This is a genomic window from Amycolatopsis sp. cmx-4-54 (assembly GCF_046548895.1).
In the GTDB taxonomy this organism is placed as follows: Bacteria; Actinomycetota; Actinomycetes; order Mycobacteriales; family Pseudonocardiaceae; genus Amycolatopsis.
Map to the genome: position 1 here is coordinate 220,544 of NZ_JAEBEJ010000012.1, position 57,671 is coordinate 278,214.

Here is a 57,671-nt window from a genome sequence, read left to right on the forward strand (position 1 = left end):
TACAGGCTGACCATCCTGTCGCGGTCGAGCGCTGTGGTGTAGAGGCGGACATCGTCGACCTTCCCGGTCCAGTGCTGGCCAGGCTTGTCCGCTACCAGGCCTCGCCCAATCTGGGTCGCACCGGGTGCTTGCCAACGTGTGATCAGCGTGCCGTCACCGACCCTGTTCCCGTTGACGTACAGCCATGTCTTCTTGGTTTGCCGGTCATAGGTACCGGCCAGGTGAACCCAGGAATTGATCTCCGCGGGGAACGTCGGCACCGCGGCTTTGGTGACCGGAGCCGCGTCCGTGTCGGATTCCGCCATCTCGAACACCCACTTGCCGCAAGCGTTGGGGTTCTCGAATTCGCCACCGAAGCAGGTCGCGTTCATCTCATCCGCGACGTGCCCGAGCCGGAACTTGCTGGTCCGCTCACCATCGATGCTCACCGCGGTCAGCTTGGAGACAATGTCGGATTTGCGATCCATGTACACCCACGCCGACACACTGAAACTCTCGTCCGTGCGCAGATCGGCACCGGCAGTGCCGATGGCTCCGGTCTTGCCGTCGAACTGCACGGCGTTCCCCACCCGGCCTTGCGCGAACTGCGCCCCCGGCTCGAGGGTTCCGGTACGGGCGCCGGTGGAGTCGGCGACCCTGGTACCGCTCGATTCGTCGAGCTGCCAGTTGTGCACCAGGGTGAGGTCCTGGCCGGACATGGTGCGGATTTCGTCGGTGAACAGGGTCCGGCTGTAGACCTTGACGTCGTCGACCGCGCCACCGAACGCGTCCAGCCACGTGCCGTTCCACTTTCCGCGGCCGATGTCGAACTCGGTGGTCGCGTTCCACCTGGCGGTGAAGGTCGCGGTCCCGGACAGGGTGCCGTTCACATACAGTTGCATCTCGCCGGTGTTGCTGTCGTAGTTCGCGGCGAGGTGGGTCCAGACACCGGTCTGCACTGGCTGTGCGGAACGCGCTCGGACAACCTGGGCGGGGGCGGTGCTGTCGGGGCCGTGCATCGCGAAGGCCCACCGGTCATCGCCGAACCCGGTGTAGCCGAGGTTGAACGCGGACACGTTCTGGCCGCTCTGGCTCATCACAGCACCCCAGCCTGGGGTTTTCTTGGTCATCTTGACCCAGGCGGCGACGGAGAAGCTCATGCTGCTGTCGATCGGCGCGGGTGCGCTGACGTGGTCGTCGACGCCGTCCAAGTTGACCGCGAGATCGGTGTGATCCGGGCTGCTGGTCTGCCCGGCGACCCACTGGGCACCGTTCTTCGCGGCGCCGTGTTTCGCCATGCCCGACGTGTCCTGCGCGTCACCGTCGAGCTTCCAGGTGGCGGCCGTGACGTTGTTCTGGGCGACGATGCCCTGGATCTCCGAGAGGTCGAGCGTGCGGCTGTAGGCACGCACCTCATCGATACCGCCGGACCAGAACCCGAGCGGGGTCCCGTACTGGCCCCGCCCGATGGCGAACGCGCCGGCGGCATGCCACGGCGTCGCGGGAGCAGGCACGCTCGCGACCTGCTTTCCGTTGACGATGAGGGTGAGAGTCTTGGCGGTCGCGTTGTAGACGCCGGCCAGATGGGTCCACGGCACGGTCTGCACCGTGCTCGCTCCCGATCTCGCCTCGACTGCCGTACCACCGGTGGCGTCACCGGGGTTCATCCCGAAAACCCAGGAACCGTTGTTCTGCTTGAGGTAGAAGCCACTGACTGTCGTGCCGTCCTGGGAGACGGCGGTCATGTCCCCGAGCTTGTCCGGCTTCACCCATGCGGTGATCGCGTAACTCTGATCAGTACGCACCACTGGCCCGGACGTGGCCGCATAACCCCTGACTCCGTCAAAGGTAGCCGCACCGTTGACCGCGCCCGCAGGAGTGAACCTGGCGCCAGGCTGCAGGACCGCCATCTCGCCACCCGCGGCGGCATTGCGCGCGGTCGTCCCGTCCGCGTCGTCGAGATTCCAGTAGCCGGCGGTGACGTTGTCCCGTGTGACCGCGGACTTGACCTCGGCATCGGTCAGCACCCGGTCATAGGTACGGATCTCGTCGACCGCACCGGCCAGGTAGTCCGCCCCGGCGCTGTTGACGATCGCGCGCCCGACCGCGAACTCATGCGTCGCCGGCCACGGATCCTTCCACACTGCGCTGCCCTGGAGATCACCGTTGACATACAACCTGACCTGCTGCGCCCCGGAGTCGTAGACACCGGCGAGGTGGGTCCAGGTATTCGTCTGTGCCGCAGCGACCGATGACACCGTCGTCGGCGCCGTGGCCGGATCGTTTCCAGGCCGGAACTCGAACGCCCAGCGATCGGTCGTGGTACCGGTGTGCCCGAGCTTCACCATCGCGGTCGTCGACGCGTTCTGGCTCAGCAGCGTCGACCATCCGGGCTTCTTCGCCGCGAGGTTGACCCAGCCCGAGAAAGAAAAACTGGGGTAGGTGCTCGCCGAAGTCGGCGCCGTCACGTAGTCGTCGACACCATCCAGCGTGATACCGGATCCGGTACTGCCCGGCACATAGACCGGCCCGCCGTGCAGCGTCGCGTCACGGAACCCGAGCGTCGCGGTGTCCTTCGTATTGCCCTCCAACGACCACTGCGCCAACGGGCCGTTGCCCGCCCGCACATAGAAGTGGTGCGCCTGCGTCGGACTGCGATGCCCCGCACGGTCGACACTCTGCACGAACAGATCCCGCGGGCCGTCACCGGGCGGGGTCAGCTTCACAGAAGCCTTACCACCGAGAGCTACAGCATCGACCTTCGTCGTGGGCGGATCCGTCCAGCCATAGAGATAGTGATCGACATCCGCGACCCCGCTCGCGCCGAACTCGAACACATCCGGCACGCCGACACCACCGTGCCACAGGTTGTCCGCCTTGTAGAGCGGCGCCGTCACAGTCGGCTTGATACCGATACCCGTCCGATCGACGATGAACGGCCCCGGCCCGTTCCGCCAAGGCCCACCGTCCGCGGTGTCGTGCCCCCACACCGTCCACGTGACACGTTGCCCATCACGCTTCGTCAAATCGACATCAGTGCTGTGATACGCCCCCGAAGCCTGGAAGACACCGGGCGCACGCTCGTCCGGAGCTCCGCCGTAAATGTTCCAGACCGGCCGGAGCTGATCATTGGCGTCCGGGTCGGACAACCTGCTCAACAGCCGGATCGACGGATCTCCGACATACGGCACACCACCACACCAACGACACGGCGCGGGCAACGGCGGATCGGTCTTCATGTCATACGGCGCGTTCGGCTTCGTGTTGTAGCGGATCTCCAGGTTCGTACTCGGCACGTCATACCTGCGCCAGGCGGCAGGATCCGACTCGGACGCTGCCTGCAGAAAATAGGTGGAAGGACCACTAGGGCTATAAAAGCGGCCGACACCGAACGAGATCGCCTTATAGCCTTGACAGGGTGTCCCGTCGTTCGCCGGCACCGAGGTCGTCCCGATATCCTGCCCGGTCGGCTGGTTGTTCCAGGAAGTATTCCACGCGATATTGCTGTGCGCCGCGAAGAGCTTGTGATCTCCGAAACCACAATCCGGGCGGTGCACCATGACTGTGTTGAAACGTACCGAACTCACCTCCTTCCCGACGAGGAAAGACGTGTCGAACTGGAAGTATGTGCGAGCAAGGTCAATGGTGTTGCATTCCGAGAACGTGCACTTGCCGACCTTCGCCCAAGCGTCGCCGTCGCCCGTGCCGTTGACATACGACCGGTCGGGGTGTCCTCGGAAGACCTTCGCCCACATGCTCTGACCCGGCGTACGCATGTCCGGGTCGACCACTACCGGGTACCGCGTAGCCGGATCCGCCAGCATCGCGGCATTCGGCGTCAACGTCATCGAAGAACGATCGACCTTGACCCCGACCGGCGTGCTCGTGCTCTCCCGCCCCCGCGCGTCCCACATCGTCGCCGCCGGTGCGACGAAGACCTTCTGCCCGTTTCCGTCGACAGCCTCAACACGGCCGTTTTCATCCGAAGTGAGCTGCACGCCGTCCGTCTCAAGCGCGAGCTTGATCGACGCCAACGCCGGATTGCGTCCCGCCTCAGGCGTCTTCACCACGAAACGCTGGTTGTATCCCTCTGCTTCGGCCTGCATCTCCAGGTCGACACCAGGCAGCACTTCCCGGTACCTCGCCGTGCTGCCGTCAAGCTCAGGCTTCGGCAACGCGCCAGGCCACCGCAACGTGAGACGCTTGCCCTCAAGCGAGAACTGGACCAGCGGCTCCTCGCCACCTGCGGAGAACGCCACGTCGGCCGCGGCCGCTTTCGCCCTGATCGCGCCGTCCGGAACCGACGTCAACGCCGTGTCGATGGGCACCCAGCTGTCGCCCTTGCGGACCCGCACGGGCTGCGGCGACAACTGCGCCGTCAACGTCCCGTCAGGGTTCGCCTGGACCTTCTTCGCCTCAGCGGTCTGGTTCGCCACCCCGACCGGCGTGCCCTGCAACCGGGCCGCCGCGAACGCGCTAGCGGCATCCGGCGCCTCCGCGACAGGAACCACCGGAGTCGGCTGCGAACTCTTCGGCGAACTCGCCGTCACCACGACGACACCGGCGAGCATCAGGAACACCATGGGTAACGCGCGCAGCCTTAAGCCACGCGCCACTGACGGGCGCGACATTGGAAAAGATCCCCCTCGAGACGGCCAACGCGCGTCCCCGACGCCACGCGACCCACAAAGTCACCATGACTCTTCACGAACACTAACGAGTGAAGGAAGACTCCAACAGAGTGAACGATCATGGGCGAACCAGCTATCCCGTGCCGGCCCTCCAAGGCACGCTAGCTGTCCAGATTCAACAGCCGGTTGGCATTTTTCTGACTTGATGCTGACCTTGTTGTCCGATTATTGCTGCCGTCAGCACGCTTCGAGGCGATCGCATCTCCACGTTCGCTTGCCCTGCATCGCGACAAATGCACATCAACGGTCTGAACACCAAGATGGATCGCCGAGGCAGTGCGCGCACGGGCTCCCACGGAGACCGACTAGCGCGTCGACTCGGTCGCCGCTGCCGGTCCGTCTTGCGGCGTTCCCCGTCGCGGGGTTTCACGACGGCACACCGGCGGCCGGTTCGCCCGCTCTACCTGCGCTACCGCGATGCGGATGTTCCGGAATCCGCGTCGGACGCGCGCCGGGGTGACCCTTGGTTGGCGGGGTCGTGCTTTCTCAGGGTGACGCAGATCGGCGGCCAATGGTCGTGCGAGGCGGAGCTGCGAGTATGCGACGAGGATGAGCCAGGTCCAGCGGTCGGCGGCCTCCGGGCCGCGCAGCAGCGTCCGTTCCATCGCGTATTGACCGACGCCACACCGCCTGCGCGTGCTGGCTCGCGGCACGATCGCACGCGGCGTCGCCCGTCGCCTCCAGGACCGTGCCTGGCTGCCGGGAAAGTCCGAAAAGCAGCGTCCGATCCGGTATGGTCTCCCGCAATTCGCCCTCGAGCGAAGACACCTGACTGGGGAGTCATAGTGAAGAAGATCGGAGCGGCCGCGATCGTGGCCGGAACCGTACTGGGCACCGCGATCACCGGGGCGGGCGTCGCCGGTGCCGCCGGCGGCGCGGGGCCGAAAGACTGTTACACGACAACGAGCTGCTCGCTCGCCTCGGGGTTCTTCCCCGGCGGGACCATCCACGTCGACATCGACGCGACCGGAGCGCCCGGCTCGCCCGACCACTGGTTCAAGTGGACGATCGGCAACTGCTCGGGCGGCGGCTACATCCACGCGCCGGCCAAGACGGAGTCCTGCGTTCTGCCCGCAAGCTTCTACACCCTGACGACCGGCCCGTTGCAGTACCCGGTGAACTGGCGGATCGGCATCCGCTGGGACCACTGACCTGCCGAGCACGTCCGGCCGGTGCCCGCTGACGACCTCATGGTCGAAGACGGGCACCGGCCCTCGCTCGGCAGCGGTACTTCATCTGCCACGCCAAGCCGACCTGGCCGGGGGCGGCACCCCTCATGGGCGGTCCGCGCCGCGCCGTCAACCTCGCACAGACGTGGCGATTAGCGTGGACGCCCTGGAGGGTCCTGTTGGGGCCACGCGTTCGAGTTTGGTCCAGCCGCGCGCGCTCAGCGACTTGTTCAGGCGGCGAGCCGACGTCCAGCGCCACTAGCCGCGGATCGTCCTCGGCCCAGTCGAGCGCCTTCCCGAGCGTGAGAGAGAAATCGACGAACACGGGACGGCGATCTGTTCCTCTTTGCGCGCGATCCACTCAGGAACCCTGCCGGGGGAACATGCGGCCAGCAGGATCCAGCCCTCCCGCGCCCACGGGCCGCACATCGTTGGTCTTAGCCTTATCGTCGCGGAAATCGGTGACGACGGCGTGCCTGAAGCCACGCGTTCGCTCGCCGCAACGGCTACGTCAAGTCGGTGCACCTCGACGGCTCGCCGGTTCCACGCGGGCTTTCGCGTTTTTCGGGCTCGGGGATACTGAGGCCACGATGCCCGGTTCGCGGCACTCCGCTCGGCGAGGATGAAAGGTCAGTGGTGACGAGGGAATCCAGCTCGGCGGAACCGGAGCCGTTGCGCTACACCGTTCTGTCGCCGAAAGCCATTTGGTCGGCGGCCGCGGTCATCGTGGTGCTGGGCATCGCCATGGCGATCTGGTTGTTGGCGGCGTACGGCGAGGGAGACGCCCGCCAGCGCAACCAGCTGGAGGCGATCAAGACCGCCGGGACCGTCGTCGTCGGCACGGGTGGTGCGGCGGCCCTGCTGCTCGCGGCCCGGCGGCAACGCAGTGCGGAGATCGCGTTGAAGCAGAAGGAGTTCGACCAGGACGCTGTCGCCAAGGCGCACGCGCTTCAGGAGCGGGTGGCGGGGGAATCGCAGCACGACGCGGCCGAACGCCGCGTCGCGGAGCTGTACAGCAAGGCGGTCGAGCAGCTCGGTTCGGAGAAGCCACCCGTACAGCTGGGTGGGCTGTACGCGCTGGAACGCCTGGGGCAGAGCAACGCCGACCAGCGGCAGACCATCGTCAACGTGCTCTGCGCGTACCTGCGGATGTTCACCGACGCCACTCGCGATCTGGCCGCGGACCGGATCAAGACGCAGGAGCACCGGGTCCGCCAGACCGCGCAGACGATCTTGGCGGCCCACCTCCGGCCACACGGGCCCGATGAGGCGTTCTGGCAGGACGTCGACATCGACCTGTCCGGTGCCGTCCTACTGGAGTTCGACCTGCAAGACTGCGAGCTCCGTTCAGCGACGTTCACCTCGGCCACCTTCATCGGCGGCGCGGCGTTCAGCGGTACGGCCTTCGCCGGCGATACGCTTTTCAGGTCCGCGACCTTCACCGGTCAAGCGGACTTCTCCAGCGTCACGTTCGCCAGGGCCGCGGTGTTCGAGTCGGTGATGTTCACCGGGGACGCGGTCTTCACCGCTGCGACGTTCGCCGAGAGCGTGCAGTTCGAATCCGCCATGTTCGCGACTCAGTCGCGCTTCGACTCCGCGACGTTCGGCGCGGTTCCGTTCACCGACCTGCCGCCCGACGTGATCGAACACCTCCGATCACTGCCGCTGACGGTGCGGTATGAGGATGTCGTCGAGTCCGACACCGGCCACGCCGATCGTCGCGCGCCTGTGGCCATCAGTGCGACCACGTTCGAACCGGTGTACCTGGACTTCGCCGCCGAATCGCACTTCATGGCCTTCATGGGGCCACAGTCAGGCAAGACGAACTTCCTGCGAACCGTCGTGCGCGGAATCGAGGAGCGTTACACGCCACAGGAGGCCACCATTCTCCTGGTCGACTATCGGCGCACCATGCTCGAGTTCGTCAAGGCCGAGCACCTGATCGCCTACATCGTGTCGGCCAATCAGCTGGACGGCGCGATGTCGGACGTGGCAGGTTCCCTGCGGAAACGGCTGCCGGGCCCCGACGTGACCCAGGAACAGCTCAAGAAACGCAGCTGGTGGACCGGCCCCGAACTGTTCGTCGTGGTCGACGACTACGACCTCGTGCACGGCGCCGACTCGCTGGAACCGCTACGGGAATTCCTCCCCCTGGCCAAGGACGTCGGACTCCACCTGATCATCGCCGGGAGAACCACGAGCAGCGACAAGCAAGCCAGTGACCCGATAGCTGACCAACTGCGCGCCATCGGCACGCCGGGCCTTGTCGGGAACGGCGACCCCGCCCACGGCCCGCAGATAGGCCCCGTCGCACCCGCCCTGCTGCCCCCGGGCCGAGCGACCATGGTGTCACGCAAGCACGGCCGATACCCGGCCCAGATCGCATGGCTCGACGAGACAGACGCTTGACAGCACCGACCCACCGTAAGACTTCGGTCAGCTCACCTGATTTCCTCGGACTCCGGCGTGAGCGCGGGCGATCACCGCTCGACGTCGACGAGTTCGGCGAGTCCGCTGACGGTGAGCACCGGCACCAGCAGCGCGTTGGTGCGAATACGGATCCGGTCGGCATAGGCGAACAGGGCGTTGATGCCGCCACTGTCGAGGTACTCCACCCCGCGCAGGTCGACGATGGCCGTGCCCTTCCGCGTCGCGTCAGCGAGGGCTTCGCCGAAGGCGTCGACGTTGCTCATGTCGATCTCACCCGAGGCGATCAGCAGGACAACGCCGTCCTCACGGCTGTCCGTGGTGAGAGTGAGTTGAGTGCTCATCAGGAAAACCTCGCCTTCAGCTGGACGGTGGTTCCGGCGTTTCCTCGTTCGACGGTGACCTCGTCCATGAAGGCACGCATCAGGATCAAGCCGCGTCCGCGATCGGAATCCGCGTCCGGGCTGGGAGTCTTCCACGAGCCGGTGTCCCTGACGATCAGGGTCACGCTGCCGGCCGAGGCGGACGCTTGGAGCCGGACGAGGCCATCGGGATCGTCACGATGACCGTGCTCGACGGCGTTGGCGATGGCCTCGCCTGCCGCGACGAGGATGTTCTGGATCAGGTCGACCTCGAGCCCGCAGCGCTGGAGCCAGTCGCGCAACGCTCGGCGCACGGACGCCAGTTCTCCCGCGTCGGCGGGAAAACTCACATCGAGCGGGCCTGGCCTCCGGTAGGTCAGCAGCGCCACATCGTCCTCATATCCATCGGGCGGAGCCAGCTCGGACATGAGCAGTCCGGCCAGTCCTTCGAGAGTGGAATCACGGTTCGCTGCGACCACCGCGGCCGCGCGGTCGATACCGTCGCCGAGCGAGCAGCGACGCCGTTCGACGAGACCGTCGGTGTACAACAGCAGCGTGGCCCGTGCAGGGATGACGACGTGGGCCTCGGGACGCGGTCTGCCGGGCAGGACACCCAGCGGGATCGAGCGGCCGCCTTCGAGCAGCCGGGATGTCCCGTCCGCGTCGACCAGCACCGGCGGAGGGTGCCCGGCCGCGGCATAGCTCAGCTCGCCGGTGTCCGGCGAAAGCACCGCGCAGAACGCGGTGGTGCAGACGGCACCGGGCAGACGGGCGGCGAAGCGGTCCAACCCGCTGAGCGCCGCCGCCGGACTGGGGTTCTCCATCAGCAAGGCACGGCACGCGCTGCGCAGCTGGCCCATCACGGTGGCCGCGGCGAGACCGTGGCCCACGCAGTCACCGACGGCCAACGCGATACGTCCGTCTTCGAGCTCGACGACGTCGTACCAGTCACCACCGACCTGCAGCGGGCTGTTGGCGGGCTGATACCGGGCCGAAAACCCGTCGGGTAGCCGGTGCGGACCGAGGATCGCGTGCTGGAGCGCCAGCGCGATCTCCCGCTGCTGATCGATCTGACGCGCTCGGGCCAGGCCTTGTCCCAGCCGTCCGGCCAGCAGCGTCAACAAGGTCTCGTCTTCAGCGGTGATCGGCCGGGATTCGGCCAGTTCGAGCCACAGGACCAAGGCACCGTCGGGGTGCTGTAGCGAAATTCCCACCGTGCCGGGCTCACCTGTCACGAGACTCAGCGGATCGGAGTCACGCAAGGCGGCCACAGCGTGCCTGGAGCGCGTCGTCAGGTCCGCCCAAAGGACCGGTTCGCCGACGATCACCGGATCGGCGTTGCCGGAATGGGCGGGAAAAGAGACAGCCAGCACCCGTCGTGCCTTCCAGACCCGGCGGAACTCGTCCATCGCGGCGATCAGCGCCTCCTGGATCGAGTCCGCCTGCGCGAGTTGCTGATTCAAACCGGACAGGGCGCTCTGCCGCTGAATCGCGTAGTGTTCCGCGGTCACGTCACGGAACGTGCCGACCGTGACGCGTCTGCCGCTGTCGGGATCTTCGACCTGGTTGAAGCTGGCGGTGGCCCACAGCCGGTGCCCGTCACGGTGAGCGACGGGAATCGTGTAACTGCCCCGGCGATTCCGCAGGAACATGTCGAAGGCGTCGGCGACGAGCCGGTAGGCGTCGGGATCGGTGTCCGCGTCCGGCCACCACGGGTGAACCGGTTGGTACGGCAGGCCTTCCGGGCCGTAACCGAGGATCTCGGTGAACGCGCTGTTGATCTCGATGACGGCGCCCTGTTCGTCACAGACGAAGAAGGCTTCCTGCAGCGAGTCGATCAGCGCGGCACGCCACCGGGCGGACCGCGCGCGCAACCGGGCGAGTTCGACGATCGCCCGGACGCGGGCCAAAAGCTCGGCCGAGGCGAACGGCTTGACGAGGTAATCGTCGGCGCCGGCTCGCAACCCCTCGATGGAGGCTTCTTGACCGGCCCGTGCCGAGAGCAGCAAAACGGGTACGGCGGCGGTACGCGGTTCGCCGCGCAGCTTCCCGACCAGGCCGAGGCCGTCGAGCCCCGGCATCATCACATCGCTGATGACGAGGTCCGGCGGCTTGGTGCGAACGGCGTCGATCGCCTCACCACCGTCCGCGACGGCCTGGACCACGTACCCGGCCCCGGTGAGAAGCCGGGTCAGGTATTCGCGCATGTCCGCGTTGTCGTCGGCGATCACGACCCGCGCGGGAGTGGCCGGGTGCCGCGCCGGGGGGTCGGCGGTCCCGGCGATTTCCGGAGTATCGGAGGACCAGCGCCCGGCCTCCAGCACGAACGGTTCCGCGGTGGCGGCCGGGCCGGAACGGTCACTGGACGCGGCCAGTGAATCGGCGGGGAGGTGACCGGAACCGAAACGGAGCCGGACGGTGAACGTCGTGCCCACGCCTTCGGTGCTGTCAGCGACGATGGCGCCTCCATGCAGTTCCACGAGTTCGCGCACCAGCGCGAGACCTATCCCGCTGCCTTCATGGGAGCGAGCGCGGGTGTTCTCGATCCGATGAAACCGCTCGAACAGGTGAGGCACCTCCCGGGACGGCACGCCGACACCGGTGTCGGCCACGACGACGGTCGCCGCCGTCGCGTCCTGGGCCACGGTGACCGTGATGGCTCCTTCGAACGTGAACTTCACCGCGTTGCTCAGGAGATTGAAGACGACCTTCTCCCACAGGTCGAGGTCCAGGTACACCGGTTCGGTCAAAGGACGGCAGTCCACGGTGAAGCGCAGACCGGCCCGCTCGACGGCCGACTGGAACACACTGGCCAGTTCGGCGGTTACGGACGCGAGGTCCACCGGCGCGAAGCGGGCCCGCATGCGCCCCGCCTCGATCCGCGAGAAGTCCAGCAGCGTGTTGACCAGCTTGCTCAGCCGGGATCCGTTGCGGTGGACGACCTCCAGATCCGCACGAGCGGCGTCGTCCAGGCCCGGCGAGCCGGAGAGCAGCCCCTGCACCGGTCCCATGATCAAGGTGAGCGGAGTGCGGAACTCGTGGCTGATGTTCGAGAAGAAGACGGTTTTCGCCCTGTCCAGTTCCGCGAGTTCCTCCGCGCGCCGTTGCTGCGCCTGGAAGCTGCGGGCGCTGGTGACCCCGGCGGCGATATGCGTCGCCACCAGTTCGATGAAGCCGCGGTAGCCGTCGTCGAGATCGCGATACCGGTTCAGCCCGGCCACCAAGAACCCGTGGGGCACCCCTCCCTGCTGTCTCAGCGGAATGGCCAAGGCCTGGGTGGGAGGTGCGGGCCACTCCCCCGCGGGCAGCTCGGCCATCCTGTCTTCGTCGAGATCGAACAGCGCCGTCCCGCCCTCGGCCATCTGCTCGACCGGCAACCCCGGCAACGGCACGGTGACGTCCTCCGCGAGCCCGGTCGAAGCGGCGAGCCGCGCCGAGCCGTCGTCATCGAACAGGTAGATCAGGGTGAACGGAAGGTCACGGGTGTTCCGGTTGAGCTGACCGACGGCGAAGGCGAGCACCTGGGCTTCGGTGGTGATCACGCTGGGGTCCGAGCCGAGGTCGCGCAGCGTCGCCATCCGGCGCTCGCCGATGATCCGATCGGTCTCCTCGCTCACGACGCACAACATGCCGACCACCTGGCCTGTGTCGTCGGACAGCGGGCTGTAGGAGAACGTGTGGTAGCTCTCCTCCAGGTAACCGGAGCGCTCGAGGAACAGCAGCAGCCCTTCGTCCCACGTCGCCTTGCCGGTGGAGAGCACGGTTTCGATGCGCGGGCCGATGTCGCCCCAGATCTCCGCCCACACCTCGCTCGCCGGGCGGCCGAGAGCCCACGGGTACTTCCGTCCCAGCGTGTTGTGCCGGTACGCGGAGTTGCAGAAGAAGGTGAGCTCCGGACCCCACGCCATCCACATGGAGAACCGCGAAGAAAGCAGGATGCCGACCGCCGTCCGCAAACTCAGCGGCCACCCGTCGGGCGGCCCGAGCGGAGTGGCCGCCCAGTCCACCGCGGCCAGGTCGCGACCCACCTCGCCATCCGCGGCGAACACATCAAGCCTGCCGCTCACAGCATCCTCAGAAGGCACTCGAAGCTCTTTCCTGTCCCACTCGCCACCGCGGCCGCGCTCACATCGCGATCGCGGTATACCCGCTCGAAGCCCCGATGACGCGTTTCGAGGTCCCCAGTTTGACAGGCCGGCCGGATGAACATCGATTCCCACGGGTTCATGGCACCCTCATGAGGAGACCCACAGAGTCACCGGCGCACAATCCACAAAGGAGACTACTCGGCGCCGCCTTACTCGATCGAGCACCGCGGATCGGGTGAGGAACCGCAGGCGAGCACCCGGTGCCCTCACCCGGGCCGCCGGACTTGCCCACCCGACCCCCCGCACGCACCGCTTCGCCGGCGATGACGCGGACTGTCGTGGTTCGACGGAGTCCGCGGTGGCGGCCTCCCACGCCTCCCGGCTCGTCCAGCGGGCCACGTTGACGAACTGGAACCGGGTCTCCGAGTGCTGGGCCCGGTGCAGCCGTGCATTGGCAGAACGCAAGACAGAGATGGACGGCGGACACATCATCCCGCTGGACAAACAGGGAAAACCGCTTCGCCTGCTGACTCAGTCCCTCGCCCCGAAGCCGCGTGATCACTGAGTGTCCACAGTGGACCCGTCCGGCTCGTGCCCTTTCGGGCAAGAAGAGGTGTCCGTCCGCCCAAAGCTCGTACGCCGGCCTCGAGCGGATGGCATCGTGTCCGCGTTGAGCCTGACGATCATCGAGCGGGAGCGACGTCTCCACGCGAAGGGAAGGCAGATGAGTTTCCAGGTCGTACCGGCCGAAATCGGCAAGCACGCGGCCAACGTCGACGGGATCGCCGAGCGGCTGGGCACCGTGCTGGCGGCGGCGAACACCGCGGCCATGTCGGACGAGGCCTACGGTTTGATCTGCGCCTTCGTGCCGCCCTTCATCAACCCGGTGGAGGAGAAGACGATCGACTCGATCAAGGCCGCGATCGACGGCGTGAAGGCGACCGCCGCCAACCTGCGCACGGCCGAACAGTCCTACACCGAGCAGGACGCGGCCGGTGTCGACATGTTCAAGCAGTACGAGGCCGCGATTCCGGCGAAGGAGAAGGTCCAGCGATGACCAACCCTCTCGTCGCCACACCGAAGGACTCCACCACCGCGGTGTCCGGCGTTCCCCTGCTCGAGTCCGCGACCGAACTCAAGGCGTCCATCGAAAGCGGTGACTGGGCGTCCGTCGCCCTCGGCTCGGTCGGCCTCGCCATGGACGCGGTGTCCGCGGCCCTCGATCCGTTCGGCACCATCCTCGCCGCCGGGGTCGGCTGGCTGATGGAGCATGTCGGACCGCTGAAGGAGGCGCTCGACGCCCTCGCCGGAGCACCGGACGAGATCGCCGCGCACGCCGAAACGTGGCAGAACGTGGCCGGTGAACTCGGCTCGATCAGTGTCGATCTGGACGCGATGGTCGTCGCCGAAACCGCGAACTGGGCCGGTACCGCCGGTGACGCCTACCGGACGCGGGGAGCGGACGTCGCGGCGCTGATCGGCGCCTGCCAGCAGGCCGCCGGCGGCGCGTCGTCCGGCACCCGGATCGGCGGAGAGGTCGTCACCGCGGTCCGCACCCTGGTCCGCGACACCATCGCCGAACTGATCGCCAGGCTGATCAGCTGGGCCCTGCAGGTACTGGCGACGGCCGGCATCGGCATGACCTGGGTGCTGCCCCAGGTCACCGCCGCCATCGCGAAGACCGCCGCCAAGATCGCCACCGTCGTCACCAAACTGATCAAGGCGATGAGGGCGCTCGCGCCGTTGATGAAGAAGGCGAAGAACATCTTCGCCGAGGCGGAGAAGGCGCTCCGCAAGATCGACACGGGCAAGACCGGTCCGGCGGGGAAACCCGGTGGCCCGAAACCGGGCGGCGGCGAGTACAGCGGCACGCGCGGCGGAGGCGGCGGCAAAGGGAAGAAGCCTCAGCCGAAACCCGAGCAGCCGTCCGACCTCTCGCCGAACCTCGGCAAGTTCGACGAGCTGACCCAGGCGCAGAAGGACGCGGCGATCAAGATGAAACAGTGGATCCGCGACCACAAGGACAGCGGCCAGTTCGGCGCCTGGCACGACAACGTGGACAACAACAAGCTCAACTCGCTGGGCTTGGGGAACAACCCCACCCCCGGCCCGGGCTCGACCTGGGGCGGCCGGATCTACGGGAACCACGGCCAGGCGGGCGGCAAGGTCGGGAACGAGGGCAGGCTGCCGCACAACGGCAAGACGAGCGACGGCCACAATTCCGCCGCTCAACCGTTCGGCCCGGACGGTAAGCCGGTTAAACCGTACAACGGCAAGTACTACGAGTTCGATGTCCACCCGACACCCAAGTACGACAACAAACCCATCCGGGACGCCGACCAGTACACGGACGTGCACGGCAAGCCGTTGCCGGAGGACAAGCGGCCGAAGCCGGATCGCCTCGTCATGGACGAAAACGGCAAGTTCTATTACGCGCCGGGCCACTACGACAAGTTCTACGAGGTCCCTTGATCGTCAACCGGCGGGTACTCGGGACCACGCTGTCCCCTCTCATCGCGAAGTCAGCGCTGAGAGCCTGCGCGACAGGGGCTCGATCACGCCATTTTGGCCCTACCTCGCCATAGGTTCCCCAAGCGGGCGACCTCCGAAGGCCCTGCACAGGCCGAGCCCTTGAGTCGTGCCGCCGCCGAGGTGGCCCGCGGCGTCGGTTTCGGCCAGGACGCGGTGGTGTCCGACCTGAGCCTTCTGGGACCAGGGATCACGTCCTGCCGTCGGCTCGCTCGATGCGGCCGAGAATGACGCCGGTCAAAGCCGTGATGGCGTCGGCGGCGGTCGTGGCGCCCCGGTTCAGTTCGACGGCGATCGCCTCGGCGGCGCCGAGCGCGCCGACGCAGTGCAGTCTCAGTGCCGCCTGGTCCAGGGGGGAGTACGGCGTCAAAGCGTCGGCCATCAGATCGGTGTAGCCGTCGTGCAGCTCGTGCTGGATCGCCTCCATTTCCGGATTGCCTTTCAGCGCCGAGGAAACGGCGTTGAACTCCGGAAGGTCGGTGGCGCAGGCGAAGTAGGCGACGCTGATGGTCCCCGCGATGTCCGCCGCGGTCGGCGAGGCTTGTTTCAGCGCCTGCGCGATGGCGGTCCGGTGCTGTTCGTCGAGTCGCTGATAGAGCGCCAGCAACAGTCCCGGGCGGGTACCGAAGTGGTCGTACACGATCGGCCTGCTCACCCCGGCCGCCTCGGCGAGGGTGGGCAGCGTCAACCCGTCGGCGCCACTCGCCCGCACGATCGCCAGGGCCACGTCGAGCAACTGCTCGCGCCGGGCTTGTTTGGACAGACGGGTCGGTGCGGTGGTCATCGCCCTCCTCTCGTGATCCACACCATCCTAGCTACATCGTGTAAGTTACAAAATGTAGGTTTTGGGGAATCGAAGGAGGAACACGTGGAGCAGCGGGGATCGGTTCTGTTACTGGGCGGGGCTGGGCAGGCGGGCTCGGATACCGCCGCCCTCTTACGGCGGTGGTACCCGGAGTTGCCGTTGACCATCGCGGGCCGGAATCTGGCACGCGCGCGGCGGGTGGCCGACGAAGTGGGCGGCGCCACCGCGGTGACCGTCGATCTCGCCCGCGGTGATCTCGGGCTGCCCGCCGGCGGGCAGTACACGGCGGTGGTCGCGACGCTGTGGGACAGCAGGCTGAACGGGCTGCGTTTCGCCCAGGACCACGGTGTGCCCTACGCCAGCCTGTCCAGCGGCATGATCGACATCGCGCCGGAGGTCACCGCAGTCGCGCAGCGCCCGGCGGCCGCGCCGGTGCTGATGGCCAGCCACTGGGCCGCGGGCGTCATCACCCTCACCGTGCTGGCGTGGGCCGAGCGGTTCGATCGGGTCGACACGATCCGGATCGGCGCGATCCTCGATGAGAACGACGCGGGCGGGCCCGCGGGACTCGCGGATCTGGCGCGCTGGGCGGAGGTCACCTCGGCCGGGTACGCGCGGCGCGACGGCGTGTTCGCCTGGTCCGGCGCGGCCGAGTCCCGGGTGGAGCTGCGCAGCCTCGACGGCACCACGGTCACCGGCCAGACCGTTCCGATCCTCGACGTGACCAGCCTGTCGCTCGCGACGGGCGCGCCGAACGTCGAATTCGTGTTCGCGGTCGGTGGATCCGCGGGATCGCGCCGGGGCGACGGTCCGTCCGTCGAGATTCGCGTCGATCTCGACGGGGCGGGCCCGACGGGTGACCCCTTGAGCGTCAGCCGGTACATGATCCATCCGCACGGCCAGCGTCCGCTGACCTCGCTCGGCCTCGCCTTGGGGCTCGAACGCTTGCTCGGCCTGCGCGGAGAAGCGGTGCCGCCCGGCCTCTACACCCCGGAGGCCTTGCTCGAACCGGCCCACGTGGTCGAACGACTCGCTGACGCCGGCACGCTCTTCGTCGACGCGTGAGGCCGCCTCCGGGCGCAGCCGCCATATTGTCCATAATGGACGGTTGCGTCCGGAGGCCTTGGCCTGTCCCTACTCCGGTTTGTGTCGTTTCCTCGTGCTCAAAGTGACCAAGGGAACCGCGAGGACACAGAGAACGATCACGACCAGAATGATGGTCCCGAGGATATTCGCCGGCACCAGAGGCTTGATCACGAACACGATGACCAGCATCCAACCCGCCTGAGTGCCGATCTCGAGGACGAACGATCGCCACTTGCGGTCTTCTGACCGGCGCAGCACGCCGGTGCCGACGACCATCGCCGCACCCACCGCACCGACCCACCAGTAATCCCCCACCATCCAGTCCCCGCTCGAGCCGAAGTGTGAACCGTGTCCAAGGGGTACCCGGATCGATGGCCGGTGACACCTTCTCCCCACCACACCGAGAATCGGCGTGCGCACTCGAGCCGTGCCGAATCTTTACGCCGAGCTGTGGACAGGAGCCCTCGGACGTGTTGGGCTGAGACCTGGCCGAACCTGACGTGGTCGGCCATTTTCTGCCCTGCGACGTCAGAGGAGCGGCGCCCTGAGCCTGTCGGAGTACCTCCGAGAGAACTGGATCGACGTCGTGAACGACGCGATCCTGCACGTGGATCTCACCCTGGCGGCGATGGCACTGGCCGTGCTGATCGGAATGACGATCGGGCTGCTCACCTACCGGCGGCGGTGGCTCGGCGCGATGGCGACCACGACGACCGCGGCGTTCCTGACCATCCCGTCGATCGCGCTGCTGGGCATCCTGATCGGCCCGTTCGGGCTGGGGCTGACGAATGTCCTGTGCGCACTGGTGCTCTACGCGCTTCTGCCGATCACGCGCAACACGATCGTCGGGTTGCGTGGCGTCGATCCGGCCGTGGTGGACGCGGCGCGCGGGATGGGGTTCGGCCGCGCGCGGCTGCTGTTCCGCGTGCGCCTGCCGCTTGCCTGGCCGGTGATCCTTTCCGGCATCCGGGTCTCGACGCAGATCACGATCGGTATCGCGGCCATCGGCGCGTATGTCAAGGGCCCGGGCCTCGGCAACGAGATCTTCGACGGTCTCGGCCGGTTCGGCTCGGTCAACTCACTGAACCAGGTACTCACCGGAACGCTCGGGATCATGGTGCTGGCGTTGCTGTTCGACCTGGCCTTCGTGGTGGTCGGCAAGCTGACGACACGGCGACGTCCCCGTGCCCGCCGGGCGGCGGCTTCGGCGGCGTCGGGAGCGGCGGCCGGGATGGGCGGTGAGACGATCGAACTGCGGGACGTCAGCAAGAACTACCCCGGCCGTGCGGTACCGGCGGTCGAAAACCTGACGATGCGCGTTCCCGCGGGCGAAATCGTCGTGCTCACCGGTCCGTCGGGATGCGGCAAGACGACGACCATGCGGATGATCAACCGGCTCGTCGAGCCCTCCGCGGGCGTCGTCACGATCGGCGGCACCGACGTGTCGGCGCTCGACCTCGACGAACACCGGCGCAACACCGGCTACGTCATCCAGCAGATCGGCCTCTTCCCGCACCTGCGGGTGGACGCCAACATCGGCGTGGTGCCGCGGATGCTGGGCTGGACTCGACGACGTATCGCCGACCGCGTAGGCAAGCTGCTCGACGTCGTCGGCCTGACCCGCGAGCACGGCATCCGGTATCCGCGTGAGCTTTCCGGCGGTCAGCAGCAGCGCGTCGGCGTGGCGCGGGCGATGGCCGCGGATCCGCCGGTCATGCTGATGGACGAGCCGTTCGGTTCCACCGATCCGATCACACGCGCCCGGTTGCAGGACGAATTCCTTCGCCTGCAACGGGAAGTGCGTAAGACGATCGTGTTCGTCACACACGACTTCGACGAGGCGCTGAAGGTCGGCGACCGGATCGCCGTGCTGCGGCCGCGGTCGGTGATCGCCCAGTACGACACGCCACAGGCGATCCTCGCCGCGCCGGCGGACGACTACGTCGCGAGCTTCGTCGGCTCGAAGCGGAACCTGAAACGGCTCGCGCTCATCCGGGTGGGTGACCTGGAGCTCCAGCCGGCGGCCGGGTCGGACGGCCTGCCGCCGGTCCGGCCCGACGACACCCTGCGGGATGTGCTGGACGTGATGGTGCGGACCGGCAGCACCGCGGTCGTGGTCACCGAAGACAGCACCGCACGGCCGCCGATGGTGTGCGACGTGCCCAGCCTCGTCGCGGCGCTGCGGACCACTGCCGAAGCACCCGCACCCGCGGTCTCGGACGTCGAGGAGGCACCTGCGCCAGGTTCGGACACCACGGTGCCGGTGCGGCCTCATCGGCGACGGCTCGGGCTGCTGGTGCGCCCGATCCTGCTGACCCTGGCCTTGCTGGCGCTCTTCATGATCGTGCGCGCGCACCCGCTCGACTCGATCGAACAGCGCTTTCTCAACGCCGGAGAGATCTTCACCGAACTGGGCGCGCATTTGCGGCTCACCCTGATCTCGACGGTGTGCACGATCGCCATCGCCCTCCCGCTCGGCGTCCTGCTCACTCGCGCCGGCGCCCGCTGGGCCCGGCCCATCGGCCTGGGGCTGGGCAACCTCGGCCAGGCGATCCCGTCGATCGGGCTCGTCGTGCTGCTCGCGCTCTGGATCGGCACAGGCACCGCGACGGCGGTGACGGCACTCGTCGTCTACGCGACCTTGCCGGTGCTGCGCAACACGATCGTCGGGCTCGACGGCGTCGACCCGACCGTCGTCGACGCCGCGCGCGGAATGGGCATGGGCAAGGCGGCCATCCTGTGGCGGATCGAACTGCCGCTGGCCGTCCCGGTGATCCTCGCCGGGATCCGGACCGCGCTGGTACTCACCATCGCGAGCGCGACGCTGGCGACGTTCATCGACGGTGGTGGTCTCGGCGGAGGACTTGTCGCCGGGATCGGGCTGAACCGCCCGATCCTGAGCCTGACCTTCGGCATCATCGTCGCCGCACTGGCGCTCTTCGTCGACTGGCTCGGGCTGGTCGCCGAGGAGGTCCTGCACCCGCGCGGCACGTAGCTCGACCGACGTCAAGGAGGACCAACCCATGCGGATGCTCCAGCGCACGACCGCCGCTGTACTCGCGCTCGTCGTGTCAGCCGCTCTCGCGGCCGGCTGCACGATCGGCAAGGACGAGACCGGTGCCCAGGTGGGCGCGGGATCCATCAAGAAGATCGACGCGCTGAACGGCGCCCAGATCCGCGTCAGCTCCAAGGAGTTCGACGAGCAGCTGCTGCTCGGCCAGATCGCCCTCGTCGCGCTGCAGGCGGCCGGGGCGAGCCCGCAGGACAAGACCAACATCACCGGCTCGAGCAACGTCCGCCAGGCGCTCACCAGCGGCGCGGTCGACCTGTACTGGGAATACACCGGCACCGCTTGGATCAGCTACCTCAACCAGACCAAGCCGATCAGTGATCCGCAGGCGCAGTTCGAAGCGGTCAAACAGGCCGACACCGCCAACGGAGTCACCTGGTGGGCACGCTCGCCGGCCAACGACACCTACGCCCTCGCCGGCAATCCGGCGACGCTGGCCCGGACCGGCGTGAAGACGCTGTCCGACTACGCGGCCCTGGTGAAGCGGGACCCGGCCGCGGCCTCGACCTGTATGGGGCCGGAGTTCAAAAGCCGCGACGACGGGTTCCCCGGCCTGGCGAAGACCTACGGGTTCACCCTGCCCGACCCGCACGTGCACCTGCTCAACGACGCCGTCGTCTACCCGAGCATCGGCAAGGGAGAGCCCTGCGCCTTCGGCTCGGTCGCGTCCACCGACGGGCGCGTGGCCGCGCAGAACCTCACCGTGCTCGAGGACGACAAGCACTTCTTCCCGACGTACAACCCCGCGATCACGATCACCGCTCCGCTCGCCCAGAAATACCCGCAGCTGGAGCAGGTCTTCACGCCGATCGCCGAGAAGCTCGACACCGCGACGCTCACGGACCTGAACAAGAAGGTCAGCGTCGACGGCCAGAAGCCCGCCACGGTCGCCCGCGACTGGCTCAAATCGGCGGGCTTCATCAGCTGAACCCGCCGGAACCGGGACTCGTCGATCGTCGTAACACGCCGGTCCGTAGCGGCGACTGTCGGGCAAGAGTACGGGCAGCCGCGCGAGACTTGAGGGGCGAACGGTGGTCATAGAGGACTTCCAGGGGAAAGATGCGACCCGCCACCTCATAAGACAGAACAAGATAGCGTCCTGTGCGCTTATCGTGGGAATAATTTCCCTCCTGGTGTCCGCGGCGGGCGCCTTCTGGGCGAACAAGCAGCTCGAGGAGGCCAAGGAGCAGTTCGAGGTCTCCGGCCCCCGGTTGGAATTCAGTAGCAGAATTCAATTTGTGCACGGCGAAAGCGGAAAGCAGGACGTATGGCTTGACAGCGGCAAGGCCCCCAAGGTCACCGACGAGCTCCTGGCGCGCTACAAGCAGATTTGGCTGGCCGTCAAGGTCACCAATACCGGCCGGTCCGACACAGCCCTGTCGAGCGCGCGGTTTCAACAAGGGGAGAACTCGTGGCTGAACCATACGACCGACAAGGCGGCGTTCTACTGCACTTTGCACAAAGGAGACATCGTACGCTGCAAGGATTGCCTGCCGGTCACCCTGGGACCAGGCTGGAGCTATTACATATACTTTCCTTTGAAGAACCTGCGAGACGGAATGAAGAACCCGGAGCAAGGCAAGGGCCGCGACGTAGTCGTCGAAATCGGTGCGACAGGCTTGCGGAGCCCGACGACCACGGTAGCCGCAGGAATCTTCATGACTTTGAGTTGAGACAGATCGTGACCACAGCAACGCGCGCGGGTTTCCGGTGCACCAACCTATACCACCCGGCCCGAGCGGATGTGACGGTCTCGCGGCCCGGAGAGGGCACGGACAGCGTGACTGTCCACAGTAGACTGACTTTTCCGCGGCTCTGGCGCGGCCTCAGCGGGTCCGGGGCGGAGTCCGGCGCGGGGGCGTCGGGCGATTCGCGGTCGTCTTGCGCTGAGTCGTGGTGCGCTGGGTCGTCGCGCGCGTCGTGGTAGGCGTCGCACTCCGGGTCGTGGTGGTCACCGGCGTCTCCGGCGGCCGCGACGTCGTCTGCACAAGGCCTGTCGTCGGGATGGTCGCCGTCGACGAGGGCACCACCTTGCCCTGCCCCGACCCGCCTCCGGCGCACGCGCCGAGCAGCGCGACCGCGCCCACGACCAGGCCACACCACCACACCCGCATGGCCGGACCCTAACAGCCGGGCACCCGCGGATCCGGCGAACGGCGAAACCGGGCGCCGGCTCGGCTTGAGCGGGGCGGACGCGAGTATCGCCCGAATCTTCGTCCCCGAGCAGCGGCCGGGTTCACCGCCCGGCCTCCGCCAGTGCGCGTTCCCGTACTTCCCGCACGACGAGGGAGCGCGTGAACGCGGACGACACCGCGCTCAGCCAGGCGCTTTCCTCCCGCACACCGGGATGCGCGCTGTCCGGCCCGGCCGGAGGGCGCGGCCAGCTGCGGCCGGCCTCACGCATCACCAGCGCCGCCGCGAGTTCGGCGGCGGCGCGCGTGGGTTCGTCGACCGGGGTGCGCAGCCAATCCCCGAGCTGCGGTGGAACGTGTGCCCGCAACGCGAGCAGGCCGTCACGGATCTCGATCACCCTGCGGTACAACGTGAACTCGAGATCGTGACGCACGGGCAGCGCGATCTGTGGGTGGGCGGCGACGAGTTCCTTCCACAACGGTGTCACCGCCCGGATCCCCCGCCACGCGCGGGCCAGCCGGAGCGCGCCGTCCCAGGTGGTGAACAGTCCGCCGAGGACCCACAGCACCATCGCGCCGAGCCCGACGAGGCGGGCGCGCGGCATGAAGTCGAGGTCCGCGAGGTCGGTGATCTCCAGCCACAGCGTGGGAAGCCCGGAGAACAGGACCCACGCGATGGTCGCGACGGCGGCGCAGATCAGGATCCGCAGGCCGGTCCGGAACGTCCCTTGTGGACGGCCCGCGGCGCTGCGGGCCAGCGTACGGGTGAACATCACCAGGCAGGTGACCCCGTACGTCGAGAGGACCACCTGATACGCGACGACGCTCGATCGCCACTGGAACGCGGACGTGCCCAGCTCGAGCCGATGCGGGACGATGTCCACGTAGCACAGGATCATCACCGCCCAGCAGAGCACGATGGGCCAGAACGGGGTCGGCTTTACCGGTGACCGGGTACTGCGGACCACCTGGACCAGCGCGCGCATCGCGAGCAGTTGCAGCGCGTTGGTGACCAGCCGCGGGAGCAGGTCGTCACCGAGCAACCGGACCGTGACGTCGGCGGAGACGGCGAGGCCCGCCGCCATGCTGAGGAAGAACGTGGCCAGATGCCGCGGCCCGGCGCGGACCGCCATCAGCCGGGTGAAGCCGATCAACGCCAGCAGCGCGGCGGACAGGTAGCTGATCACGAACCGAGGGCGTGGCGCAGCCGATCGGATTCCGGCCCGGCGCTCACGGCTCGGCGCATGAGCAATGACGCGAAGAGTTCGGCCTCCTTCTCCTGCTCCTGCGCATACGTCGTGCGGCCGAGGACCCGGCGGACCAGATCCACCGAAAGCGAGGGCGCGACCATCGCGGCGATCGCCTCCGGCCGCACCTCGCCTTCGACGTGCCCGCACAGCAGATGGCCGAGTTCGTGCAGCAGGATGTGCCGCTGATGCAACGGAGAAGTGTCCCGCGTGTAGAAGACGTAGTCCGCCCGGTCGGTGGCCGCCAGCACGCCGCACGGCGCCCCCGGCCGCGCCTCGAGCGCCACCAGTTCGATGGGCCGCCCGCGCGTCGCCGCGACCTCGGCGAACAACGTGGTGACGTCGAACGGTTCCGGTAGTCGCACGGTGGAGGCGATCCGCTCACATCTGCGCCAGAGCGCGCTCTTCCTGCCGAACATGGCTACTCCCCCTGGTCACGCAGGGACTCGCGCCGCTTGATCGCCTCGACGATGTCGGACACGGTGCCGAGCCCCTCCTCGGACAGCGTCACCGCGCGCAACGCCAGGTTGCGCACCGCGGTGTTGCGCAACGCTCCCAGCAACTCGACCTCTTCGGCAAGAGCCCTTCCCTGTTCGTCGTCGAAGAAGTACGCGGGCGGCACCTGGAAGAACGCGGCGAGCGCTTCGAGGTGCCGTTTGGTCGGGTTGTCCCTGCGGCCCGTCCGCAGTTGCCAGAGATAGGCGGCGGAAAACGACTCGCCGGTGCTCTCCCGGCAGGCCCGCGCCACCTCCTCGTGGCTGTGCTGCTCGCCGTTGGGCCGCCGGACCACCTGGAAGAGGCGGTCGATCCGGTCGGTGAGCGTGGTCGCCCGTGGTTCGGTCATCTTCACCTCCGTAAGCTGAAATGAATCTCTTCTAGATTGCCGTTCACATGAGTTGACAGTCGATCCGACCCTCCCTTACGGTCATCACGTTAGCTGAGATGAACGACTGAAGGGAGTCAGTCGATTCTGGCTGACGACTCAGAGGGGAGCTCTCATGAAGAAGTTGCTGACCGCGGCCGCCCTGGCGGTGGCCGCGGTGACCTTGTCGGCGCCGCCCGCTTTCGCCGTGGAGACGGGGGACTTCCACGCCACCGGCATCGGACCGTACCCGGCGGACGCCATCAGCTCGGCGGAGAAGGTCGCCCGCACCTTCGCGCGCAACACCGGCTGGCTGGACTCGCAGTGCTATCGGCGCAGCGCCGACGTCCGATCGCACACGAGCTACTACAGCGCGACCGTCTGGCTCTACTGCCAGCGATGAAATCAGGAGGGGAAATCATGAACAGAACGATCGCCCGCGCCACGGGGGCCGCCGTAGTCCTCGCGGGACTCATGACACTCGCACCGGGAGTGGCGAGCGCCGAGGAGACCCGGGCGTTCCTCGGGACCACCGTGGAGAAGACGTCGGCCTCGGCCAAGCGGACGGCGTTGCTGCAGGCCTACAACGAAGCTTCGATGTACGGGTTCGCGCAGGAGCGGTGCGTGACCATCCACCTGTACTCGGTGAGGATCAGCTCCGTGATGTACCGGGGTGAAGCCGGGATCCACTGCACGAAGTAGGCGGTGCGGCGAAAGCCACTTTCGGGACACCTGATGTCGCGGAAGTGGCTTTCGCGACCCGTCGGAACGATCACGGCTCGTCGCACGCACGCGCGGAGCGGCAGACTAGGTTGATCGCATGAGTCTTCTCGATGACGTGGCCGAGCGCGACGGCTGGCGCTGCTGGGTGTGCGACGAACCGGTCGACCCGGACATGTCGGTGAACGACCCGCGCGGGCCGAGTGTCGACAGCCGGACCGCCGATCGGAAGGCCAAGATCCCCGAGCGGCTCGCGCATCGCGGGTGCAACACCCGCAAGGGCGCGGTGAAGGTGGTCATCGCCTGGCCGGACCGCCTGCACGTGGTCGAACCCGCGCCGCTGATCACCGTGGCCGGACGGCTGGAGCGCAAGGGCGGCCGCGAAATGGTGGCCCGCTGTCCGACCGAGCAAGACGCCAAAGAAGCGGCGGACTGGCTCGAAGACCGGTTTTCCCGCCTGGTACCGGGATTGCCGGTGACCGCGGGCGTCGAGCCGGGCGGAGGTCAGTTCCTCGTCATCCTGGCCGCCGGCCGCCGCTGACGGATCACATCTGTCCACAGAGGACAATGTGATCCGCCGGTTTCCCGCCATTCGCCGCGGCGGACGGCAAATTCACCCGAAAGTGGGCACGACGGCCGCACTCTCCCGCATTTCATCGGTATTTCATCGGCGCTCATTAGCGTTCGGCGAGGAAATCCGACAGTGGGGAGAAACCGATGAAAAGAACCGGAGCACGTCTGCTCGCGACCGCCGTCCTGTCCGTCGTCACCCTGGCCGGAGCGATCGCCGGATCGGGCGCGGCACAGGCGGCACCCGCGCGGCCCGACGGCCCGTGCGGGCCCGTCATGTTCGTCGTCCCGGGTTATCAGGACGGCGGGGCACAGAAACTCCTGGACCGGGCGTTCGCTCCCGGCGGCGCCGACCCGGTGCGCATTCCGTATCCCAACGGCGCCGGGGACGTGAACCTGTACGCCGACGTCGACGCGGGCGTCGCCAATCTCCGGACTGCGCTGTACAACCTTTATGTCACCTATGGCTGCGACCTCGAAACGAAGGTCTACATCGTCGGGTTCAGTCTCGGCGCGCTCGTCGCGGGCACGGTGCTGGAGACCGAGCCGCCCGGACGGAACATCCAGGGCGTGCTGTTCGCGGACGGGCGGCGGCAGCCCGTCGAGTCGAACTGGCCGGGTGATCCCGGCGGGCTGATCGGGCACCTGCCCGTTCCCGGTCCCGGCGGTGCCGGTTTCCGGCCGGTGGATTCCTTCCGATATCCGACGCTCAGCCTGTGCAACGGGCCGAGGGCGGCCGGTGGCGCGGATCTGATCTGCTTCGGTGGCAACAATCTGGACAGCTATTTCCGCTCGCACCCGTATTACAGCTTCGAGGTGGGCAACGAGCTGAACATCCACGGCGAAGGCCCGTACCCGAACAACCTGCGCAACCGCGTGATCCCGTAACCGGCTCCGCGCTCTCCCCGGCGGCCCACGCCGGGGAGGTTGCGCGGTGATCCGGGGCCGTGCCCTTGGGGACACGGCGGTCCGAACCTTCGGGCAACTCTGCGTGGCACCGGCTTTTCGAAGCAACCCCATTCCGCTTCCGGCGTCTTCCGGACAAAGCTTCACCAAGGAATGCGAGAGGGGCGCTGAAATGAAATTCACCGCGAAGAAGACCATCAAAACAGCCATTGTCGGCGGGGCGGTCGCCGCCACCGCACTACTTTCCGCGTGCAGTGGGAACAATGTCGCGGGAAATGGTTCTCCGGTGAAGAACGCGGCCGTCGAACAGGCGCAGGCGGGCGGTGGCCAGGGAGCGGCCGCCGGAGGTTCCGGCGCGGAATCGACCGGCGGCGACGTCAACTGCAGCAAGCACGGTGGCCAGGTCGGTGCGCCAGGGCGGCCGAAGATGGATCTGATCGCGGTGGCCGCGACCGACGGCACCACGCCTGGCTGCACCGAGGCGTACAACGTGATCACCGAGTACTACGGGAAACTGCCGCGGTCCGAAGGCCCCGGCGAGCGGGTGCTCGACGTGCAGGGCCGGTGGACCTGCGCCCGCCTGACGGAGGCCGGGACCGAGGTGGTCTGTGGCGTGCCGAACAGCTCCCTGCAGCTGGAGACCAGGCCTCGGGCGCCGGGAAAGCACCGGCCGAGCAGAACCGCAAGTTCCCGAACTCCACCCAGCGGGTGCAGTTCACCGGATACGACGCGAACCTGCGGATGGTCCGCTTCCAGCTGATGACCGACCAGGCCGGCGGCAAGACGTACCGGCTTCCGCTTCAGCCGGGCGCCGAGGTGTTCAGCGCGGCCACCCTGTGCCCTGCCGAATCGGTCACCATCGACGACGAGGGCAACGGCGACCTGCCGTGCGGCGACGACCAGCTGATCCAGCAACTGCGGGACGGCAACCCGGTGCTCGCGCGGATCACCGTGAACGGGGAAGAGCAGATCACCACGGTCAAGGAGATCTACCGCCCCTGAGACCGGACAAGCGAAAACCGGCGTTCACCGCTCCAAACGGTCGAGCACTTCGGCCGCGGCGCGATGACCGGAACGGACGGCGCCGTCCATGTAGCCGTTCCAGATGTCGGAGGTCTCCGCGCCCGCCCAATGGATACGCCCGACCGGTGCGGCCAGCGCGGCACCGTACTGGGTCCACCCGCCCGCGCCGAGGCGGCCGCCGTAGCAGCCGCGGGTGTACTCCTCCTCCATCCAGTTCTGCTCGACGTAATCGATCGGTTCCGCCGCTTCCGGCCCGAACTGCTTCACCAGCGTGGCCACGGCGGCCTCGCGGCGTTCCCGGGGCGACAGACGGGCGGCCTCGCGGGCGTGGGCGCCCTCGAAGAAGCCGACGAGGACGCCGCAGGAGCCGTCCGGCGGCGAGTTGTCCAGGGTGACGCACAGCGGGTCGTCCAGGTTGAACGCGAACCCGTTGAGCCCGGCGTCGCGCCAGAACGGCGCCGGGTAGGCCACCTGCACCTTGATCACGCTGCCCATCGGGATCTGCTGGGTCAGCCCGTCGCGCGCCGCCGGGAGCGCCGGCTCGTAGTGCAGCCGTCCCGCCAGCGTGGGCGGGATCGCCACGATCACCCGCTGGGCGGCGATCCGCCCGCCGTCGTGGCGCACCTCGACCCCGTCCGCGTGGTGGGCGATGCCGCGAACCGGCGCGCCGAGCGTGACGACGTCGCCCAGCCGATCGGCGAGCCGCTCGGAGATCAGGTGGGTGCCGCCCACGACCCGCAGTTCCTGCGCACCGCCGGTGGTGCCGACGAGGATGTCCAGCGTGCCCGCGGATTTGACGTAGAACAGGAAGTGCAGCAACGACATCTCCGCCGGTTCCGCGGAGAACACCGCGGGGACGACGGCTCCCCAGAACGCGAGGGCCTCGACGTCGTCCGTGGCGGCGCGAAGCCATTCGTCCAGGGTCTTGCGATCCAGCTCCGCGGCTTCGGGTGACGTCCACGGCGAGGCGAGCGACACGGTGCCCGCCAAAGCCTCGAGCTCGAACTTCATTCGGCCGACTTCGAGCGCCGCCCGATCGGACAGCCCGAACGTTTCGCCGGTGTAGGTGGTGCGCCTGCCGTCGTAGACCGTCACCGACGCCCCGTCGTCATAAGTCGGGAACGTTTCGAGGCCGAGTTCGGTGACCAGCTTCAGGACCTCGGTCTGCGTCCGGCCGATCCACTGGCCGCCCAGCTCGACCGGGACCCCGTTGACCAGCTCTCGACCCAGGTTGCGGCCCGCCACCCGGTCCCGTGCCTCCAGCACGGCGACCGTGCGTCCCGCGCCGGTCAGCGCGCGAGCGGCTGTCAGCCCCGCGAGACCCGCTCCGATCACCACGACATCGACAGTGCGCACGGCAGACTCCCCAAATTGTCGGTCGGTTGTCCGACTTAAAGTAGGACGGGCTTCCACCGGGCACAAGAGCCGATATGCGAAACTCGGACACCGTTGACGAAGGAGAAGCCGAATGGCCTACGTGAAGGCGGCGGAACGCGAGGGTCAGATCGTCATCGCGGCGATCCGGGTGCTCAGCGCCGTCGGCGTACCCGGGACCACGCTCCGCGCGGTGGCCGCCGAAGCGGGGATCTCGCTGGGCACCCTGCACTACGTCTTCCCGAGCAAGGATCAGCTGTTGCGCGCGGTCATCGGCACGGTCGTCGACGACATCTCCGACGCGCTGCGCAGCGGCCTCGAAGCGGACCGGGGCTTCGAGCACGCGCTCCGAACGGGCATGACGACGTTCTGGGACAGACTCGTCGAGGGTGACGTGGGGCTCCAGATCATGCAGTACGAGCTCTCCAGCTACTCGTTGCGGAGCGGGGCACCGGACCTTGCCCGGTCCCAGTACGACGGCTACATCTCGCTCGTGACCAGGCTTTGCGAACAGGCCGCCATCGCCGCCGGCGAACGCTGCGCCGTCGGCTTCGACACGCTGGGGCGGCTCGCGCTGGCCTCGGTCGACGGCCTGATCCTGCAGTACGTCGCCAATCCGGACCCGGTGCGCGCCCACGGCGACCTCGAACGGGCGCTGGACATGGTCGTGCTGCTGGCGGATCCGCAGCCCGTCACGGCTCGCCCCCGGCATCCGCGCTAGTATTCAGATGTCCCCAACATCTGGGTTGAACATCTGAGTGAAACTGGTGCGCATGCGAGTCCTCTTCGCCAGCCTTGCGTCGGTCGGCCATACCTATCCGCTGATCCCGCTCGCGATCGCCGCCAGGGACGCCGGGCACGAAGTGCATTTCGCCGCCGGAGAGAACGTCCACGCGCCGCTTCTCAGGAACGGCCTCAGGCCCTTTCGCCCGGCGGACGCGTTCTACGAGATCTACGCCGAGGATCTCGAACCGGAACTGGCACGGTTACGGCCCGACCTCGTCGTGCACGAATGGGGACAACCCGGGGTGGCCATCGCCGCGGAGAACGCCGGCATCCCCGGCCTCTGGCACGGCTTCGGCCGCATGTACCCCGACGGAATCGGGCTCGAGCCGCCGGCGCGGCCCGTCCGGCCGCATTTCGACATCTGCCCACAGTCCTTGCAGGACAAGAACTTCTTAGCGACGGCCGAACGCGTCGCGCTGCGCCCCGTGCCCTACTCCGAACCGGCGGTGCCTCCGTGGCGCGTCGAAAAGTCCGCTCGTCCGCTGATCTATCTGACGCTCGGCACCGCCTTCGGCACGCCGGAAATCCTCACCACCGTGATCCGGGGGCTGGCTCCGCTCGGCGCGCCTGTGGTGGTCGCCTCGGGACGGGTCCGCCCGGAGGAACTCGGCGCCGTGCCGGACAACGTGACGGTGCGGTCTTGGATCGCGCAGGCGGACCTGCTGCCGCACGTCGACGTGGTCGTGCACCACGGTGGCAGCGGCACGACCCTCGGCGCGCTTTCCGTCGGCGTCCCGCAGCTGATCCTCCCGCAGGGGGCCGACCAGTTCGCCAACGCCGAAGCCCTCCGCGCGGCGGGTGCCGCGCTGAGTCTTCACCCCGGCGAACCGAGCGCGGAAGCCGTCACCGAACACATCGGGAACCTGTTGGGGCGGAACGCCCATCGCGACGCGGCCCGGGCGATCGCCGAGGAGATCGCCCGGATGCCCTCCCCCGCCGAGATCGCCCGCGCGCTGCCGGAGTGGGCCTCGTGAGCCTGCGGCTCAGAAGCCGAAGAGCTCCTGCGGCACTTCGTGCTCGTCCGGCCAGGTCAGCCAGGCGACGTCGGTCGGGCCGATGGCACAGTTGGCCACCCGCCAGGACCGCGGGTCGTCGTCGACGCCCGTTTCGCTCCTCTTCTTGAGCAGCGCGACGTAGACGTCGGACATGACGCCGTCGGCCCGCTTGTTCTCGTAGATGGTGCCGGCGTAGTACGAACGACCGGCTTCGGTGCCGCGCATCGTCCCCTGCAGGAACACCCAGGGGCCGAGCCGGTCGAGCTGTTCGACGGCAACCTGGACCCGATCGCCGAATTCCTGGTCGAGCCGGGCCGTGGCGGCCTGGAGTACCGCTTCCCGGACCGGGTCGCCGGGGTTCAGCGACACCGGGACGGGTCGTGCGGACGGGGTGTACATCGAGCTACCTCCCACTGGCGGGCGGCGACGCGAGCGAACGCGTCAGCCGGCCCGGTGCTGCTACGGCGTTCTGTCGGATCAGGTCGGCGGGGTGAGGATCTTCACGAGGCCGCCACCGCCGCCCATGCTGATCTTCTGCGAACCGTCGGGGTTGACGTTGTTCGAGCCGATGAACTGGCCATCGCCCGCGTACAACACGACGTGCCCGCCGTTGTTCGAGATCACCACGTCGCCCGGTTTCGCTTCGGAGAGCGGCACCGACTTCCAGCCGTCCGCTTCGAGGTTGGCCGACAGGCCCGCGACCGAGGCACTGGCCTGCCCCTTGTCGATCAGGCCCGCCGCCTCGAGACAGCCGGACACGAAGTTCGCGCAGTTGACGTTGTTGGGCACCCACGACTGCATGGCGGGCAGCTCACCGCTGCCCTTGAGGTCGCCGGCGTTGCGGCCGAGGAACTGCTCGGCGATCTTCGCCGGATTGTCGCCCCGCGCGTCGATCGGCTTCGCGGGCCTGCCGTCGCCCGGCACCCCGGCGGGGCCGCCGCCACCGCCGCCGCCTCCGCCACCACCGCCGCCGTCTCCCCCGCCGTAGCTGGGTGTGGCGCTCAGGTTGGAGTTGACCGGCTTCGCGTTGACGCTCGACGCCGTGGTCTGGCCGTCGTCGGCGGGGATGAGCTCGATGAAACCGCCTTCGATCTCCAGGCCGAGTGGCTTGAGGAGATCGTCGATCTGCTTCTCGGCGTCGTCCAGCGCCTTTTCGATCTCGTCCTTCTTGCCGTTCGAGTCTTTTTCGTTGAGCTGCCGGAGCCGCTCGATATCCGTCGCGGCGGCGGCGATCTCGTTGTCGTCTTCCGAGCTGTTCTTCCGGCGGCGGGCCGAGTCGATCAGCTTGCGGTTGTCCGCGTCCTTGTCATTGGCTTCCTGGGCGAGCTGTGCGACCTTCTTCTTGACCTCGTCGAGAATCTCGGACACCCGCTGGAGGATGTTCTTGGCGGCCTCGGCCTTGTCGCTCACCTTGTAGCTGGCCTTGCCGAGCTTTTCGAGGTGGTCGGCGACGGCGTCGGCGTCCTTGCCCTCCCAGTTGCGCAGGACGTCGTCGCGGAAGACCTTGAGGTCGTCGCCGAGGTCGTTCGCCTTCGTCGCCGCCCCGCCGACCTTCCTCGCCTGGTCGTTGACGGCGCTCGAATTGAGCTTCTGCGCCTGCTGGGCGTGTTTGTCGATGGCGTCCAACGACTTCGGACGGTCGTGCGACGGGTCGTCGAGCGTGCTCGGATTCCGCTCCGCGGTGGTCATCGGTAAGTCCCCCTGGTTCCCGTCTTCAGTCCGATCAGTCCCGCTCGCGGGCGCCGCCGCGGAGGGTGTCGACACCCGCGGCTTCGTCGTTCCGCATGCGCTGGGCGGCGTTGGCCAGTGCGTTCGACGCGGCGTCGACCAGCCTCGCGGCGGCCGCGAGTTCGGCGTTCACGCCGCGGTGGAAACCCTTCATCGTGGTCCCCGTGCTGGCCGCGTTCTTCAGGTCACCGAACGCGCCGCCGGGATCGCCGTCGCCGAGGTCCTTGCCCGTGCCGCTGTAGCCGTCCTTGAGGCCGCCGACCTTCTTGGCCAATGCGGCGATCTGCTCTGGATCGAATCGGCGAGTCATGAATGATCCCTCCAGTCCGGCGCCTGCGCGCGTGCTTGCCTGACCCACACTGCTGCTCTACCGCGCACCCTATGAGTTCACACCCACGCGTGCGCACCGTTTCCCGAAACGCGATGACGCCGTTCGTGTACACCGACGCAGCCGGCCGCGCCTTGGTTCCCGGAAGATTTCACCGGCTTCCTCGGCGGCAGAATCTTACCCTCTCGGCGCCGATGGACAGCGGCATACCGGACGGCCTGAGCTACTTTCCGCAGCCGATACTCACCCGGTCGGGTGGCTGGACCAAACCCAGTTCGCGGGCCCGGACGCCCGCCTGGAACCGGGACTCGGCACCGAGCGCCGCCATCAGCCTGCGCGGATCCCGGGTCGAGCAGCAGTCCCGCCGGTAGATCTTGCGGACGCGGACCTCGCCCGCCCGGCGCTCGGCGGCCGTCGCGAGCTGGCTTCCCGCGGTCCGTGGGTGGTCCCAGCAGTCACAGCGGCGCGGATACGGGTGCCGAACGGACGACACGCGTGATCCGGCGGACGACACGCGTGATCCGGTGGACGACACGCGTGACTGGATGGACGACACGACGCGCGACCGGGGTGCCACCGCGTGTCGTCCGTCCAGTCACGTGTGTCGTCCGTCCAGTCACGCGTGTCGTCCGTCCAGTCACGCGTGTCGTCCGTCCAATCACGCGAAGTCCCGAACACGGACCCGCCTCACCGGCGGATCCGGTGGTCCACGGCGACCCAGTTCGTCTCCCAGGTCGTTCCGCCGTCGGCCGAGAACGCCTGCTCGAAGCGCGCCACGTCCGGGCCTTGCCGGAAGACGAGGAAACGCACCTTGATCGGCTTCCCGCCGAGCTGGTCGTCGCCGTGGAACTCGCCGACACCGTCGCGGAACCCGCCGTGGACCGAGGGGGTGAGCAGACCATCGCGCAGGTTGACAAAGGTCAGGCTCCACCGCCCCGCCTGCGGTTCGTACAGCCGCAGGTTGAGCGCGTCGATACGCCCGTTCGGGCCGGAGACCTCGAATTCGAGGGCGTTCGCCCGCCGGTCCATGAGCGGGCGGACGGTGCTGGTGCCCGCGAAGAGGAGCCACTGGTCCGCGGATTCCGAAAGCGGCTCGGCGAGCACCCGCACCGTGGAGCGCCAGGTGCCGATCTCCCAGTCGAACGCGCGTTGGGGGTCATCGGCCGACGAACTCGAAGCGGCGCCCGACGCGGCCGTGGCGATCAGCATCAGGGCCGAAAGGCCCACCGTCAGGATTCGTTTGTATGGCACGGTCATGGTCCGACTATCCGAGCGGAGGACGACCATGGACAAGAAGGCACCTGCGGGTAACCTTCCGCGGCCCAACCCGCTGCCCGGCTGTCCGATGGCCGCGGCGTTCGCCGCGATCGGCGGGAAATGGAAGCTGACCCTGGTGTACTGGCTCGCCCACGGCGAGTCCCATTTCGCCGGCCTCCGCCGCCGGGGCGCCCCCATCACGCCCAAGGTGCTGGCCGAGCAGTTGCGCGAACTCGAAGCCGACGGGCTCGTCGAACGCGTGGTGACCGGGCCCGTCCCGGCGCGCGTCCTCTACCGGCTCACTCCTTACGGGGCCACGGTTCTGCCGGTGGTCGAGGAGGTCAGGGTCTGGGGCGAGACGCATCTCGAACGCACCCGGGGTGACGCCGCGCCGAACGCGGCGATGAGTTGTGCCGAGTCGATCGGATAGCGAACTCGCGTGATTGAACGGCGTAACTCGCGTGATTGGAGGCGTAACTCGCGTGATCAGGGGCGTGCTGCCCGGCGGGCGGCGGTCGCCGTGGCGAGGGACTGGAGCACCTCCTGGGTGGCGGCGAGGTCGATGCAGGCGTCGGTGATGGACTGGCCGTAGGTGAGCGGCCGGTCGGGGTGGAGGTCCTGGCGTCCGGCCTTGAGGTTGGATTCGAGCATGACGCCGACGATGCCGCGCTGACCGTTCTTGATCTGTTCGGCGATCTGGCCGGCGACGACGGCCTGCCGCAGGTGGTCCTTGCGGCTGTTGTCGTGGCTGGCGTCGATCACCAACCGCCGGGGCAATCCCGCGTTCTGCAGGGTGGTGAGCGCCGCGCGGACCGACGCCGGGTTGTGGTTGGGCGCGCTGTTGCCGCCGCGCAGCACGAGGTGGCAGTCCGGATTGCCGGCCGTGTGCAGGATCGCGGGCAGGCCACTGGGATCGACGCCGGGGACGACATGGCGCGCTTCGGCCGCACGGACGGCGTCGACGGCGACGGTGACATCGCCGTCGCGGCGGTTCTTGAAGCCGACCGGCATGGACAGCCCGCTGGCCAGCATGCGGTGGTTCTGGCTTTCCACCGTGCGGGCACCGATCGCGCCCCACGAGACGGTGTCGGCGAGGTACGCCGGGATGGTGGTGTCCAGCCATTCGCACGCGGCGGGCAGGCCGCCCTCGGCGAGTTCGAGGAGCAGGTCCCTGGCGATGCGCAGACCACGGTTGACGTCGCCGGTGCCGTCGAGGTGCGGGTCGTTGATGAGCCCCTTCCAGCCGCCGACCGTACGCGGCTTTTCGAAGTACACGCGCATGACGACCAGGAGATCGTCGGCGAACCGGCCGGCGAGGGCGGCGAGGCGGTCGGCGTATTCGAGGGCCGCGGCGGGATCGTGGATGGAACAGGGCCCGGCGATCACGAGCAGCCGGTCGTCCGTGCCGTCGAGGACGCGCAGGACGTTTTCCCTGCCGTGGCGCACCGTGTCGGCCGCGTTGACGCCGAGCGGCAGTTCGTGGTGCAGCAGGGCGGGCGTGACCAGCGGGACCATCCGGTCGATACGCTGGTTGTCGAGTTCGACGGTAGCGAGGGTCGTCATCACAGATATCCAGGATTTCTGCCGGCACCGGGTGGGAGGAAAGCCGGGATTTCCGGCCCGGACGGCGGTCTCGGGTGAACGAAGAAGCAAGCCCGGCATTATTCGAGAGAAGTCTCTTACCTGGAATCTTCCACCATCCGCCATCCGGAACAATGGTCCAACCCGAATTCAGTGACCGACCCAGACCGGATCCCGTTTTTCGGCGAAGGCACGGGCGCCTTCGCTCGCGTCCACACTGTTCCGTCGCCGTTCTTCCTGCGGATACGAGGTTTTGAAGGCTTCCTCGAGCGGGAGGTCGAGCGACCGCAGTGCGGCCTCTTTGATCGCGCGGACCGAAAGCGGGGCGGCGCGCACCAGGCTTTCGGTCCATTCGGCGACGCATCGGTCCAATTCGGGAAACGGCACGACTTCGTTGACCAGTCCGTGGTGAAGGGCCGTCGCCGCGTCCATTCTGCGCCCGGTCAGCAGATATCCCATCGCCACCTTCAGCGGAAGCTGCCGCGGCAACCGGAACACCCCGCCCGCCCCGGCGATCAGGCCGAGCCGGACCTCCGGCAACGCGAAGACCGCCTCGTCGGAGGCGATGACGATGTCGCACGCGAGCGCCAGTTCGAAACCACCGCCCAGCGCATAGCCGTGCACCCGGCCGACCACCGGTTTGGACAGGGTGAACCGGTCGGTCAGCCGGGGATGCCCCGGCTGACCGCTGCTGCCGAACGTCGACGCCTCGACGCCTTCCTCGGTCAGCCGCGCGCGTTCCTTGAGGTCCTGCCCGACCGAGAACGCGCGATCCCCCGCACCGGTCAGGACCACCGCGCGGACGTCGTCGTCGGCTTCGACGTCGTCCCAGATCCCGGCGAGTTCCGTGTGCATCCGCCGGTCCATCGCGTTCAGCACTTCGGGCCGGTTCATCGTCACATACGCGACATGGTCCTTCTTCTCGTACCGCACCGGGCTTTCGCTCATCGCGAGCCCACCGCGAAACCGTCCACCTTGCCGATCACGTCCGCGCCGTAGATGCGCAAGGCCTGCTGCAGCGCGAATTCCGCGATGTACCGGCGGAATTCCCCAGGTGGTTCCTCGGCCAGGTTCAGCATGCGCCGGTTGGCGACCACGGCTTCCCCGTCGAGCCGGGCCAGCGCGCTGTCGATCGCCGCGTCCATTTCCTCCGGCGCGACGACCTCGTCGACGATCGACCGGGCGTCCGGCTCGTCGGCCCGGAGCTTGCGGCCGCCGAGGATCACCTGACGGGCCACCCGCGGTCCGGCGATCCGGGAAAGCCGGAAGTTGGACACCCCGGGGATGATCCCCTCCTTCGCCGCCGGAAGGCTGAGGTACGCGTCGGACGCCGCCAGCACGTGGTCGAAGACCAGCAGCAGCTGGGTGCCGCCGCCGATGGCGAAGGAATCGACGGCCGCCATCCAGGGCTTGCCGGTGAACCTGGAGTGCCAGGAATCGTCCGTCAGCAGACCGCGGAAGATCTTCTGGATGTAGCCCGTTTCGCGCCGCAGAAGGAAATCGACGAGCGGAATCTCCCCGGCACTGAGCTTCTTGAGATTGATCCCCGCGCAGAACACCCGGCGCCCCAGATAGCGGGGATGGCTCATCACCCCGCCTCGCACCAGCCCTGCCCGGACGGACGGATCGAGCAGCGTCAGGTCGACCGCCGTCTCCATGTCCTCGACCTGCTGGGCGTCCTCGGCGTTCAGGCAGTCGTCGCGGCACAGGGTCAGGTGCGCGACGCCGTCACGGCGTTCCAGCCGGACCGCCTCCATCTCCACGACACCGGTCTCGACGAATTCCGGCAGTAGCCGCTGCGCCCTGGCGGTGGGCCGGAGCATCGCGTCGAGCAGATGCGGGCCTGCCTTCGGCGCGCGCAGGATCCCGCGCAGGAAGATGCCCTGGTCGATCTCGCGCCCTTCCTTTTCCGCCTGCGGACGCGAACGCTCGGCCGCCATCTGCTGCGCGGAGGGCACCAGGCCGGGGAAGGCGAGCGCGGCGGCCCGGACGAGTTCGTCGATGCGCAGGTACCGTGTCCGGCCGTCGGTGAGTTCGGCGTAGATCACTTCGGCGTGCGCCTCGACGAAGGCCGTCCGCAGCGCCCGGACGTCGTCGTCGACCCGGTGGGCCTCCCCCGCCAGGGCCCGGAGATCGAGCGTCGTCACGACTTGGCTTCCCGCCGCAGGGCGCGGTCCGCCGCGGCCAAATGGGAACCGAGTGCCTCCTCGAAAGTGGTCGAGCCCGCTTCGAAGATCAGCTGGCGCCGGATCGCCGTCTCGGCCCCGTCCGCGACACTGTCCAATAAGGACAGTGCTTCGGCCGGATCGCCGGACACCTCGTCGATCAGGTTGAGCGCGAGCGCCCGGTCCGTTCCGATCGGGGTGCCGAGCAGCACGGCCCGCCGGATACCCGCCGCGCCCGCCTGCTTGGTGAGCCGGTACACGGTCATCCCCGGCCAGGTGCCGCCACCCGCCGAGGCGAGCCGCAACGTGGTGCCCGGCTCGGCGATCCGGACGTCGGCGGCGAGCAGGAGATCCAAGGTCATCCCGGCGCATTCGCCCGACGCCACCACGGCCGTGAGCCTGCCGAGACGTTCGAACCGGCGCACGGCGCGCTCCCATTTGGACACCAGGCCGACCGCGAGTCCCTTCGCCCAGCCGGCGGGCGGGGCACCCGTGACCTGGACGATCACCGGTCCCGGCCCGCGCTGGTCCTCGGCGCGATCGCAGAGCGCGGCGATCTCCTCGACGGCCGCCGCGGTCAGCGGACGGGAGCCGTCGAACCGCAGCACCAGGTCGCTCTTGATCTCGTTACGCGTCACCATTGAATAAGCGCCATTTCGATTGTGGAGCCAGGCCCCATGGTCATGAGCACGCCGTAGTCCCCCGGGCGGGCGACGTCTTCATCGGCGAGCCGCTCGTAGGAGAAGAGGAAGGAGCCGCTGGAGAGGTTCCCGTAGTCGCGGAGCACACCGGTGGTGTGGCGGACGTCGTACCGGCTCAGGCCGAGGTTGACGACGACCGCGTCGATCACCTTTTTCCCACCGGAATGCACCAGCCAGTGGCCGATGTCGCTGCGGCGCAGACCCGTCCCGGACAGGAGCCGGTCGATGACGATTTCGGCGTGCGCCCCGACCACGTAGGGAATCTGCGGGTCGAGGAAGAAACTGAACCGGTCCTGGTCACGGTCCCAGTCGTAGCGCATCGCGTCGACCGCGTCGGTGATGATGTAGCTGGCGAACTTCAGGACGCGCGGACCCGGCACGCGCCCGTCTCCGGAAACGAGCGCGAGCGCCGCGGATCCGTCGCCGAAAAGACTGTTGACCACCGCGGTCCGCATCGTGCCGTCCAGGGCGTAGGCGGCGGAGCACGCCTCGCTGCACAGGACGACGCCGAGTTCGCCAGGGTGTGCCGCGGACCAGCCCGCGACCACGTTGAGCGCGTTGAGACCGGCGTTGCAGCCCATGCCAACGATGTCCGACCGGCTGCAGTGCGGGTCGATGCCCAGCTCGCGGATGATCAGCGCGCTGAGGCCGGGGGTCAGGAAACCGGTCGAGGTGACGCAGCAGAGGTGACGCAGGTCCGAAAGCGTCGCTCCCGCCGACTTCAGGCAGGCTTCGAGCGCGCGGCAGCCCATGTCGACGGCGATCTTCTTGTGCTTGTCGAGCAGATCGCCCTGCGGTTCGGCCGCGCGGGCGCCGCCGCGCTCCTCCGGTGGCAGGGTGAGGAACCGGCGCTCGATGGCGCTGTTCAGGAAGACCGATCGGATCTTGGGGTCCTCGATGCCGAGGATCTCGATGAGTTCGGTCTGCGAGTAGGACGCCGAGGAGACCGCGGTCCCCACGCCGGCGAACCGGGTGATCTCGGTGAGTCCGGTGAGGACGGAAAGGTCTTCGGCCGGTTCGATGATGGCAGTCATCGGTACATCCACCCCCATGTTCTGAGCTTGCTCCGAAGCAGCTGCTTGACCTGCGCAGCGGGCATTGGTCTCACCTTTCGCGGATCTCAGTGGACAATTCCGAAATTAGGCTTCACGGATCACGGTGGTCAACGCGTCCAAGGGCGCCGGAAACCGTTACCGACTCACGATTCGGGACCGGGGACATGTCTCAAGTGGACCGGCCCCGCAGCATTTCGGGCGGTCTGGCCGTGAAGGCCTCCTTGAGGGACCCAGAGTCCCTCAAGGAGGCCTTCACGGAACGAGCGGCGAGGCCGAGCACTCACGGACGGCGGTAGATCGTCATGGAGTGGCCCACTCTCTCCACCGGCGTGCTGCCGTCGATCAGCGCCGCCAGATCACCGATCGCACCGCCCGTCTGGCCGCCTCCCCCGGTGCCACCACCGCCCATGGGGTCGTCGAAGGCCCCCAGGATCGCGGAATCCGACACGGCGAGCACCCCGTGCACCTGGTCCGCGGGCACCGTGAGCGGATCGGCGGCGTCGATGCCGTAGTGGGACGGCAGACCGCTCCCCTGATAGACGAGCCAGGTGCGCTCACCCGCGTAATCCTTCTTCAGGCGGTCCGCCAGGCGGCCCAGGTCCTGCCCCCAGTCGACGTTCGAATCCAGGAGGTACCGATGGGTGTTCTCCGGGCCCCCGAACGCCTCGTTGGAGTACGGAAGGTAGTACGGGAACGTCATCAGCGAGCTGACCGCGGCGAAGATCACCACGAGCACCGCGGCCGCCTTCACCCATCGTCGGCGGACGGCGACGACCGCGGCCGCCGCGACGGCCAGGAACATCGGCGCGAAGGCCAGGTACCGCACGCCGTTGTCGCGGACGATGACCATGGCCGTGGCCATCAGCAGGGCCGTCGGGAGGAGGACGTACGGCGCGGCCGGGCGCAGCCGCCGGACCGACAGCAGCACGGCGGCGCCGGCCAGCCAGATCGCCAGCGCGCCCAGCGGCGTCTTCACCAGCAACGCGGCGGGTCCGTAATACCAGAGCGATCCCGTGTAGTGCCTGCCGAACAGGAAGTTGTGCCACACGTGGTCTTCGAGTTCGAACTGGAACCGCATGCCGTCCTTCAACGGCTGCGGGAACGGCAGCCAGTCGACGATGGTGCGCATTCCGTGCAGCGGTTGCATTCCCGACGGCGTCTCCCAGCGCAGCCGCGGATCCACGACGAGGTAGGAGGCCCACACGACGGCGATCGCGATCAGCGCCATCCCGGCGGCCGCCAGGAGGCCGCGGCCGATCAGCAGGGCCGGGGACTTCAGGTCCAGGCCGCGGGCGCGGCGGGCATGCCAGACGGACAGCACGGCCAGCGGGATCAGCACCGGAACCGCGACCAGGGAAAGCACTTTCGTGGCCGTCGCCGCGCCGAGCGCCAACCCGGCGAGCGGGAGATAGCGGCCGGGGCGGTGCCGGGCGCGCCACACCAGCCAGACCGACGTCAGCAGGAACCCGGCCACCGGCACGTCGAGCGTCGCCAGCGAGCCGTGCGCGATGACGTCGGGTGAGAAGGTGAACAGGGTGAGCGCCAGCAACCCGCCCGCGCGGCCGGCCAGATCTGACGCGAACGCGAAGACGACCAGGCCGAACAGCAAGGTCAGCAGGATCACCGGCAGCCGCGCGAACAGCATCAGCCGTTCCGGATCGTTACCCGCCTCGTAGACGACGTGCTTGCCGAGTTCCCACTCGTGGCCGTTGAAGCCGGGCGCCACCTTCGGGTCGGTGAGGGCCACCCCGGTCGCGATGATGAGCTTGCCCAGCGGTGGATGCTCGGGGTTGTACCGCAGGCTGTGCTCTTCGAGGTAGACCACCGCGGTGCCGACGTAGACCGGCTCGTCGATGGTCGGGGACTGTTCCACGGCGGTCGTGACCATCGCGATCGCCATCTGGGTGAGCAGGGCGATCACGGCGCCCGCGAGCAACCACCGCCGGCGCCGTCGCACCCAAGCGATCCAGTTCGAAGTGTCCATTGACGGCTGAAGGCCATCGGTCGTCAAGTTCGGCGTCCTTCCCCCGGCGGACCGGTGCGCCCGGCCCGCCCTGGATATCGATTACCCGGCTGGGCGCCCGCGCCTTCGAGGGCCATCACGGTCGGCGCCGCCGTTTCGGTGGCACCGAGTCGGGTCCGTGATGGCCCTCGTCGGCCGGGCTGGTGAACGAGGAAGTCAGACGGAGAGCGGAAGAACGGACAGCCGCCGTTCGATCTCCAGGCTGGCGTTGTAGTCCGGGAGCATGCCCTGCCCCTCCGCCTCGCCGAGCGTGAGCGCCGCCGTGTCCCGTTCGGACAGGATCGGCACGACGTCGGTGTCGATCGGCAGGCCGAGCGCGGGGTCCAGCGGCGAGAGGGCGAGTTCGTTCTCCGCCACGTAGGGCGAGGAGATCATGTACGACATGACGGTGTCGTCTTCGAGTGCCACGAAGGCGTGGCCGACACCGACCGGGAAGTACATCGTCCGGAAGGTCTCCTGGTCCAGCAGGACCGCGTCCCATTTGCCGAACGTCGGCGAGCCGACCCGGATGTCGACCACGATGTCCAAGGCCCTGCCGCGGGGGCAGTAGACGTACTTCGCGGTGCCCGGCGGGGTCGCGGTGTAGTGGATACCCCGCACCACACCGCGTTTCGACCGGCTGTGGTTCGTCTGCGCCACCGGGAAGAGCGGGCCGCCGTGGGCCTCGATGAACGCCTCCTCCTGGTACGGCGAGACGAACAGGCCCCGGTCGTCGGGGAAGACACGCGGAGTGAATTCGAGCGCGCCTTCGACGGCGAGTTTGCGTGCTTGCACGGTTTTGCTCCTGTGGTCAGAGGGTGGACAGCACTTCGCGGACCGCGTGGACGACCTTGTCCTGGAGGTCGGGCGAGAGCGCGGGGTACATCGGCAGCGAGAAGATCTCGCCCGCCAGCTTCTCGGTGACCGGGAGCGAACCCTTCTCGTAACCGAGGTGGGCGAACCCGGTCATGGTGTGCACCGGCCACGGGTAGCTGATGTTCAGGTGGATGTCGTAGGCCTTGAGGCGTTCGAGGATCTCGTCGCGGCGCGGATGCCGCACGACGTACACGTAGTACACGTGCTCGTTGCCGGGAACGGTCTTCGGCAGCTGCAGTTCGGTGTCGCCGAGGGCGTCGACATAGCGCTGGGCGACCGCCCGGCGGCCCGCCGTGTAGGCGTCGAGCCGCTTGAGCTTGCGCCGCAGGATCTCGGCCTGGACCTCGTCCAACCGGCTGTTGTGGGCAGGCGTCTCGACCGTGTAGTAGCGCTCCTCCATGCCGTAGTACCGCAACCGGCGTAGTTTCGCGGCCACGCTCTCGTCGGACGTGAGGGCCGCGCCGCCGTCGCCGTACGCACCGAGCACCTTGGTGGGATAGAAGGAGAACGCGGCCGCGTCACCGGTCGTGCCCGCGATCGTGCCGTCCTGCCGTGCGCCATGCGCCTGCGCGCAATCCTCCAAAAGGGACAGTCCGTGCTTCGCGGCGAGTGCCTTCAGCGGCGCCATGTCCACGCACTGGCCGTACAGGTGCACGGGCAGCAGGCATTTGGTGCGTTCGGTGATCGCGGCTTCGACCTGGCCGGTGTCCATCAGGAAGTCGTCCTCGCGGACGTCGACGAAGACCGGGGTGGCGCCGGTGCCGTCGATGGCGACGACGGTCGGGGCGGCGGTGTTCGACACCGTGATCACCTCGTCGCCGGGACCGACGCCCAGCGCCTGGAGGCCAAGCTTGATCGCGTTCGTCCCGTTGTCGAGCCCGACACAGTGTCCGACACCGTGGTACGCGGCGAATTCCGATTCGAACCCGCGCAGGCTCGCGCCGAGCACGAGCTGCCCCGAGTCGAAGACCGTCTCGACCGCGTCCAGCAGATCGGCCCGTTCGGTCTCGTATTCGGCGAGGTAGTCCCATACGCGCGTGGTCATGTGCGAGCCTTTCCGTGAACTGGGGTGGTCAGCGCGGCGACGGTGCGACGCACTCCTTCGGGCAGTGAGATCTCCGGACGCCAGCCGGTGACCGCCCGGAACGGCGTGGAATCGATGGTGACGCTGCGAAGATCCGTCGACGGCGCGTGCGACGGAGGCTCGACACAGACCACGTCCACCGGATCGCGTCCGGTGTACTCGGCCATTTCCTTCGCCACCAGCCGGAAGACGTCGGCGAGCTGGTCTCCCCGGCCGGCGCCGAGCAGCCAATGGCCGCCGACCAGCGCGTCCGGGGCGGCCAGCGCCGCGGTGAACGCGGTCGCGATGTCCTCGACGTGGACCAGGTCGCGCCGCACGGTGCCGTCGCCCCAGATGGTGAGGTCCTGCCCGTCGAGCGCGCGGCGCGCCATGGCGGACACGACGCCGCGGTCGGAGTTCGCGCCTTCGGTCGGCGTCTCGCCGAACACCGTGGGCAGCCGCAGGCTGATCCCGCGCACGCGGCCGTCGGCCGTCGCTTTCTTGAGGACCTGTTCCGCCGCCAGTTTCTGCTGGTCGTACGGGGTGCCCGGCTCGTCGGTCTCGCTCCCGTCGATCGGCTCCCGGGGTGGCACACCGACCTGCGACGCGGCACCGCCGTAGATCACGAGCGGCTTTCCGCCGACCACGTCCACGAGATCCCGCATCACGCCCAGGTTCACGCGTTCGGCCTCTTCGGTCTCGGCGACCCGCCAGCCGCCGTCCGCGAGGAGCAGGTACACGATCGCGTCCGAGCCCGCGACCGCCTCGGCCAGCGCGGCGCGGTCGGTGAGATCGGCGGCGACGACGGTCGTTTCGGCTTGGCCCTCCGGCGGGGTGAGCCCCCTGCGCGACACCGCTCGTAATCGGATCGGTTGCCGCGCCAGTGCGCGCGTCACGGCCGAGCCGACGAAGCCCGAGGCCCCGAGGACGGTGATCTGCTTCATTTCATGCCCTCTCGTTGCGGCTGTGCCGTCGCGGCGTTGATGCAGGCGAGCAGGGTGCGAGCCTCGACGTTGACGTAGTGCCCGTGCCGGGTGAGCGCGGTGAGCTGGCCGGGAGTCACCCAGGCGTAGCCGGGCGGGGCTTCGACCGTGTCGTCCGCCTCGATCGCGAGATACCGGGCCCGGACGTTGAGGAAGCGCCCGCCCTCCTCGGAATGCATGGCCTCGTAACGGATTCGCGATCGCGGCGCGTTCAGCACGAAGTCGAGGAAGGGCGGACGGCTCTCCGCGGGCAGATGCGCGTAATTCTGAGGAGTGCACTGGACGGTCGGCGCCAGCTCGACCGTGTCCAGGAATCCGCCGTCGGCGCGGGCGTGTACCAGCACGTGCGGCACGCCGTCGATCTCGCGGACGAGGAACGCGACCACACCCGTGCCGACGGATTCCAGCAACGGCTGGGTCCAGCTGATCTTCTCGCGGTTGCTGCCCTTCACCGCGACCGCGAGGACCTTGAAGTACCGGCCGTCCTCGTGCTCGATCGCTTCCACGCCCTGTTTCCAGCCGCAGACGTCCGTGAGCGGGATACGCCGGGCGCGCACGTCGTGGCGGGAACGCTCGTTCGTGAACCAGGACAGCAGCTGGACGTCGGACAGCAGCGCGCCGGGAGCCTCGTCGTGGTACGGCAGACAGGACAACACGCTCCTGGCGTTCATGTTGACCGTCTCGTCCTCATGCATCAGCTCGGCGATCTGGCCGAGGGTGAGCCAGCAGAAATCGTCCCACAACGGCACGTCGTCGACGGTCTCGACGATCATGTTCCGGTTGGACTTGCGGAAGAACCACGAGCCCTGTTCGGCCTGGAGGACGTCGACGACGATCCGTTCCGGGTCGGGCGGGGCGAAGTACTCGATCAGTTTGACGTTCGTGCCGCCGTGCGCCTTCGTGTAGTTGCTGCGCGTGGCCTGCACGGTCGGCGAGAGCTGCACCAGGTTCGGGTTCCCCGGCTCCATCTTGGCCTGCATGAGGAAATGCAGGACGCCGCCGAACTCCTTCGCCAGGATGCCGAGAATGCCCACCTCGGGCTGTTTGATGACCGGCTGCCGCCATTCGCGGTACGGGCCGTCGCCGTGGGGTCCGTCGGCCTCGACCACGTGCAGCCCCTCGATGGCGAAGAACCGCCCGCTGCTGTGCACGAGATTGCCGGTCACGTCCTCGAACCGCCACTGGTCGAGCTCGGCGAAGGGAATGCGTTCGACGTGGAAGACGTTGGCCTCACGGCGTTCGGCGATCCACGAGCGGACTTCCTTCGTCGCCATGTGGACGCCGCCGGTCGTCGCGGCCGACAACGCGATGCGGTCCGCGTAAATGCGGTCGTCGCGAGGGCGCACCGTCACGGGGGCGAGAAGGGGCAGCATGGACCTCACCTTTCGTACCGAGTGCTCAACCGCCGGATCGCGCGCACCGAATCGCAGCCCGCCAGGCCCATCGCGTTCCGGAGTTCGACGGCGAGCAGGTCGAGCACCTGCCGGGCGCCCTCCTGGCCGTCCGCGGCCAGCCCCCAGATGACCGGCCGTCCGACCAGCACCCCGGACGCGCCGAGGGCGATCGCCTTGAGCACGTCCCCGCCGGTCCGGATCCCGCCGTCCAGCAACACTTCGCAGCCACCGGAGACCGCGTCCGCGATCTCGCCCAGCATCGCGATCCCCGGTACGGCACCGTCCAACTGACGGCCTCCGTGGTTGGACACCACGATCCCGGCGGCACCCGCGTCGACGGCCCGCACGGCGTCCTCGACCGCGAGGATCCCCTTGAGCACCACCGGAAGGTCCGTATGCGCACGGACGGTCTCGACGGAATCCCAAGTGGCCGGGGCGAATTCGCGCGCGGTGTGGTCGGCGACGGCCGAAAGCCCTTCGGTACGGCGATGCGCGGCCGCACCGGCGTCGAAGTTGGCCGCCGTCACCGATTCCGGCAACGCGAAACCGTTCCGCATGTCCCGCAGCCGCCGTCCCATCCACGGCACGTCGACGGTGAACACGATCGCCTCGCAGCCGGCGTCCTCCGCGCGGCGCACGAGCTCCAGTGACCGCTTTTCGTCGCGCAGCCAGTAAAGCTGGAACCACGGCCGTCCACCGACGGCCGCGACCTCCTCCAGCGGGACACTGCTGAGCGTGCAGATGGTGTAGGGCACGCCGGCGTCCCGCGCCGCACGGGCCGCCGCGAGTTCGCCTTCGGGATGGAACAGCCGCTGGTACGCGACCGGCGCGACCGCCACGGGAAGCGCGGCGCGCCGGCCGAGAACCTCGGCCTCGGTGGTGCCGCCGGAGAGCTCGCGCAGCATCCGGGGGATCACGAAGATCCGCTCCAGCGCGGTGCGATTGGCCTCCAGCGAGGACTCGGTCCCGCTGCCCCCGGCGAGAAAATCCCAGATCTCGCCGGGGAGGGCCGCCCGGGCGGCACGTTCGAGGTCGTCGAGGCAGAGGTGGGTCATCGCTGGGCGGGGCCGAGCTTGCTCTGTCCGGTGCGCTCCAGCTCCACGGCTTCGTACAGGGCCTTGATGTTGGAGCTGCCGAACGTGCCGGCGCCCTGGCGCTCGATGATCTCGAAGAAGATCGTCTTACGCGGGTGGGTGGAGGCGGTGAAGATCTGGAACAGCTGGCCGCCGTGGTCCTCGTCGGCGAGCAGCTTCGTCTCGCGCAGGTCGTCCAGCGAGTGCGTCTCCAGCTCGATCCGCTCGCCGAGCAGGTCGTAGTAGGTGTCCGGGGTCTTCAGGAATTCGACGCCACGCGCGGAAAGCTCCTTGACCGCGCGGACCGCGTCGGGGCTGGTGAACGCGATGTGCTGGACGCCGGAGCCGTGGTGTTCCTTGATGAAGTCGTCGATCTGGCCGGGGTCGGCGGTCTTGTCGGGCTCGATCAGGGTGAGGGTGACCGCACCCGACGTGCTCTGCACGACGGTGGAGTTCATCGCCTGCGCACCGACCTCGATGTGCTCTTCGAAGATCTGCTTGAACCCGAGGGCACGCTCGTAATACGCCACCGTGGAGGCGAGGTCGCCGGCGTTCAGGCAGACCGCGAAGTGGTCGACGGCGTTCAGGTCCACGCCGCCCTTGCCGCGGAACGCCGACGGCGATTCCTCGGTGTCGTCGCTCTGGACCAGGGTGTGCACGACGTCGCCGAAACCGCTGACGGTGGCCGTGACGACGGAGTCCGCGCGCTTCTCCGGCTCGCGGACGGGCTGCGCGCCCGCCTTCACCGCGGTCTCGAAGGCGGCGGCCACGTCGGGAGTGCGCAGCGCGATGTCCGCCACCCCTTCACCGTGGGTCTGCAGGTAGGTCGCTCCCGGGTGCCGGTCGGTCAGCGGCTCGGTGAGAACGAGGACGATCTCGGCGTGCCGCAGTGTCACGCTCCGGTGGTCCTCCGACCGGTCCGTGGCCGCGACGGAGAAGTCGTACCTGTCCATCCAGCCGGACGCGGCGGCCTCGAGGTCGGCCACGTACATCTCCACATAGTCGATCTCGAAATTCTGCGTGGTTTCGTGAGAAGACAAGACATTCCTCCGTGGAATAGATGTGATCCTCAGGAACAGGATGGCGCGAAGCCGATTCCCCATCAACGGTGTCCGCTTGACAGACGGTCCTAATAGGACAATCAGCGGCCCGTGAACCGCACCGGGAGTTCCCGGTAGCCCTGCACGACGACGGCCCGTAACCAGGACGGCTCTTTCGTCAGCTCCACTCGCGACACTCGCTCTGCGACCTCCCGCAGCACGACCGCCAGCTCGATCCGTGCGAGCGCGGATCCGAGGCAGTGGTGCATACCGTGCCCGAAAGCGATGTGCCGATTGGGTTTCCGCCCCGCGCGGAACGTGTCAGGGTCCTCGAACACGGCGGGATCCCGGTTCGCCGCGGGCAGCCACGCGACCACCGGTGTGCCCGGTTCGAGGTCACGGCCGTTGAGGGCGACCTCCCCGGTCGTCACGCGCAGGACGTGCATCGCGGGCGAAGTCCAGCGCAACACTTCGTCCACGACGGTGTCGACGTCCACGTCATAGTCCCGCACCTGCGCCAGTAGCCCTGGCACCGTGGCGAATGCGTGCACCGCGCCGGTGATCGCGTGTCGTGTCGTCTCGTTGCCGCCGATCAACACGTTGTCGCAGTTGAGCAGGACGTCGTCGATCGACAGTTCGTCGTCGGAAAGCAAAGTGCTGACCAGGTCTTCGCCGGGGCTCGCGCGGCGCGCGGTGATCAGTTCGTCGAAATAGACGAGGATCTCGGTATGCGCCTGGCGCGGGGTCATCCCGTCGAACAGCTCGTCCTCGCCGCCGAACGCGTGATTGGTCAGGTCGATGAGCATGTCCTGGTCCTCGGCGGGCACACCGAGGATTTCGCAGACGACGGCGGCGGGAATACGCGGGCCGATCGCCGCGGCCACGTCGCACACGTCGCCGTCGAGCACTCGGTCCAGGACGGCGGACACCTCGGCGCGCACCCGCTCCGACAGCTTCCGCGCCGCCGCCCTCGAAAGCAGCGGCCCGACCAGCTTGCGCAGTTTCCGGTGCTGATCCTGTTCGGAGACCACCATCATCTGGCCACCCGAGTTGTCGGGATGATCGCGGTCGAAGCCGATCATCATCCCGTATTCGGAGGTGAACGGGGCCGACGGCCCGAGCACCGCGGCGCACGCCCGATGCGAGAACACGGACCAGAACCCGCCGGGTGAGCTGCCCGGCTCGCTCCACACCATCGCGTCTTCCGCCGCGTACTCCCGCCACCGATCGTGCCGGTCCAAGGTCGTGTAGAGGTCGGGATTTCCGAGGTCGACGGCTGTCGTCGTCTGCATGAATGGTCTCCAGGTCAGGTGTGGGCGCCGTCGAGCACCTTGGCCAGCCGGGCCACCGTCGGCGCGTCGAAGAACGCCTGCACCCTCAGCCGGATCTTCAGGCGTTCCCGGATGCGGCTCACGAGCCGGGTCGCGAGCAGCGAATGGCCGCCGATCTCGAAGAAGCTGTCGTCCACGCCGACACTGCTGACGCCGAGCACTTCGGCGAACAGCTCGACGAGGATGATCTCCGTGGGGGTGAGCGGTTCCCGGCCCGCCGCCGCGCGCCCGGCGTGCTCCTCTTCGGGAGTGGGCAGGGCGACCCGGTCGATCTTGCCGTTGGGCGAGACCGGCAGGCTCGGCAAGCCGACGATCACGTCGGGCACGAGGTATCCGGGCAGCCGCGCACGAAGCGGCGTCAGCAGCCGTTCGGCGAGGACGCGTTCGCCACCGGTGCCGACCACATAGGCCACGAGCCTGTTCTCGTGCTCGGTCACCACCGCCTGGGCGACGCCTTCCACTGCCAGCAGCGCGGCCTCGACCTCGCCCGGTTCGATCCGGTGGCCGCGCACCTTCAGCTGGTCGTCGACCCGGCCGACGAAGACGTACTGGCCGTCCGGACGCGTCCGGACCCGGTCCCCGGTGCGGTACATGCGCCCGCCCGGCTCACCGAAGGGATCCGGCAGGAACCGTTCCGCCGTCGCGGCCGCTCTCCGGAGATAGCCGCGGGCCAGGCCGGGCCCCACCGTGTACAGCTCGCCGACGTCGCCGTCCCCGACCGGCCGCAACCGATCGTCCAGGACATAGGTGCGGACACCGGTGATCGGCCTGCCGATCGGCGGCGTCTCCTCACCGGTCAACGGCTCGCTCGCGGTGACCGCGACCGTGGTCTCGGTCGGGCCGTAGGCGTTGATCATCACGCGGTCCACCGCCCAGCGTTTCGCGACCGGGGCGGGGCACGCCTCGCCGGCGACCAGGAGGGTCAGGCCCGCGGGCAGGCCCCCGGACTCCTCCAGCGGCGCCAATGCGGACGGCGGCAACGTGACATGGGTGATGCGCTGGTCGCGCACCAGGCGGGAAAGCGGCTCGCCGGGGACAAGGTCCGGCGCGGAGGCCAGCACCAGGCAGCCACCCGCCTGCCAGATCGGCCAGAACTCGGCGACCGCGGCGTCGAAACTGGGCGAGGCGAAGGCCAGCAACCGGCTCTGCGGGCCCAATTCCTGACGGCGCACGTAGTCGTCGGCCAGGTTCGGGATCCCGCGGTGGGTGACCAGCACGCCCTTCGGCCGCCCCGTCGAGCCGGAGGTGTAGATGACGTACGCCGGGTGGTCCGGGCGCAACGGGCCGAGGCGTTCCCGGTCTTCCAGGTTCGGCTCGGACAGTCCGGGTTCCCGTTCCACGCTCAGGACGACGGGGGCGCCGGCCACGTCCTGACCCGGCAGGCACAGCAGGCAGTGCGCCGCGGCGTCGTCCAGCATCTGCCGCTTGCGTTCCTCCGGATAGTCCGGGTCGACCGGGACGTACGCGGCGCCTGCCTTGTGCACGGCCAGGATCGCGATGACGAACTCGATCGATCGCGGCATCGCCAGCGCGACGAGCCGCTCCGGGCCGACGCCGTGCGCGACGAGCCGCCGGGCGAGCCGGTTGGCCTCCCCGTTCAGCTCGGCGTAGGTGAGGGTGGTGGTGTCCATCGCCACCGCCTGCCGAGCCGGCAGGACGGCCGCGGTCGCCTCGAACAGATCGGGTGTCGTGGCCGCCGAAAGGACGGTCATACGGTCTCTCCCAGTGTCTCGCGCGATCCGGCGCGGAGGAACCGGATCAGCTCGCGGTTCACCGCTTCCGGGTTCTCCAGGTAACCGAAATGCCCGCACTCGGGGATCGTGCGGTACGTCGCGCCGGGGATCGCGGAGGCCAGCTCCAGTCCGCCGGCGGGCGGCGCCACGAGGTCGTGCTCGAACGAGATGACGTGACAGGGCACCTTGATCGCCTGGTAGGCGTCGAGACGGTCCGGCAGCGCACTGACCAGCAGCTGTGCCCGGACGCCCGGCCCCCAGGCCCCGGTCGCCGCGAACAGGTCTAGCCAGTCGGCCGCGGCGTCGTCGTCGGCGAGGGTCGCGGGCCCCAGGTTGTGCATGGCACGGACGGCGGCGAGGAAACCGGGCGGCAACTCGATGCCCTGCTCGATCAGCTTCGCCTCGCCCTCGGCGAGCTCCCGCTGGACGAGACTGCTCTTGCCGCAGGCCGCCATCAGCACGACCGAATCCAGCATCTCCGGTTGGGCGAGCGCGAGTTCCTGCGCGATGTAGGAGCCCATCGAAGTGCCGATCACCCGGCAGGGCACCGCGTCGAGATACTCGATCAGGGAAGCCACGTCGTCGACGAGGTCCGCGATCGTGAATCCGCCCGTGCCGTCGTCGCTCGGCGGGATGCCGCGGTTGTCCATGGTGATCACGCGGAAACCGGCGGCGCGGAGCGCGGGGACCTGATGCAGGTCCCACACCGAACTCGGCGCCCCGGTGCCGGTCAGCAGAAGGACCGGCGGGCCGTCACCACAGTCGTTGTAGGACAACCGGATCCCGTTCTCGGTTGTCATCAGCATGATGTTCCTCCGGGAAATGGCCGCTGCGCCGGGATTCGATGGTGCGGCGCGGATCCGACCGTACCTTCGGGGATCGAGTGTCCGGACCATTCGGTGGTGGACATTATCGCCGAAATGGCGTCCACGGCCCGTTCTTGACACCTCAACGGCGTATGGAAATCCTAGTATTCATGGATTCAAACGGTCTGTCCACTCACTGGAACGTGGAAACGCTGCATGGATCGCTCACCGATCCGGCCATCTCGTCGATGAATCTGCTCAACGAACTGATCGACGAATACCCTGTGGCCATTTCCATGGCGGCAGGACGGCCGTACGAAGAGTTCTTCGACATCCGGCTCATTCACACCTACATCGACGCCTATTGCGCGCATCTGCGCGAAGATCGGAAACTGGACGAGGCGGGGGTGACCCGCACGCTCTTCCAATACGGCACCACCAAGGGCGTCATCGCCGATCTCATCGCCAGGAACATCGCCGAAGACGAGAACATCGACGCCGCCCCGGAATCGGTCGTCGTCACCGTCGGCGCGCAGGAGGCCATGTTCCTGGTCCTGCGCACCCTGCGCGCGGGCGACCGAGACGTCCTGCTCGCACCCGCCCCCACCTACGTCGGGCTGACCGGGGCGGCGCTGCTCACCGACACTCCCGTGTGGCCCGTGCGCTCGACCGAGAACGGCATCGACCCCGACGACCTCGTCCTCCAGCTGAAGCGGGCCGACGAACAGGGCAAGCGGGTGCGCGCCTGCTACGTGACCCCCAACTTCGCCAATCCCACCGGCACCAGCATGGATCTGCCTTCGCGGCAGCGTCTTCTCGACGTCGCCGAGCAGAACGGGATCCTGCTCCTGGAGGACAACGCGTACGGCCTGTTCGGCTCCGAGCGGCTGCCGTCGCTGAAATCCCTCGACCGGTCGGGCTCCGTGGTCTACATCGGATCCTTCGCCAAAACCGGTATGCCCGGCGCCCGCGTCGGCTTCGCGGTGGCGGATCAGCGGATGACCGGCGGCGGCCTGTACGCCGATCAGCTTTCGAAGCTCAAGGGCATGCTCACGGTGAACACCTCCCCCATCGCCCAAGCCGTGATCGCCGGGAAACTCCTGCTCAACGACTTCAGCCTCACCAAGGCCAACGCGCGGGAAATCGCCATCTACCAACGCAATCTGCGGCTGACACTGGGCGAACTCGACCGCAGGCTCGGGTCGTGCGCCGGCGTCGGCTGGAACACCCCGACCGGCGGGTTCTTCGTCACCGTCACGGTCCCGTTCGTCGTCGACGACGAACTGCTGGAAGTCGCCGCCCGCGACCACGGCGTGCTGTTCACCCCGATGCATCACTTCTACGGCGGCAAGGGCGGATTCCATCAGCTGCGGCTGTCGATCAGCCTGCTCACTCCGGAACTGATCGAGGAAGGTGTCGCGCGGCTGGCGGCGCTCATCACGCCGCGGCTTTCCTGAGGTCGTTTTGGTACGGGAAAGGCCCCCATCCTCGGTACGGGATGGGGGCCTTTTCGTGTTCCGGGGCGGGTCCGCGGGTGTTGCGAAAGCCACTTTCGCAACGTTGAAGGTTGCGAAAGTGGCTTTCGCAACACCCGCCGGGCCCGCGATCGGCCGGGGGAGTACATGAAGGGGGCCTTCACGTACTCGCAGCGCGAGACGAAAGGGGCCGAGGTGACATTGAGTGAGGGGTGTGTGGAAATAGAGACGTTGAGTGTCCCTATTTCCACACACCCCTCCACGAGAGGACCAGTCACAAGTACGTGAAGGGGTCCTTCACGTACTTGCAGCAAGAGAGCATGCCGGGCAGCCGGTCAGGGTTTGGTCCCGGTCACCAACGCGTGCTCGAACGGCAGCTCCACCGACCGCACATCGACACAACCCACCGCCTTGAGCCACGCCGAGGCCTCGGCCTGCGGCCAGGCCATTCCGCGTCCGGTCGCGAGAATGTTGAGGTACAACGAAAGCCGCGCCGACAGCGGCCCACCGGTCTCGTCGTCCGCGGCCGCGAAGCCGTAGATCGAGATCTTCCCGCCGGACGGCAGCACCTCGTAGGCCTTGGCCAGCAGCATGACGGACTGCTCGGCCGTGAAGGTGTCGAGCACGTGGCTGAACAGGGCGTGGTCGGTGCCGCCGGGGAAAGCGTCGGTCAGCAGGTCGGCCGGGTGCAGGGTGAGTCTGTCGGTGACCTCGGCGGGCACGCGCTGCTCGGCCAGCTCCACGCTGCTCGGCAGGTCGAGCAGGGTGGCCTTGAGGCCGGGGTTGGCCTTCAGCAGGGCCGCCGCCGTGGTGCCGTCGCCGCCGCCGACGTCGAGCAGGTGCCGCGACGACTTGACGTCGATGTGCTCCAGCAGCCCCGGCATCGTCTGCAACGAGAACGCCGACATCGCCGTGTAGAAGATCCGCGCCTTCTCCGGATCGTTGCCGAGCCGCGCGTACAGCGTGTCCCCCGGGCCGTCGAGGGCGTCGAGGGCCTCGTTGGTGCCGGCGCGCAGCGCGGAGGTCATCCGCGCGAACGCCGGGTAGTAGATGGTCTTCCAGCTGAGCAGGATGTGCTGCCAGCTCTCCGGTCCGCTCGTGGCGAGCAGTTCGGTCGCGACCGGGTGGTTCACATAGTCGACGCCCCGCTTCTCGATCAGGCCCGACGTGGTCAGCGCGAGCATCAGGACGCGGACCTTGTGCGGCTCCAGGCCGGTGAACTCACCGAGTGCCGCCGCGTCGGCGCCGCCGCGCTCTTCCAGGAAGTCGAAGATGTCCAGCTCGATCCCGGACACCACCGCGTTGAACAGGGCGGGACCGTTGGCGATCAGCTGGAAACGACGGTGAACCTCGGTGGAGTCGAGCGATTCCTGCATCGGCAGATTTCCTTTCCGGCCGGCGGAGACTTCCGCAGACGTTGAGAACGACACCGGCCCGCCTCAGAAGGAGCCGGACGCCGGTCCGGCATTGGCGTCGAAAGAGCTGCCGGAGTAATCGGGATGGAGTACGGAGAAGGCATAGGTGGCGGGTGCGGCGATCATCGCCGCGACACCGAGGGCCAGCGCCGCGGTGACCAGTGATTTCGAAGCGTTCTCACGCGTTCGGGCCACGATCAAGACGACAAGCGCGGCCACCCCGATCACGAGGGTGCCCCATTTCGCCCACGGCAGGAAGTTCGGGTAATGGGACCACAGCCAGGCGCCCCACGCCAGTTCCGCCGCGATGGCGATCGGCAGGATCCAGCCCTGCCTGCCGCCGTTGTGGTACGCCCGCCAGAAGGTGACGATGCCGAGCGCGGAAAGCGCGGCGATCGCAGGAGCGAGCGAGGCCACGTACGCGGTGTGCGCGACAGCGCTCGCGCTGAAGACGAAGAGGAAGGTCACCAGCCAGACGCCCCACATCACCAGCCCGCCGCGCACCGGATCGGTGCGCTCGGCGCGGCGCCACCACCAGAGCCCGCACAGCAGGGACAACAGGGCGAGCGGGAACAGCCAGGCGATCGCGACGCCGAGGTGACCGTCGAGCAGTTTGGTCGCCCCCATCGGATCCGCCCGAGTCTCCATTTTGGACTCATCCGGCTGCGGGCCGCCAGGACCGAGGGGCTGTCCGCCTTCGGCCTTCGGGCCGAAGTCTTTGTTCTGTTCGTCCTGGTGCTTGGTGCCGAAGTTCCCGTTCTCGTCAAGGCCCTGGCCGCCGCCGGGGCCTTGCGGATCCCCGGGGCCGCCGCCAGGGCCGTCACCCGGACCGCCCTCGGGGCCGCCAGGCCCACCAGGGCCACCGGGGAAGTCACCGGGACCACCCGGGCCGAGCGACGGAAGCCCACCGCGGCCGTTGGGGTCCTCGGCGCCGGGCAGGTGGACGCCGACGCGGCCGAGACCGTTGTAGCCGAACACCATGGCGAACGCGTTGTTGTTCGTGGTGCCGCTGATATGCGGGCGGGAGCTGTCCGGGGTGAAGGTGTAGAGCGCGATCCACGACAGCGAAACCGCCAGCGTCACCACACCGGCGAGCGCCAGATGTTTCGCCCGGCGGCGTAGCTCGACCGGGGCGGTGAGCAGGTAGCCGATCGCCAGCGCGGGCAGGATCATCCACGCCTGCACCATTTTCGCCTGGAAGCCGATGCCGACCCAGACACCGGCCCAGACCAGCGACCGGAGCCGCGCCTCGAGCACGGCGCGCTGATAGGCGTCGACGGCGAGCACCAGGCACATGGTGAGCAGACCGTCCTGCATGCTGTGCCCGAACATGGACGCGAGCACCGGGGTGAGGGTGAAGATGCCGGCGGCGAGCAGGCCGGGCACCACACCGGCCCAGCGCCGTACGACCCGGTACATCACCAGCACCGAGACCACACCCTCGATCACCTGCGGCAGCGCCAGCGACCATTCGTGGTAGCCGAAGATCTTGGCCGAGAGGGCCTGCGGCGCGAACGACCCGGCGAGTTTGTCGAGGGTGTACGTCGCCCCGGGGTCGACGGTGCCGTAGAAGAACGCCTTCCAGCTCTCGGACATGCTCTTGGCCGTGTCCGAGTACAAGGGCGCGAAGTCGACCCTCGGCAGGTTCCAGGCGTAGAGCACCAAGGCCACGAAGGCGATGCCCAGCAACGCCGGCCGGGCCCACCGCGGCTGATCGGCGGGTGACCGCCAGAACGCCCAGCGGCCGCGCACACCCTCGGGCGCGGGGTCCAGTGACGGGGACGGCAGATGGGTGAGTGTTGCGGACACTCCGGTACCTCGCTTAACCGTTGTTTTCGAGGAGAACGGGCCAGATGGTTTCGCCGAATCCGCCCCGCGGCGAGTTCTTCCGCGCGTGCTCGTCCAGCCTCTCGAACAAATTCTTGTTCCTGCCGTCGAGCATCGCCAGCTGGGAAGAATAGCACTCGACGGCTTCGCGTTTCCGTTTCCAAGTCTCCGTCGTGGCGGACTCGAATTCGGAAGTGCCGAGCCGGAAACCGGCGGGGAGTTCGATCGTTCCCGGTTCGAACATCGAATAGGGCAGGTCTTCCCACAGCCGGATCGGAACGTTCATCGTGTGCGCGGCGGACAAGGCGGCGTCCCGGGTGGCCAGGTTGTCGGGATGGTCGACGACGGCCGCGCACGTGACGATCAGCGTCGGCTCGAACTCGGCGACGATCGCCTCGATGTCGTCCTTGATCTCGGCGACGAGACCGTCATCGCCTGACGGATTCTTTGCCACCGCGAGCTTTTGCCCGCCCTCCACGTGATCCGTGAGCCACCGGCCGTCCGGCAGCCTCCGGTAGATGGAGTCGAGGAAACGGCCGTGCCGGTACGCCAGCCCCAGGTGGGCGAGCGCGGCGATGTCCTCGTTCCGGCGATGGAGCGGCGCGTCGTCCTGCGGGGAAAGGCCCCAGACCGCGTGCATTCGCTCCGCCGCCTCGGAATAGGGCGGCGGAGCCGTTCCCGCGAAGACCGTGTTGACGAGCACCTCCGCACCGTCCCGCGCCGCTTGGGCGAGGCTCGCGCCGAGGGAAAGGACCGCGTCGTCCAAATGCGGGGAGATCGCCAGCAGCCGGGTCGCGCCGGGGCGTGGAAGCATGGTGCTGATTTTGGTTACCGCCTTGTCGGGCTTCAACTGATGAGCCTGGACAGCGTTCGGGTGACGCGACGCCGAACTCACGTGATCGGGCGCGATTCTCGCGTGATCAGAGGCGTAGGGTCGCGGCGCGCACGAGGTCGGCCGCCACCGTCGTCCCGTCGGTGCGGATCGTGCCGGCGACGGCTTTCGCGCGGGCCGAGGTT

The 57,671-nt window shown here is 68.2% G+C and carries 50 protein-coding genes and 1 pseudogene (2 of these 51 running past the window's edge); 17 read left to right on the top strand and 34 right to left on the bottom strand.

From position 1 onward, the window contains the following. Positions 1-4,550, bottom strand: partial view of a LamG domain-containing protein gene (locus ACLJQ7_RS34045; RefSeq protein ID WP_410652251.1) — the 5' portion only. 2,134 nt of this gene lie to the left of the window's left edge; only the first 4,550 of its 6,684 coding nucleotides appear in the window; it begins with the start codon at positions 4,548-4,550; its stop codon lies beyond the left edge, outside the window. A gap of 905 nt (positions 4,551-5,455) precedes the next feature. Between ACLJQ7_RS34045 and ACLJQ7_RS34050 the strand changes: the two genes are divergently transcribed. Both ACLJQ7_RS34050 and ACLJQ7_RS34055 read left to right on the top strand, forming a co-directional pair. Continuing rightward, on the top strand, positions 5,456-5,821 hold the full coding sequence (locus tag ACLJQ7_RS34050) for a hypothetical protein (RefSeq protein ID WP_410652252.1): 366 nt from the start codon (positions 5,456-5,458) through the stop codon (positions 5,819-5,821). Between the two features lie 654 nt (positions 5,822-6,475). Continuing rightward, the gene (locus ACLJQ7_RS34055; RefSeq protein WP_410652253.1) at positions 6,476-8,248 is read left to right on the top strand and encodes a hypothetical protein; all 1,773 of its coding nucleotides are present in this window, start codon (positions 6,476-6,478) and stop codon (positions 8,246-8,248) included. Between the two features lie 71 nt (positions 8,249-8,319). Here ACLJQ7_RS34055 and ACLJQ7_RS34060 read toward each other — a convergent pair whose 3' ends face one another. Beyond that, on the bottom strand, positions 8,320-8,610 hold the full coding sequence (locus tag ACLJQ7_RS34060; protein ID WP_410652254.1) for an STAS domain-containing protein: 291 nt from the start codon (positions 8,608-8,610) through the stop codon (positions 8,320-8,322). After that, entirely contained in the window at positions 8,610-12,713 is a 4,104-nt protein-coding gene (locus ACLJQ7_RS34065; RefSeq protein WP_410652255.1) for a SpoIIE family protein phosphatase, read from the bottom strand. The genes ACLJQ7_RS34060 and ACLJQ7_RS34065 overlap by 1 nt, the downstream gene beginning before the upstream one ends. A gap of 664 nt (positions 12,714-13,377) precedes the next feature. Between ACLJQ7_RS34065 and ACLJQ7_RS34070 the strand changes: the two genes are divergently transcribed. Further along, complete coding sequence (locus ACLJQ7_RS34070) at positions 13,378-13,773, top strand: type VII secretion target (RefSeq protein WP_410652256.1); 396 nt, start codon at positions 13,378-13,380, stop codon at positions 13,771-13,773. Then, positions 13,770-15,188 (top strand): WXG100 family type VII secretion target, encoded by a 1,419-nt coding sequence (locus tag ACLJQ7_RS34075; protein ID WP_410652257.1) that lies wholly within the window; start codon positions 13,770-13,772, stop codon positions 15,186-15,188. The genes ACLJQ7_RS34070 and ACLJQ7_RS34075 overlap by 4 nt, the downstream gene beginning before the upstream one ends. Positions 15,189-15,435: 247 nt before the next feature. Here the strand turns inward: ACLJQ7_RS34075 and ACLJQ7_RS34080 are convergent, their stop codons facing one another. Then, positions 15,436-16,029, bottom strand: a complete 594-nt coding sequence (locus tag ACLJQ7_RS34080) for a TetR/AcrR family transcriptional regulator (protein ID WP_410652258.1) — start codon at positions 16,027-16,029, stop codon at positions 15,436-15,438. Between the two features lie 84 nt (positions 16,030-16,113). Between ACLJQ7_RS34080 and ACLJQ7_RS34085 the strand changes: the two genes are divergently transcribed. Further along, the gene (locus ACLJQ7_RS34085) at positions 16,114-17,115 is read left to right on the top strand and encodes a saccharopine dehydrogenase (RefSeq protein WP_410652259.1); all 1,002 of its coding nucleotides are present in this window, start codon (positions 16,114-16,116) and stop codon (positions 17,113-17,115) included. A 69-nt stretch (positions 17,116-17,184) separates the two neighbouring features. Here ACLJQ7_RS34085 and ACLJQ7_RS34090 read toward each other — a convergent pair whose 3' ends face one another. Then, a complete protein-coding gene (locus ACLJQ7_RS34090) occupies positions 17,185-17,412 on the bottom strand; it encodes a hypothetical protein (protein WP_410652260.1) in 228 nt (75 codons plus the stop codon). 310 nt (positions 17,413-17,722) lie between these two features. On the opposite strand from ACLJQ7_RS34090, the gene ACLJQ7_RS34095 reads away from it, so the two are divergent. The 3 genes from ACLJQ7_RS34095 to ACLJQ7_RS34105 all read left to right on the top strand — a co-directional run bounded on the left by ACLJQ7_RS34095 (position 17,723) and on the right by ACLJQ7_RS34105 (position 21,879). Next, positions 17,723-20,131, top strand: coding sequence for an ABC transporter permease subunit (locus tag ACLJQ7_RS34095; protein ID WP_410652261.1), 2,409 nt, complete (start codon positions 17,723-17,725; stop codon positions 20,129-20,131). Positions 20,132-20,159: 28 nt separating this feature from the next. Next, positions 20,160-21,134, top strand: a complete 975-nt coding sequence (locus ACLJQ7_RS34100; protein WP_410652262.1) for a glycine betaine ABC transporter substrate-binding protein — start codon at positions 20,160-20,162, stop codon at positions 21,132-21,134. Between the two features lie 205 nt (positions 21,135-21,339). Then, on the top strand, positions 21,340-21,879 hold the full coding sequence (locus ACLJQ7_RS34105; protein WP_410652263.1) for a hypothetical protein: 540 nt from the start codon (positions 21,340-21,342) through the stop codon (positions 21,877-21,879). 153 nt (positions 21,880-22,032) lie between these two features. Here ACLJQ7_RS34105 and ACLJQ7_RS34110 read toward each other — a convergent pair whose 3' ends face one another. The 4 genes from ACLJQ7_RS34110 to ACLJQ7_RS34125 form a co-directional block, all read right to left on the bottom strand. Next, positions 22,033-22,320, bottom strand: a complete 288-nt coding sequence (locus tag ACLJQ7_RS34110) for a hypothetical protein (RefSeq protein ID WP_410652264.1) — start codon at positions 22,318-22,320, stop codon at positions 22,033-22,035. Positions 22,321-22,442: 122 nt separating this feature from the next. Then, positions 22,443-23,525, bottom strand: a complete 1,083-nt coding sequence (locus tag ACLJQ7_RS34115; RefSeq protein ID WP_410652265.1) for an MAB_1171c family putative transporter — start codon at positions 23,523-23,525, stop codon at positions 22,443-22,445. Further along, positions 23,522-24,004 (bottom strand): ImmA/IrrE family metallo-endopeptidase, encoded by a 483-nt coding sequence (locus ACLJQ7_RS34120; protein ID WP_410652266.1) that lies wholly within the window; start codon positions 24,002-24,004, stop codon positions 23,522-23,524. The genes ACLJQ7_RS34115 and ACLJQ7_RS34120 overlap by 4 nt, the downstream gene beginning before the upstream one ends. Positions 24,005-24,006: 2 nt before the next feature. After that, positions 24,007-24,429, bottom strand: a complete 423-nt coding sequence (locus tag ACLJQ7_RS34125) for an XRE family transcriptional regulator (protein WP_410652267.1) — start codon at positions 24,427-24,429, stop codon at positions 24,007-24,009. 154 nt (positions 24,430-24,583) lie between these two features. On the opposite strand from ACLJQ7_RS34125, the gene ACLJQ7_RS34130 reads away from it, so the two are divergent. The 5 genes and pseudogenes from ACLJQ7_RS34130 (at position 24,584) to ACLJQ7_RS34150 (ending at position 27,645) form a co-directional block, all read left to right on the top strand. Further along, positions 24,584-24,850 (top strand): hypothetical protein, encoded by a 267-nt coding sequence (locus ACLJQ7_RS34130; protein ID WP_034313443.1) that lies wholly within the window; start codon positions 24,584-24,586, stop codon positions 24,848-24,850. 17 nt (positions 24,851-24,867) lie between these two features. Continuing rightward, positions 24,868-25,149 (top strand): hypothetical protein, encoded by a 282-nt coding sequence (locus ACLJQ7_RS34135; protein ID WP_034313446.1) that lies wholly within the window; start codon positions 24,868-24,870, stop codon positions 25,147-25,149. Positions 25,150-25,267: 118 nt separating this feature from the next. Continuing rightward, a complete protein-coding gene (locus tag ACLJQ7_RS34140) occupies positions 25,268-25,708 on the top strand; it encodes a hypothetical protein (RefSeq protein WP_410652268.1) in 441 nt (146 codons plus the stop codon). A gap of 176 nt (positions 25,709-25,884) precedes the next feature. Continuing rightward, positions 25,885-26,625 carry a hypothetical protein gene (locus ACLJQ7_RS34145; RefSeq protein ID WP_410652269.1) on the top strand — a complete coding sequence of 247 codons (741 nt, stop codon included), beginning with the start codon at positions 25,885-25,887 and terminating at the stop codon, positions 26,623-26,625. A gap of 190 nt (positions 26,626-26,815) precedes the next feature. Beyond that, positions 26,816-27,645, top strand: a pseudogene (locus tag ACLJQ7_RS34150) (hypothetical protein). Positions 27,646-27,669: 24 nt separating this feature from the next. On the opposite strand, the gene ACLJQ7_RS34155 reads toward ACLJQ7_RS34150, so the two are convergent. Further along, complete coding sequence (locus ACLJQ7_RS34155) at positions 27,670-29,022, bottom strand: flavin monoamine oxidase family protein (protein WP_410652270.1); 1,353 nt, start codon at positions 29,020-29,022, stop codon at positions 27,670-27,672. Positions 29,023-29,134: 112 nt separating this feature from the next. On the opposite strand from ACLJQ7_RS34155, the gene ACLJQ7_RS34160 reads away from it, so the two are divergent. Continuing rightward, entirely contained in the window at positions 29,135-29,761 is a 627-nt protein-coding gene (locus ACLJQ7_RS34160) for a TetR/AcrR family transcriptional regulator (protein WP_410652271.1), read from the top strand. Between the two features lie 52 nt (positions 29,762-29,813). Further along, the gene (locus ACLJQ7_RS34165) at positions 29,814-30,800 is read left to right on the top strand and encodes a glycosyltransferase (protein ID WP_410652272.1); all 987 of its coding nucleotides are present in this window, start codon (positions 29,814-29,816) and stop codon (positions 30,798-30,800) included. Between the two features lie 9 nt (positions 30,801-30,809). Here ACLJQ7_RS34165 and ACLJQ7_RS34170 read toward each other — a convergent pair whose 3' ends face one another. From ACLJQ7_RS34170 to ACLJQ7_RS34190, 5 genes are all read right to left on the bottom strand, one after another. Next, positions 30,810-31,220 carry a hypothetical protein gene (locus ACLJQ7_RS34170; RefSeq protein ID WP_410652273.1) on the bottom strand — a complete coding sequence of 137 codons (411 nt, stop codon included), beginning with the start codon at positions 31,218-31,220 and terminating at the stop codon, positions 30,810-30,812. 78 nt (positions 31,221-31,298) lie between these two features. Further along, the gene (locus tag ACLJQ7_RS34175; protein ID WP_410652274.1) at positions 31,299-32,510 is read right to left on the bottom strand and encodes a peptidoglycan-binding protein; all 1,212 of its coding nucleotides are present in this window, start codon (positions 32,508-32,510) and stop codon (positions 31,299-31,301) included. A 34-nt stretch (positions 32,511-32,544) separates the two neighbouring features. After that, complete coding sequence (locus ACLJQ7_RS34180; RefSeq protein ID WP_410652275.1) at positions 32,545-32,859, bottom strand: hypothetical protein; 315 nt, start codon at positions 32,857-32,859, stop codon at positions 32,545-32,547. A gap of 241 nt (positions 32,860-33,100) precedes the next feature. Beyond that, positions 33,101-33,370: a hypothetical protein gene (locus tag ACLJQ7_RS34185; RefSeq protein WP_410652276.1), complete on the bottom strand. Its 270-nt coding sequence runs from the start codon at positions 33,368-33,370 to the stop codon at positions 33,101-33,103. Between the two features lie 194 nt (positions 33,371-33,564). After that, on the bottom strand, positions 33,565-34,134 hold the full coding sequence (locus ACLJQ7_RS34190; protein ID WP_410652277.1) for a hypothetical protein: 570 nt from the start codon (positions 34,132-34,134) through the stop codon (positions 33,565-33,567). A 28-nt stretch (positions 34,135-34,162) separates the two neighbouring features. Between ACLJQ7_RS34190 and ACLJQ7_RS34195 the strand changes: the two genes are divergently transcribed. Beyond that, a complete protein-coding gene (locus tag ACLJQ7_RS34195) occupies positions 34,163-34,564 on the top strand; it encodes a winged helix-turn-helix transcriptional regulator (protein WP_410652278.1) in 402 nt (133 codons plus the stop codon). 56 nt (positions 34,565-34,620) lie between these two features. Here ACLJQ7_RS34195 and ACLJQ7_RS34200 read toward each other — a convergent pair whose 3' ends face one another. The 15 genes from ACLJQ7_RS34200 to ACLJQ7_RS34270 form a co-directional block, all read right to left on the bottom strand. Then, positions 34,621-35,697, bottom strand: coding sequence for a 3-deoxy-7-phosphoheptulonate synthase (locus ACLJQ7_RS34200; protein ID WP_410652279.1), 1,077 nt, complete (start codon positions 35,695-35,697; stop codon positions 34,621-34,623). Between the two features lie 168 nt (positions 35,698-35,865). Further along, the gene (gene dpgD / locus ACLJQ7_RS34205; RefSeq protein WP_410652280.1) at positions 35,866-36,663 is read right to left on the bottom strand and encodes an enoyl-CoA-hydratase DpgD; all 798 of its coding nucleotides are present in this window, start codon (positions 36,661-36,663) and stop codon (positions 35,866-35,868) included. Then, positions 36,660-37,862: a (3,5-dihydroxyphenyl)acetyl-CoA 1,2-dioxygenase DpgC gene (gene dpgC, locus ACLJQ7_RS34210; RefSeq protein WP_410652281.1), complete on the bottom strand. Its 1,203-nt coding sequence runs from the start codon at positions 37,860-37,862 to the stop codon at positions 36,660-36,662. Before dpgC ends, dpgD begins: the two co-directional genes overlap by 4 nt. Beyond that, positions 37,859-38,521 carry an enoyl-CoA-hydratase DpgB gene (gene dpgB, locus ACLJQ7_RS34215; protein WP_410652282.1) on the bottom strand — a complete coding sequence of 221 codons (663 nt, stop codon included), beginning with the start codon at positions 38,519-38,521 and terminating at the stop codon, positions 37,859-37,861. Before dpgB ends, dpgC begins: the two co-directional genes overlap by 4 nt. After that, positions 38,515-39,615 (bottom strand): 3,5-dihydroxyphenylacetyl-CoA synthase DpgA, encoded by a 1,101-nt coding sequence (gene dpgA / locus ACLJQ7_RS34220; RefSeq protein WP_410652283.1) that lies wholly within the window; start codon positions 39,613-39,615, stop codon positions 38,515-38,517. The genes dpgB and dpgA overlap by 7 nt, the downstream gene beginning before the upstream one ends. A 301-nt stretch (positions 39,616-39,916) precedes the next feature. After that, positions 39,917-41,593: an ArnT family glycosyltransferase gene (locus tag ACLJQ7_RS34225; protein ID WP_410652284.1), complete on the bottom strand. Its 1,677-nt coding sequence runs from the start codon at positions 41,591-41,593 to the stop codon at positions 39,917-39,919. A gap of 222 nt (positions 41,594-41,815) precedes the next feature. Beyond that, positions 41,816-42,433 carry a dTDP-4-dehydrorhamnose 3,5-epimerase family protein gene (locus ACLJQ7_RS34230; protein ID WP_410652285.1) on the bottom strand — a complete coding sequence of 206 codons (618 nt, stop codon included), beginning with the start codon at positions 42,431-42,433 and terminating at the stop codon, positions 41,816-41,818. 16 nt (positions 42,434-42,449) lie between these two features. Next, positions 42,450-43,559, bottom strand: a complete 1,110-nt coding sequence (locus ACLJQ7_RS34235) for a DegT/DnrJ/EryC1/StrS family aminotransferase (RefSeq protein WP_410652286.1) — start codon at positions 43,557-43,559, stop codon at positions 42,450-42,452. Further along, complete coding sequence (locus ACLJQ7_RS34240; protein ID WP_410652287.1) at positions 43,556-44,521, bottom strand: NAD-dependent epimerase/dehydratase family protein; 966 nt, start codon at positions 44,519-44,521, stop codon at positions 43,556-43,558. The genes ACLJQ7_RS34235 and ACLJQ7_RS34240 overlap by 4 nt, the downstream gene beginning before the upstream one ends. After that, on the bottom strand, positions 44,518-45,933 hold the full coding sequence (locus ACLJQ7_RS34245; protein WP_410652288.1) for an NDP-hexose 2,3-dehydratase family protein: 1,416 nt from the start codon (positions 45,931-45,933) through the stop codon (positions 44,518-44,520). The genes ACLJQ7_RS34240 and ACLJQ7_RS34245 overlap by 4 nt, the downstream gene beginning before the upstream one ends. A gap of 5 nt (positions 45,934-45,938) precedes the next feature. Beyond that, positions 45,939-47,009, bottom strand: coding sequence for an alpha-hydroxy acid oxidase (locus ACLJQ7_RS34250; RefSeq protein WP_410652289.1), 1,071 nt, complete (start codon positions 47,007-47,009; stop codon positions 45,939-45,941). Further along, on the bottom strand, positions 47,006-48,067 hold the full coding sequence (hppD, locus tag ACLJQ7_RS34255) for a 4-hydroxyphenylpyruvate dioxygenase (protein WP_410652290.1): 1,062 nt from the start codon (positions 48,065-48,067) through the stop codon (positions 47,006-47,008). Before hppD ends, ACLJQ7_RS34250 begins: the two co-directional genes overlap by 4 nt. A gap of 101 nt (positions 48,068-48,168) precedes the next feature. Continuing rightward, on the bottom strand, positions 48,169-49,359 hold the full coding sequence (locus ACLJQ7_RS34260; protein ID WP_410652291.1) for a cytochrome P450: 1,191 nt from the start codon (positions 49,357-49,359) through the stop codon (positions 48,169-48,171). A 14-nt stretch (positions 49,360-49,373) separates the two neighbouring features. Continuing rightward, on the bottom strand, positions 49,374-51,110 hold the full coding sequence (locus tag ACLJQ7_RS34265; RefSeq protein ID WP_410652292.1) for an amino acid adenylation domain-containing protein: 1,737 nt from the start codon (positions 51,108-51,110) through the stop codon (positions 49,374-49,376). Further along, entirely contained in the window at positions 51,107-51,937 is an 831-nt protein-coding gene (locus tag ACLJQ7_RS34270; RefSeq protein WP_410652293.1) for an alpha/beta fold hydrolase, read from the bottom strand. Before ACLJQ7_RS34270 ends, ACLJQ7_RS34265 begins: the two co-directional genes overlap by 4 nt. A 170-nt stretch (positions 51,938-52,107) precedes the next feature. On the opposite strand from ACLJQ7_RS34270, the gene ACLJQ7_RS34275 reads away from it, so the two are divergent. After that, entirely contained in the window at positions 52,108-53,394 is a 1,287-nt protein-coding gene (locus tag ACLJQ7_RS34275) for a PLP-dependent aminotransferase family protein (protein ID WP_410652294.1), read from the top strand. 353 nt (positions 53,395-53,747) lie between these two features. Here the strand turns inward: ACLJQ7_RS34275 and ACLJQ7_RS34280 are convergent, their stop codons facing one another. From ACLJQ7_RS34280 to ACLJQ7_RS34295, 4 genes are all read right to left on the bottom strand, one after another. Continuing rightward, a complete protein-coding gene (locus ACLJQ7_RS34280) occupies positions 53,748-54,788 on the bottom strand; it encodes a methyltransferase (RefSeq protein WP_410652295.1) in 1,041 nt (346 codons plus the stop codon). 63 nt (positions 54,789-54,851) lie between these two features. Continuing rightward, a complete protein-coding gene (locus ACLJQ7_RS34285) occupies positions 54,852-56,636 on the bottom strand; it encodes an ArnT family glycosyltransferase (RefSeq protein WP_410652296.1) in 1,785 nt (594 codons plus the stop codon). Between the two features lie 13 nt (positions 56,637-56,649). Then, positions 56,650-57,468, bottom strand: coding sequence for a PIG-L deacetylase family protein (locus tag ACLJQ7_RS34290; protein WP_410652297.1), 819 nt, complete (start codon positions 57,466-57,468; stop codon positions 56,650-56,652). 106 nt (positions 57,469-57,574) lie between these two features. Beyond that, a protein-coding gene (locus tag ACLJQ7_RS34295; RefSeq protein WP_410652298.1) for a glycosyltransferase crosses the window boundary here: on the bottom strand, positions 57,575-57,671 show its final stretch. 1,034 nt of this gene lie beyond the right edge of the window; the window shows 97 of its 1,131 coding nt (coding positions 1,035-1,131); its start codon lies beyond the right edge, outside the window; its stop codon occupies positions 57,575-57,577.

Coding starts and splice junctions, on each gene's coding strand:
- ACLJQ7_RS34195 (WP_410652278.1), top strand. CDS start 34,163: ATGGACAAGAAGGCACCTGCGGGTAACCTTCCGCGGCCCAACCCGCTG.
- ACLJQ7_RS34135 (WP_034313446.1), top strand. CDS start 24,868: ATGAACAGAACGATCGCCCGCGCCACGGGGGCCGCCGTAGTCCTCGCG.
- dpgA (WP_410652283.1), bottom strand. CDS start 39,615: ATGACTGCCATCATCGAACCGGCCGAAGACCTTTCCGTCCTCACCGGA.
- ACLJQ7_RS34260 (WP_410652291.1), bottom strand. CDS start 49,359: ATGCAGACGACGACAGCCGTCGACCTCGGAAATCCCGACCTCTACACG.
- ACLJQ7_RS34080 (WP_410652258.1), bottom strand. CDS start 16,029: ATGACCACCGCACCGACCCGTCTGTCCAAACAAGCCCGGCGCGAGCAG.
- ACLJQ7_RS34180 (WP_410652275.1), bottom strand. CDS start 32,859: ATGACTCGCCGATTCGATCCAGAGCAGATCGCCGCATTGGCCAAGAAG.
- ACLJQ7_RS34200 (WP_410652279.1), bottom strand. CDS start 35,697: ATGACGACCCTCGCTACCGTCGAACTCGACAACCAGCGTATCGACCGG.
- ACLJQ7_RS34160 (WP_410652271.1), top strand. CDS start 29,135: ATGGCCTACGTGAAGGCGGCGGAACGCGAGGGTCAGATCGTCATCGCG.
- ACLJQ7_RS34245 (WP_410652288.1), bottom strand. CDS start 45,933: ATGCTGCCCCTTCTCGCCCCCGTGACGGTGCGCCCTCGCGACGACCGC.
- ACLJQ7_RS34235 (WP_410652286.1), bottom strand. CDS start 43,559: ATGACCACGCGCGTATGGGACTACCTCGCCGAATACGAGACCGAACGG.
- ACLJQ7_RS34175 (WP_410652274.1), bottom strand. CDS start 32,510: ATGACCACCGCGGAGCGGAATCCGAGCACGCTCGACGACCCGTCGCAC.
- ACLJQ7_RS34270 (WP_410652293.1), bottom strand. CDS start 51,937: ATGCTGATGACAACCGAGAACGGGATCCGGTTGTCCTACAACGACTGT.
- ACLJQ7_RS34165 (WP_410652272.1), top strand. CDS start 29,814: ATGCGAGTCCTCTTCGCCAGCCTTGCGTCGGTCGGCCATACCTATCCG.
- ACLJQ7_RS34120 (WP_410652266.1), bottom strand. CDS start 24,004: ATGTTCGGCAGGAAGAGCGCGCTCTGGCGCAGATGTGAGCGGATCGCC.
- ACLJQ7_RS34190 (WP_410652277.1), bottom strand. CDS start 34,134: ATGACCGTGCCATACAAACGAATCCTGACGGTGGGCCTTTCGGCCCTG.
- ACLJQ7_RS34250 (WP_410652289.1), bottom strand. CDS start 47,009: ATGACCCACCTCTGCCTCGACGACCTCGAACGTGCCGCCCGGGCGGCC.
- ACLJQ7_RS34090 (WP_410652260.1), bottom strand. CDS start 17,412: ATGGTCGTCGGCACCGGCGTGCTGCGCCGGTCAGAAGACCGCAAGTGG.
- ACLJQ7_RS34275 (WP_410652294.1), top strand. CDS start 52,108: ATGGATTCAAACGGTCTGTCCACTCACTGGAACGTGGAAACGCTGCAT.
- ACLJQ7_RS34265 (WP_410652292.1), bottom strand. CDS start 51,110: ATGACCGTCCTTTCGGCGGCCACGACACCCGATCTGTTCGAGGCGACC.
- ACLJQ7_RS34140 (WP_410652268.1), top strand. CDS start 25,268: ATGAGTCTTCTCGATGACGTGGCCGAGCGCGACGGCTGGCGCTGCTGG.
- ACLJQ7_RS34280 (WP_410652295.1), bottom strand. CDS start 54,788: ATGCAGGAATCGCTCGACTCCACCGAGGTTCACCGTCGTTTCCAGCTG.
- dpgD (WP_410652280.1), bottom strand. CDS start 36,663: ATGAGCGAAAGCCCGGTGCGGTACGAGAAGAAGGACCATGTCGCGTAT.
- ACLJQ7_RS34145 (WP_410652269.1), top strand. CDS start 25,885: ATGAAAAGAACCGGAGCACGTCTGCTCGCGACCGCCGTCCTGTCCGTC.
- ACLJQ7_RS34240 (WP_410652287.1), bottom strand. CDS start 44,521: ATGAAGCAGATCACCGTCCTCGGGGCCTCGGGCTTCGTCGGCTCGGCC.
- dpgB (WP_410652282.1), bottom strand. CDS start 38,521: ATGGTGACGCGTAACGAGATCAAGAGCGACCTGGTGCTGCGGTTCGAC.
- ACLJQ7_RS34075 (WP_410652257.1), top strand. CDS start 13,770: ATGACCAACCCTCTCGTCGCCACACCGAAGGACTCCACCACCGCGGTG.
- ACLJQ7_RS34060 (WP_410652254.1), bottom strand. CDS start 8,610: ATGAGCACTCAACTCACTCTCACCACGGACAGCCGTGAGGACGGCGTT.
- ACLJQ7_RS34125 (WP_410652267.1), bottom strand. CDS start 24,429: ATGACCGAACCACGGGCGACCACGCTCACCGACCGGATCGACCGCCTC.
- ACLJQ7_RS34290 (WP_410652297.1), bottom strand. CDS start 57,468: ATGCTTCCACGCCCCGGCGCGACCCGGCTGCTGGCGATCTCCCCGCAT.
- ACLJQ7_RS34100 (WP_410652262.1), top strand. CDS start 20,160: ATGCGGATGCTCCAGCGCACGACCGCCGCTGTACTCGCGCTCGTCGTG.
- ACLJQ7_RS34130 (WP_034313443.1), top strand. CDS start 24,584: ATGAAGAAGTTGCTGACCGCGGCCGCCCTGGCGGTGGCCGCGGTGACC.
- ACLJQ7_RS34170 (WP_410652273.1), bottom strand. CDS start 31,220: ATGTACACCCCGTCCGCACGACCCGTCCCGGTGTCGCTGAACCCCGGC.
- ACLJQ7_RS34110 (WP_410652264.1), bottom strand. CDS start 22,320: ATGCGGGTGTGGTGGTGTGGCCTGGTCGTGGGCGCGGTCGCGCTGCTC.